Below are 55,157 nucleotides of genomic sequence, written 5' to 3'. Positions count from 1 at the left end.
TTGGCGGCTTGCGAGAAGCTGCCGGAATAGCCTACTGCGACACAGATGTCACCGTTGGCAATGTCGGCCATGTACTTGGACGAGTGGAAGTAGGTGATGTACGGGCGGATCTTCATCAGCAGCGCTTCAGCCTTGTCGTAGTCCGCAGGCTTCTTGCTGTTGGGGTCCAGGCCGAGGTGTTGCAGGGCCAGCGGCAGGATCTCCGACGGCGAGTCGAGCAGGGCGACACCGCACTGCTTGAGCTTGCTGATGTTCTCTTCCTTGAAGATCAGGTCCCAGCTGTCCACGGGTGCGTTGTCGCCGAGCGCGGCCTTGACCTTGTCCGGGTTGAAGCCGATCAGGATGGTCCCGTACATGTACGGCACGGCGAACTTGTTGCCCGGGTCGTTGGCTTCGATCAGCTTCATCAGCTTGGGATCGAGGTGGTTCCAGTTCGGCAGCTTGCTGCGGTCCAGGGGCTGGAACACGCCGGCTTCGATCTGCTTGGCGAGGAACACGTTGGACGGCACCACCACGTCGTAGCCAGAGTTGCCGGTCAGTAGCTTGGCTTCCAGTGCTTCGTTGGTGTCGAAGATGTCGTAGACCAGTTTGGTCTGGGTGTTCTGGGCCTTGAAGTCTTCCAGGGCCTTGGGTGTGATGTAGTCGAACCAGTTGTAGACGCGCAGGGTTCGCTCTTCGGCGTGGGCGGCAACGCTGAGCACCGAGGCACACAGCGTCGGCACGATGAAACGCTTAAGACTTTTCATTCTTCTACTTCCTCAACAAGCGCTTTCGAAACCTTCAAGAACGTTCACGGCATTGATGCCGATTTCTTCGACTGCGTAACCGCCTTCCATCACGAACAGTGTCGGTACGCCGAGGCCGGCGATGCGCTTGCCCATGGCCAGGTAATCCGGGCTGTCGAGCTTGAATTGCGAGATCGGGTCGTCCTTGAAGGTATCGACTCCGAGGGACACGACGATAATGTCGGCACCGTAGCTTTCGATCTCTTTGCAGGCCTGTTCCAGCGCTGCGCTCCAGGTGTCCCAGCCTGAACCGGCGGCCAACGGGTAGTTGAAGTTGAACCCTTCGCCAGCGCCTTCGCCACGTTCGTCTTCATAGCCGAGGAAGAACGGGAACTCGGCTTCCGGGTGGCCGTGGATCGAGGTGAACAGCACGTCGCTGCGTTCGTAGAAAATCGACTGGGTGCCGTTGCCGTGGTGGTAGTCGACGTCGAGGATCGCGATCTTTTCATGGCCCTGATCGAGGAACGCCTGGGCGGCGATGGCGGCGTTGTTGAGGTAGCAATAACCACCCATCAAGTCGCCGGCGGCGTGGTGTCCCGGCGGACGGCACAGGGCGAAAGCAGAACGGGCGCCGAGCTGGATTTCCGCTTGGGCGGTGAGCGCGACTTGCGCTGCGCTGTACGCCGCTTGCCAGGTGCCGGCGGTGATCGGGGCGCCGCCGTCGAAGCTGTAGTAACCGAGTTCGCCATGCAAGCTGGAGGGTTTGATGCGGCGCAGGGTGCGGGCTGGCCAAGTGTAGGGCAGCAAGTCGCCGTCGGTGTTGTACTCGGTCCAGCGTGCCCAGGCGCCCTTGAAGAAGTCGAGGTAGTCTCGGCTGTGAATGCGCTCGATCGGCCCGAGGCCGAAATCCTTTGGCGCTTCGACAGGGCCCAGATTTTGATTTTGCACCCGTGCCAGTACGTGGTCGGCACGGGAAGGCATTTCGAAGCAGGGCTTGAGTTGCCCGTCTATCAATTCGCAACGGCCGTGGTGCAGGTGGTGATCGTCCGAGTAGATCGTCAGCATTTCTTGTTCTCCGCAGGGCTGATTCGGTTGCCCCCAGTGTTGCGGCGCACGGCGAATCGGAGAACGGCAGGAAAGGCCAAAAGGGGATCGATATGGCCAAAACATTTGACCGAAATTCGCCCCTGTTCAGCGTATGGGATACACACCCTGTAGGAGCTGGCTTGTCAGCGAAGGCGGTATTGCGGCGATACAGATGCGTTGGATGCGCTGGCCTCTTCGCGGGCAAGCCCGCTCCTACAGGGTTTATCCGTGTGGCCGAAACTGACTCGGCGCCACACCACTCCAGCGCACAAACGCATGCCGAAAACTCGCGGTCTCGCTGAAACCCAGGGCTTCGGCAATCTGATAGATCGGCAACTGATCCTCGCAAAGCATTTGCTTGGCCTGCTCGAAGCGCAGTTCGTCGAGCAGTTCCTGATAGCTGCAACCCATGTCCTTGAGATGCCGGCGCAAGGTCCGCGCCGAACAGTTCATTTGTTCGGCCAATCCCTCCAGCCCCGGCGCCGCATTCAATTGCGCGCTGAGCAATTGGCGGATCCGTCCCAGCCACGCCTGGCGCCCGGTGAACTCGATGTTCTGTTTGCGGCAGCGTTCGGCCATGGCCTGGTGGGTGATGATGTCGGCTAGCGGCAGTGGCTGGTCGAGCCAGCGCTTGTCGAAGGCAAAGGCATTGTTACGGGCGCCGAAGTGCACCGGGCAATTGAAGTGTTCGGCGTAGGTCGCTTCGTAATCGGGGGCGGCGTGTTCAAAACGGGCGCCGAGCAACGGCAGGGGATGGCCGAGCAGGTCGTCGCAGGTGACTTTCAGCGACACCAGGCAGAATTCGGCGTTGAACACCGCCATGGCCGGGCTCTCGCGGTAATCAGCGGCGGCGAACCAGATGCGCTCGCCATCGTCTTCAAGGCTCAACTCGAAAAGTGTTCCCAGCAGCGCCGGATAACGCATCGCCAGACGCAAAGCGTCACCGAAGGTGGCACTGGTGAGCAGGGCGTAACCGAGCATGCCGTAGCAGGAAACGTGCATCCGCCGGCCCAGTTCCAGGCCGATGTCACGTTTGAGAGCAACGGCGTTGGCACAGACCTGCATTTCCTGATTGGTGGTGATGCGTGTGTCGGCACGGTTCAGATCCGCCGCGCTGATGCCGCTGCCGGCCAGCAGCGCTTCGCTGGACAAGCCTTGTGCCCTGAAGGCATCGAGTACCAGGGAGACCGCGTTGAGCGTGGTGAGGTGGGAGTGGAGCATGAGGACTTCCAGCCTTGGGATAGCTGGAGCGCAGCAAGTTGTATGCCGGGTGATGTCCCCTGTGGGAACGAGCCTGCTCGCGATGACGGTGGATCAGTCACATCAATGTGAATGGTAGACCGCTATCGCGAGCAGGCTCGCTCCTACAAGGGTGGTGTCAGCTCAGTTCACCGCACAGGTCGAGTTCGACAAGCCGACGGATTTCGTCCGTTTCAAGCCCCGCACCCAACAACCCATGCAACTTGCCGAACGCCGCCTCACGGGTCATGCCGCCACCGGACAACACCCCAACGCCACGCAAGCGACTGCCGGCTTCATAGACGTCCAGTACAACCCCGCCTTCGTGGCATTGCGTGACGGCCACTACTACAACGCCCTTGTCCCGCGCACGCCCAAGGCTGGCGAGAAACCCGGGGTTGTCGCTCGGACCGGTGCCGCTACCGTAGCACTCCAGCACCAGGCCCTGAATGCCACTGTCGAGCAAACCATCCAGCACCTCGGCGCTGATGCCGGGGAACAGCGGCAGCACCGCGACGTTCGCCAATTGTTTGGGTTGGTTGTAATTCAGCTGTGTTGGTAAAGAAGGCACCTTCACGCCACCGCCCTGACGCTCCAGGCGCTTGAACGGATGGCGGCCAAAACTGCGTACCTTCGCGCAGCGGGTCGGGTCCAGCCGTTCGCCATGGAAGTACAGATGCACGCCCGGCGCGAGGCCCTGGCCCAGTGCAACCAGCGCGCCGCCGAGGTTTTCCCAGGCATCGCTATCGGTGACGCCGGCCGGCAGCATGGAGCCGGTGAAGCACACGCGGGCATGCAGGCCGAGCAACTGGAAGCTCATGGCGGCGGCACTGTAGGCCAGCGTGTCGGTGCCATGCAGGATCAGCACGCTGTCGCAGCCCTGCACATCCACTGCGTCGACCACCGCTTCACGCAGCTGCTGCCAATACGTCGGGGTCATGTTGGCGCTGTCGATCAGCGGCGACATTTCACGGAAGCGCCATTGCGGCACCACCAGATCAGGCTGGCTGTGCAGATAATCGCGCATCCGCGCTTCGAAACCGGACGCTGGAGCCAGGCCGTTGGCGCTAGCCTGCATGCCGATGGTGCCGCCGGTGTAGAGCACCATGACGTGCTGGGCGGCAGGATAGGTCGAGGAAATCATGGAGGTTCTCCGAGAGCGATGACTCCTGTGGGAGCGAGCCTGCTCGCGATAGCGGCCTGACAGTCAAGATGGCTGTTGAATGTAATGGCCTCATCGCGAGCAGGCTCGCTCCCACACGGGATTGTGCACTTTAACCGATCAGCGTTGCGCTGCGGTCACGCCTTGCGGCTCAGCCTGATTCTGAGCGGCTGCCGGCGGATTGGCCGGCCACGCCTGGCGATCCAGATCCAGGTCCGGGAACTTGGCAGAGTCGAACACCGGCGTCTTGATCCCAGCGGCGCGCTGGTCATCGTAGTCACGCAGGATGCGCATGCCGACCTTGAACAGCAGGAATAGCGCGATCAGGTTGACGAACGCGAGCATGGTCATGGTGATGTCGGCGAAGGCAAATACGGTGCCGAGGTTTTCGATGGCGCCCCAGAAAATCAGCACCAGTACCAGTGCGCGATAGCCCATCAGCGCCTTGCGGTTTTCACCGATCAAAAAGCGCAGGTTGCTCTCGCCCAGGTAGTAGTTATAGAGGATCGAGGTGAACACGAACAACGCCAGGGCCACGGAGATGAACATCCGGCCCCAGTCACCGACCACGGCGGCCAGCGAGTTCTGGGTCAGGGCAATGCCGTCGCCTTCGAAGCCCGGGGTGTAGAAGCCGGAAAGCAGGATCAGCAGCGCGGTGCAGGTGCAGATCACGAAGGTATCGAGGAACACGCTGAACGCCTGCACCACACCTTGTGCCACCGGGTGCTCGACCGCCGCAACCGCCGCCACGTTCGGCGCACTGCCCAGGCCTGCTTCGTTGGCGAACACTCCACGTTTCACGCCCATGACAATGGCGCTGCCAATCAGGCCGCCAAAGGCCTGGTCCAGACCGAAAGCGCTCTTGACGATGGTTATCAGCATGCCCGGCACATGGTCGAACTGCAGCACGATCACGTAGAGGGTCACGCCGATGTACACAAGGGTTTTCACCGGCACCAACAGGTCGGCGACCTTGGCGATGCGCTTGATTCCGCCGATGAACACCAGACCCAGCAACACGGCCAGACCGATGCCGGTGTAAGTGGTGTCGAGGCCGAACGCGTTGTTCAACGAGTGCGTCACGGCGTGGGCTTGCAGGCCGTTGAAGGCGAAGCCGAACGTCACGAGCAGCAAGAACGCCATCAGCATGCCCAGCCAGCGTTTTTGCAGACCGTGCTGGATGTAATAGGACGGACCGCCACGGAACTGGCCTTCGGAATCGCAGCGCTTGTAGAGCTGGCCGAGGGAGCATTCGAAGAAGCTGCTGGACATGCCGACCAGTGCGGTCACCCACATCCAGAACACCGCTCCGGGGCCACCAAGGGTCACGGCAATGCCGACGCCGGCGATGTTGCCCGCACCGACGCGGCCGGCGAGGCTGAGCATCAGGGCCTGGAACGAACTGAGTTGCCCGGCGCTGCTTTTGAGGCTGTCGCGGAACACCGCGAACATGTGGAAGAAATGGCGCAGTTGAACGAAACGCGAGCGGATCGTGAAGTAGCTACCGAGCCCGACAATGAGCACGATCAGTACTTTCCCTGAGAGGAAGTCGTTAATGACTTCGAGCATGGATTATTCCTCGCTGTTTTTTGTGTAGGCAACAATGCTGGCCGGACAGACATATCGAGTTACACCCCTTGGTGCACGGCACAATGGGCGGTTCGAAGTTCGTCCCGGTTTCATATCGCGGGTTTGTTATTAGTTCGGGTTTCGCATGGGTTGTGGCCTCGCTACCGACGACCGCTCATGCGAAGAGGGGCGGCACTATACCGATCAGTGGCGCGCCCGTCTGCACAGTAGTGGTGCAAGCGACGAAACGAGGCGCTGCAGAATCAAAAGATCGCAGCCTTCGGCAGCTCCTACAGGTGTACGTCAAACATGTAGGAGCTGCCGAAGGCTGCGATCTTGGCGGAATCAAATACACAAAACATTTAACGTCCTGCCCGCGAAGAAGTTAAAAAAAAGGGCCTGGAGATTGATCTCCAGGCCCTCAAAAGGTGAGAGGTGTCTAGTCCCTCGACCTGGTGAGCGGTGCTACAAATAACGCGTCGGGTTATGCCTTCAGAGGCACAAGACGCGGAGCAATCATGTTTTCCGGGCGCAGGATGTCGGCGAGCATGGCTTCGTCGAGCAGACCTTCTTCACGCACCAGTTCCAGCACGCCGCGGCCGCTTTCAAGAGCGAGGCCGGCGATGCGGGTGGCATTTTTGTAGCCGATGTACGGGTTCAGCGCGGTGACCAGGCCGATCGAGTGCTCGACCAGTTCACGGCAGCGTGCTTCGTTGGCGGTGATGCCGACGATGCAGTGCTCGCGCAGCATGTCCATGGCGCGTTGCAGCAGGCGGATCGAGTCGAAGATCTTGAAGGCGATCAGCGGCTCCATCACGTTCAGTTGCAGTTGGCCGCCTTCGGCTGCCATGGTCAGCGCCAGATCGTTACCGATGACCTGGAAGGCCACCTGGTTAACGGCTTCCGGGATAACCGGGTTGACCTTGCCTGGCATGATCGAGCTGCCAGGCTGGCGTGCCGGCAGGTTGATCTCGTTGATGCCGGTGCGTGGGCCGCTGGACAGCAGGCGCAGGTCGTTGCAGATCTTCGACAGCTTGACCGCGGTGCGCTTGAGCATGCCGGAGAACAGCACGAAGGCGCCCATGTCGGAAGTGGCTTCGATCAGGTCGGCCGCCGGAACCAGCGGTTGACCACTGATCAGCGCCAGGCGCTGTACAGCCAGGGCCTGATAGCGCGGGTCGGCGTTGATGCCGGTGCCGATCGCGGTGCCGCCCAGGTTCACTTCAGTCAGCAGTTCCGGGGCCAGCGTCTTCAGACGGGCCAAGTCTTCGCCCATGGTGGTGGCGAAAGCGCGGAATTCCTGACCCAAGGTCATCGGCACGGCGTCTTGCAACTGGGTACGACCCATCTTCAGGACGTGGTTGAATTCTTGGCCCTTGGCCGCGAACGCCTGAATCAGGCTGTCGAGGCTGGCCAGCAGGGCGTCGTGACCGAGCAACAGACCCAGGCGGATAGCTGTTGGGTAGGCGTCGTTGGTCGACTGCGCCATGTTGACGTCGTCGTTCGGGTGCAGGTACTGGTATTCGCCTTTCTGGTGACCCATGGCCTCCAGTGCGATGTTGGCGATGACTTCGTTGGCATTCATGTTGGTCGAAGTGCCAGCGCCGCCTTGAATCATGTCCACCACGAACTCTTCGTGGAAGTCGCCGCGGATCAAACGTGCACAGGCTTCGCTGATGGCAGCATGCTTGGCTTCGCTCAGGTGACCCAACTCACGGTTGGCGTCTGCGGCGGCCTGTTTAACCATGGCCAGACCGACAACCAGTTTCGGGTAGTGCGAAATCGGAACGCCCGAAAGGCGGAAGTTATTCACCGCTCGCAGGGTCTGGATACCGTAATACGCTTGAGCCGGTACTTCGAGGGCGCCAAGCAGGTCATTTTCTGTGCGGAATGATGCAGCGGAGGACATGATAGAAATCATCTCAATATGGACCCGGTCTGTGCCGGAACACTGCGAATGCTAGGCCTGTGGAGAATTTTGGGCCAATGCTGTTAAACACTAGGCTATGCATATTCGGCATAATGCCCGTGTGACGTCGGCTTGATGGCGGACGTGTGACCTAAATTGGTGCGTGCCCGGGAGGACGTGATGAATCTGGAAAGCAAATGGCTGGAGGACTTTAGTGCCCTGGCCGCCACCCGCAGTTTCTCCCAGGCCGCCGAGCGGCGTTTCGTGACGCAGCCAGCGTTCAGCCGGCGAATCCGCAGCCTTGAGGCTGCGTTGGGGCTGACCCTGGTCAACCGTTCGCGCACGCCGGTGGAACTGACGGCTGCGGGGCAATTGTTTCTGGTCACCGCGCGCACCGTGGTCGAACAGCTCGGCGAAGTGCTGCGCCATCTGCATCACCTGGAAGGCGGGCAGGGCGAGGTAATGCAGGTGGCTGCCGCACACTCCCTGGCGCTGGGTTTCTTTCCGCGCTGGATCGCGCAGTTGCGCAACGAAGGCTTGAACATCGCCACGCGACTGGTGGCGACCAACGTGGGGGACGCCGTGCATGCGTTGCGCGAAGGTGGCTGCGATCTGATGCTCGCGTTCTACGACCCGGACGCGGCGATGCAGATGGACCCGGAAATCTTCCCGTCGCTGCACTTGGGCCACACCGAAATGCTCCCGGTGTGTGCCGCCGACGCCGATGGAAAACCGCTGTTCGATCTGGAAGGCGAAGGCAGCGTGCCGCTACTGGCATACAGTGCCGGGGCCTTTCTTGGCCGTTCGGTGAACTTGCTGTTGCGCCAACGGGCCTTGCGCTTCACCACCATCTACGAAACCGCCATGGCCGACAGCCTGAAAAGCATGGCCCTGGAAGGCCTGGGCATCGCCTGGGTGCCGCAACTGAGCGTGCGCGCCGAACTGGCGCGCGGTGAACTGGTCGTTTGTGGTGGACCGCAATGGCATGTGCCGCTGGAGATCCGTTTGTATCGCTGCGCGCTGGTGCGCAAAGCGAATGTGCGGTTGTTGTGGCGCAAACTCGAGGGTGGCGCAGCGGGTACTACTGTTTGAGTACCGAGAACTCATGGCCACTTCTGTGGCCACGAGTTGCAGCAGTCGTTCATTCAGCGTAATGCGATACTGAATTGAACTTACGGAAAAGCACTAAGGTATTTGCGAATATTATCCCGATTTTTGTCACTGTATCGATAAGCGTTTCCGCGTACGCTGGAGAACTCGTCCGAAAGCATGATCGTATCGTGCCACCAGCCGTCATAGATTACTTCACCGTCTTCATGTGTTGCGCCAAACATATGGCCTATTTCATGTGCCGGGATTCGGTAGGAAGTAATCGCCGCAATTGCGCAATGACCTTTGATAAGGCCGAATCCACCTATCCCTCCCAGGAGACCCCCTGCCTTTGTGTGAATATTGTTTCGGGTCAACAAGAGGATTTTTGTCAGATTCACCTCATGTTCATCGCGTTTTAATGCTCTTTTATACCAGTCGTTAATCAGGGTTACCCAGCCTTGCAGTGCAGCTGAACCATCTTCGTTTTTGTAGTTATATCCTGAAAAATCCGGAACCTCATGATGATCGTACATAAAAAACCTGACGTCCCGTCCCGAGATGGATTCAAGTTCTGTTTTCAACCAGGAAAAGTAATCTGTGTATAAACCATTTTTTTCATAACTCTGAAGATCTTGGTGGAGGACTATTATTATGGAAATGGGTTTTTTCATTTTTTAACTCCCTGTTCGGTTATAGCTTCTTTGCAATTTTATATTTGACTTTGTCTGGTGGAGTTCGCAATTTTTAAGTTGGTTTAATTGTTTCAGGCGAGAGTTTTTCATGAGCTAATTGTCACGAGATTCGCCTATTGAATTGCTAATTGTATTGAGCTGTTAGTTTGAAAAGTTCACGACATCCAGGCAGCCTGTTGGCTGACTTGATAGTCAGGAAATACGTGTTTTTCGAGCGCATGACAGATGGTCGCCACAGGGGCTGTTTATCCGCTTCTTTGAGGTATACTGCGCGGCCTTCGGCCGGTTACGACCGGCCATAATTCGTACAATCAAGCCACGCATCCTGCGTGGCTTGTTGTTTTTTGACGCGCCTGCGGGCGCCCAGAGAGAAGAGGCACGACGATGAGTGCACTGGTTGGCGTGATCATGGGCTCCAAGTCCGATTGGTCCACCCTTAGCCACACCGCCGATATGCTGGAAAAGCTCGGCATACCCTACGAGGTGAAAGTGGTTTCTGCCCACCGCACCCCGGACCTGCTGTTTCAGTACGCTGAAGAAGCCGAGGCGCGTGGCATCGAGGTGATCATCGCCGGTGCCGGTGGCGCGGCCCACTTGCCAGGCATGTGTGCGGCCAAGACCCACTTGCCGGTGCTGGGCGTACCCGTGCAGTCCGCTATGCTTTCGGGCGTTGATTCGCTGCTCTCCATTGTGCAGATGCCAGCAGGCATTCCGGTTGCCACTCTGGCCATCGGCAAGGCGGGTGCGATCAACGCAGCGCTGTTGTCGGCGAGTATCCTGGGCGCCAAGCACCCGCAGTTCCATACGGTGCTGAAAACCTTCCGTGCTGAGCAGACAGACAGCGTCCTGGACAATCCAGACCCACGCATCGCCTGAGGTTGTTGACGATGAAGATTGGTGTAATCGGTGGCGGCCAACTGGGCCGCATGTTGGCGCTGGCGGGCACTCCGCTGGGCATGAACTTCGCTTTTCTGGACCCTGCGCCGGATGCCTGCGCAGCCGCGTTGGGCGAACACCTTCGAGCCGATTACGGCGATCAGGATCACCTGCGTCAGCTGGCCGATGAAGTCGATCTGGTGACCTTCGAGTTCGAAAGCGTTCCGGCCGAGACCGTGGCTTTTCTCTCGCAATTCGTCCCGGTCTACCCGAGTGCTGAAGCCCTTCGCATCGCCCGCGATCGCTGGTTCGAGAAGAGCATGTTCAAGGATCTGGGGATTCCTACCCCGGCGTTCGCCGACATCCAGTCCCAGGCCGACCTGGACGCTGCCGTGGCTTCCATCGGTCTGCCGGCAGTGCTGAAAACCCGTACTTTGGGTTACGACGGCAAGGGACAGAAAGTCCTGCGCACCCCTGAGGATGTGGTCGGCACCTTCGCCGAACTGGGCAGCGTGGCCTGTCTGCTGGAAGGCTTCGTGCCGTTCACCGGTGAAGTCTCGCTGATCGCCGTGCGCGCCCGCGACGGCGAAACCCGCTTCTATCCGCTGGTACACAACACCCACGAAAGCGGCATCCTCAAGCTGTCCGTGGCCAGCACCGATCACCCGTTGCAAGCCCTGGCCGAAGACTACTCCAGCCGTGTGCTCAAGCAGCTGGATTACGTCGGCGTGATGGCGTTCGAGTTCTTTGAAGTCGACGGTGGCCTCAAGGCCAACGAAATTGCCCCCCGGGTGCACAACTCAGGGCACTGGACCACCGAAGGCGCCGAGTGCAGCCAGTTTGAAAACCACCTGCGGGCCGTTGCCGGTCTGCCGTTGGGTTCGACGGCCAAGGTCGGCGAAAGCGCGATGCTCAACTTCATTGGCAAAGTGCCGGACACCGAGAAGGTCGTGGCCATCGCCGATTGCCATCTGCATCACTACGGCAAGGCCTTCAAGGTCGGCCGCAAGGTCGGTCACGCCAACTTGCGTTGTGCGGATCGCGAAACGCTGACCGCGCAGATCCTCAAGGTCGAAGCGCTGATCGCCGAATAGTTTCATGTGGCAGCGGCGGAACCATTCAGGGACCGCCGTTCTCTCATGGCAGGATGCCAAAGTCTGACTAGGCTTTCGCATAGCCACTTCATTCAGAGGGAAATGCCATGGGAATCATCGGAACCATCTTTATCGGCTTGATTGTCGGCCTGCTGGCACGGTTCCTGAAACCGGGTGATGACAGCATGGGCTGGATCATGACCATCCTGCTCGGTATTGGCGGTTCGCTGGCGGCGACTTACGGCGGTCAAGCCCTGGGCATCTATCAGGCTGGCCAAGGAGCAGGCTTCATCGGTGCGCTGGTGGGCGCCGTTGTGCTGCTGGTGATCTACGGGCTGGTCAAAAAGAACTGATCCAGGCGACAAGCCCTCTCCGCCAAACTGGCCGGGAGGGCTAGAATGCTCGGCGTTTCCTGTTCTTCCCTTTACCGAGCACCTTCATGCGCCGTCTTTTACTGACTCTTGTTTTACTGGGTTCGGGCTTTGCCCATGCTGGCGAATTGCCAGAAACCGACTGGCTCGAATTGATGCCCAAGTCGGATCAGAAGGCCCTCGAGGCCATGCCTGAAATCGACCACAACTCCCCTGAAGCCAATGGCACTTTCACCGACAAGGGTGGGATGAAGCAGGCCAAAGGCTTGCCGGCGGTGATGTACTCGACAAAGACCGTTGCGTCGATGAACGACAAGAACATCCGCATTGGCGGTTACCCCGTGCCGCTGGAGTCCGACGCCAAGGGCCGCAGTACGCTGTTCTTCCTGGTGCCGTATCCGGGCGCGTGCATCCATGTGCCACCGCCGCCACCCAACCAACTGGTGCTGGTGCGCTATCCAAAGGGCCTGAAGCTGAACGATATCTACACGCCGCTGTGGGTCACCGGCACGCTGAAAGTCGAGAAGGTCAGCAATGACCTGGCCGATGCGGCGTATGCGCTGGATGCGCAGAAGGTCAGAGTAGTGAAAGAGTCGGATCTGTAATCAAGTAGACAAAAAGATCGCAGCCTTCGGCAGCTCCTACACCGATCTCTGTAGGAGCTGCCGAAGGCTGCGATCTTTTGATCTTAAAGCGGTTTGCTACCGATGCTGACACCCAAGGTGTGGCTCGCGCCCGCTGCGAGCGTCACCACATCGCCCATTACGTTCGCCGTCTCGATGCACAGCATGCGTTGCCAGCCGTCATCGGCCATGTCACTGAACGCAGCGGCGCGGTCGATCCACGGGTTCCAGATCACCGCCGTACGCGAGCCGGTGCTGGTCAGCATGATGCGCCGTTCCCAGGCTGGATCGACGATGCTCAACTGCGGTGGTGCATCGAGATAGATGCGATCGGTCTCGCCGGTAAAACGCAGATCACCGGACTGTTGCTTGGTTTTCCAGTCTTCCAGGGTTTCGATGTAGCTCAAGCCATCCACACCTTCGACATGCACCTCGCGCACATCGCTGACGGCAAAATAACTGTGCAACGCCTGGCTGATGCTGACGGTTTCGGCGCCCCGGTTGTGGCTGGTCAGCTGGATGTGCAATTGCTCGTCGAGGCGAATGCTCAACGTCAAATCCACCTGGTGCGGCCAGCCGGGAAAGCCGCCTTCGGGGTAGGGCAGGAGGAATTCGACCTTCAGGCCTTCGCCTTCGGCTTCTATGCCGCCCAGCTCCCAATCCATCGCTCGCACGAAGCCATGAGCCGACGGCGCTTCATTGCTGGTGTGCATCGCCTGAACGCTTTGCGGGTTGCGCGCAAAGTTGCCGAACCACGGCCAGCACACCGGCACGCCGGCACGGATGCTCTTGCCGGTCTTGAACACGGCCTCGTCGTTGAGCCAGATCAGCGGCGGCTGGCCAGCCAGTTGATAGCTGAGGATGTGTGCGCCTTGCTGGGCCACCAGTAATTCGGCCTGACCGTGGCGGATGCGCCAGCAGTTCAGTTCATCCAGTTTTACGGCTTCAACATTGGGCGTGCTCATGGGACAGCTCTCGATCAGTAAAGTGGACGACTATCGACCGCAAAACGGTTGCCAGGTTTAGCGAGCCCGAGGCGGAACCGAACGGGTGCGACCGCTGCCGTCGATGGCAACGAACACAAACACCGCTTCGGTTACTTTACGCCACTCGCTGGACAGCGGATCGTCGCTCCAGACCTCGACCATCATCTTGATCGAGCTGCGACCGATTTCCAGGGCCTGGGTATAAAAGGAGAGCTGCGCGCCCACCGCCACCGGAACCAGAAAGGCCATGCGGTCGATCGCGACGGTGGCAACGCGTCCGCCAGCGACCTTGCTGGCCATCGCGGTGCCTGCCAAATCCATCTGCGCCACCAGCCAGCCGCCGAAAATATCGCCAAAGCCGTTGGTTTCGCGAGGGAGCGCGGTGATTTGCAGGGCCAGGTCGCCTTGCGGGATCGGATCTTCTTGTTCGAGCTCTATCATGCCGGGGGTGCCTCTGACCCGTGACTCTTCGTTGGTATTGCTGGTGGTAGCCGTCTTCGGGAAAAACGATTCAGCACCGAACATACTACGTTCGTCACGTTTTCCATAAGGCGCCTAAAGGGAAACTCTGCGAAATCGCCTATGAACCTGACAGGCGTTTTCGCACAGCAACCCCTCAAAAACCGGAGCAAGGTTTGAGTATATCGGTCGGTAGACTCCGCGACGACCGTCCGGTTCTCATTTTGACTGTCAAAAACGCACCTCTATGTGCTTTTTCGAACAATTTGCTATCGTGCCGGACCTGCCCAAACCTCAGCCAGCGTTGTTGAGGTTGCAGATCCGACTATAAGAGAAGCCCTTGCCATGACCACAGCGCCCTCGAGCATCGCGCAGCCAGAGCAACCCGCACGCCCGCTGACCCGCAACGACTACAAGACTCTATCGCTGTCTGCCCTGGGCGGCGCGCTGGAGTTCTACGACTTCATCATCTTCGTGTTCTTCGCCACGGTGGTGGGCAAGCTGTTCTTCCCGGCGGACATGCCCGAGTGGCTACGCCTGATGCAGACATTCGGCATCTTTGCCGCCGGCTACCTGGCACGGCCGCTGGGCGGCATCGTGATGGCGCACTTCGGCGACCTGCTGGGCCGCAAGAAAATGTTCACCTTGAGCATTTTCATGATGGCCGTGCCGACCTTGATCATGGGTTTGTTGCCGACCTATGCGCAGATCGGCATGTGGGCGCCGATCCTGTTGCTGTTGATGCGGGTGATCCAGGGCGCCGCCATTGGCGGTGAAGTGCCGGGGGCGTGGGTCTTCGTTTCCGAACACGTTCCGCAGCGGTATGTCGGCTACGCCTGTGGCACCCTGACCAGCGGCCTGACGGCGGGCATCTTGCTCGGCTCGCTGGTCGCCACGGCGATCAACAGCCTCTATACCCCGGTGGAAGTGTCGGATTACGCCTGGCGGATTCCGTTCCTGCTGGGTGGCGTGTTTGGTCTGTTCTCGGTGTACCTGCGTCGCTGGTTGCACGAAACCCCGGTGTTCGCCGAGCTGCAACAGCGCAAGGCCCTGGCCGAAGAAGTGCCGCTGCGGGCGGTGCTGCGTGACCATCGTGGCGCCATCGCGATTTCGATGCTGCTGACCTGGCTGCTGTCTGCCGCCATCGTGGTGTTGATCCTGATGACCCCGACTGTGTTGCAGACGGTCTATCACTTTTCGCCAACTACGTCCCTGCAGGCGAACAGCGTGGCGATCGTGTTCCTGAGTTTTGGTTGCATCATTGCCGGCGCACTGGCCGATCGCTTCGGTGCGGGACGAGTCTTTGTGATCGGCTGCAGCGCGTTGCTGGCGAGTTCCTGGACCTTCTACCACAGCCTGGCCGATCATCCCGACTGGCTGTTCCCGATGTATGCCGTGACCGGTCTGCTGGTCGGCACCATCGGCGCGGTGCCGTATGTGATGGTCAAGGCGTTCCCGCCGGTGGTGCGTTTCAGTGGTCTGTCGTTCTCCTACAACGTTGCCTACGCGATTTTCGGCGGCTTGACGCCGATGATCGTCAGCCTGTTGCTCAAGGAGAGTGCGATGGGACCTGCTTATTATGTGGCGGTGCTGTGTGGGGTGGGGATTCTGGTAGGTGCATATCTCTGGAAGAAGGGCCGCTGACAGCGAACGATCACAGCACTCCTCGCATCTACAGTTACAACTGAAAGGCCAGCCTTCTTAGCGGAGTGCTGGCCTTTCATCCAATTGTCATATTTCAGCCATAGAGTGTTCACACGGCCTGCTGATACTTGGCCCCGAATAACACACCCTATCTGCTAGGAGTAAGGCATGAAACTGAAGCGTTTGATGGCGGCAATGACTTTTGTCGCTGCTGGCGTTGCGACTGCCAACGCGGTTGCCGCTGTTGACCCTGCTATCCCGAGCTACACCAAGACCACTGGTGTGTCGGGCAACCTGTCCAGCGTTGGTTCCGACACTCTGGCCAACCTCATGACCCTCTGGGCCGAGAACTACAAAAAAGAATACCCGAACGTAAACATCCAGATTCAGGCCGCTGGCTCCGCCACTGCGCCACCTGCGCTGACTGAAGGCACCTCCAACCTGGGCCCGATGAGCCGCAAGATGAAGGACACCGAACTGGCTGCCTTCGAGCAGAAGTACGGCTACAAGCCAACCGCTATCCCGGTTGCCGTGGACGCCCTGGCTGTATTCGTACACAAGGACAACCCGATCCAGCACCTGACCATGGAGCAGGTCGACGCGATCTTCTCGTCCACTCGTCTGTGCGGCGCCAAGACCGAAGTCAAGACCTGGGGTGACCTGGGCGTGACTGGCGACCTGGCCAACAAGCCGGTTCAACTGTTCGGCCGTAACTCGGTATCCGGCACTTATGGCTACTTCAAAGAAGAAGCCCTGTGCAAAGGCGACTACAAGCCAAACGTGAACGAACAACCAGGTTCGGCTTCGGTCGTTCAGTCGATCAGCTCCTCGCTGAACGGCATCGGTTACTCGGGCATCGGCTACAAGACTGCTAGCGTGAAAACCGTTGCACTGTCCAAGAAGGGCAGCACCGAGTTCATCGAAGACACCGAAGAAAACGCCCTGAACGGCAAGTACCCGCTGTCCCGCTTCCTGTACGTTTACGTCAACAAAGCTCCGAACAAGCCTCTGGCCCCGCTGGAAGCCGAGTTCGTGAAACTGGTTCTGTCGAAACAGGGTCAGGAAGTTGTAGTGAAAGACGGTTACATCCCACTGCCGGCCAAAGTAGCTGCCAAAGCTCTGGCTGACCTGGGTCTGGCGGAAGGCGGCGCTGAAGTCGCAAAAAAGTAACAAATTGAGTCTAGAGTGAACCCCTCTGGACTCACATGGGGGTGGCAGGAGCCGCCCCCATACACCTCTAATTCTCTATCCGCTGCTGGTTACCGCCAGCGGCGGATTTGTTGCGTCACTGCACTGTCATCTTTCTGTCATACAGGATCGCTAGGGTGTGCGAATGAATGATCTGGCCAATTCCAACATGACTACTAATCCCCCCAAGCGAATTGATTTCAATACGCCTGAGCTACAACGCAAGCGCCGCATTCGCGCGCTCAAAGATCGCCTGACCCGCTGGTACGTCCTCGTTGGCGGCCTCGCTGTGCTGGGCGCGATCACCTTGATCTTCTTCTTCCTTGCCTACGTCGTCGCGCCCCTGTTCCAGGGTGCCAGCCTGACCGCCAAGGACGCCATCACGCCAGCCTGGATGCAAGACGCCGGCAAGCCGCTGATGATCTCCCTGGAAGAACAGAACCAGGTTGCGATGCGGGTTTCTGACAAGGGCCAGGCATTGTTCTTCGACATCGACAGTGGCGCCGAACTCAAGCGCGTCGATTTGTCGATCCCGGCCGGCACTACCGTGACCTCCATCGGAGAAGACCAGCCAGGTCATCCGCTGGTGGCGGTGGGCCTATCCAACGGCCAGGCACTGGTGTTCCGCCACACCTATAAAGTCAGCTACCCGGAAGGCAAGAAAACCATCACCCCGGCCATCGAGTACCCGTATGGCGAAGCGCCAATCGCGGTGAACGAAGCCGGCGGTGCGCTGGAGCACGTCAGCCTCAACGCCAACGACTCGACCCTGATGCTGGTTGGCGCCACCGGTTCACAACTCAATGTTCTGTCGCTGACCAGCGAAGAGAACATGATGACCGGCGAAGTCACCAACGAGCAGAAGCGCATCGAACTGCCGCAGATGAACGAGCCGGTGAAGAACATCTTCGTCGACCCGCGTCAACAGTGGTTGTACGTGATCAACGGGCGTGCCCAGGCCGACGTGTTCAGCCTGCGCGACAAGAGCCTCAACGGTCGCTACAAACTGGTGGAAAACGGCGAAACCGAAGTCACCGCCAGCACCCAGCTGGTGGGCGGTATCTCGCTGATCATCGGTGACTCCAAAGGTGGCCTGGCCCAGTGGTTCATGGCTCGCGACCCCGATGGCGAACAACGCCTGAAGCAGATCCGCACCTTCCAGATGGGCACCACGCCTATCGTTGAAATCACTGCCGAAGAACGCCGCAAGGGCTTCGTTGCCCTCGACGCTTCCGGCAAGCTCGGCGTGTTCCACAGCACCGCCCACCGCACCTTGCTGGTGGAACCGGTCGCTGAAGGCCAAGGCGTTTTCGGTCTGTCGCCTCGCGCCAACCGCGTGATCGTGGAAGCCAGCGGCAAGTTGCACCCGCTGCTGCTCGACAACCCGCACCCGGAAGTCTCGTGGAGCGCACTGTGGAGCAAGGTCTGGTACGAGAACTACGACGAGCCTAAATACGTCTGGCAATCGACCGCCGCCAACACCGACTTCGAACCCAAGCTGAGCCTGTCGCCGCTGACCTTCGGTACCTTGAAAGCCGCGTTCTACGCCATGCTGCTGGCCGCTCCACTGGCCGTTGCCGCTGCGATCTATACCGCCTACTTCATGGCCCCGGGCATGCGCCGCAAGGTCAAGCCGGTGATCGAGCTGATGGAAGCGATGCCGACGGTGATCCTCGGTTTCTTCGCCGGTCTGTTCCTCGCGCCCTATGTGGAAGGGCATTTGCCCGGCATCTTCAGCCTGCTGATGTTGCTGCCGATCGGCATTCTGGTCGCCGGTTTCACCTTCAGCCGCCTGCCTGAGTCGATCCGCCTGAAAGTCCCGGATGGCTGGGAAAGTGCGCTGCTGATTCCGGTGATCCTGTTTGTGGGCTGGCTGTCGCTGTACATGAGCCCGTTCATGGAGAACTGGTTCTTCGGCGGTGACATGCGCATGTGGATCTCCCACGACCTGGGCATCACCTACGACCAGCGCAACGCCCTGGTAGTCGGTCTGGCCATGGGCTTCGCGGTCATCCCGAACATCTACTCCATCGCCGAAGACGCCGTGTTCAGCGTGCCTCGCGGCCTGACCCTGGGCTCCCTGGCCCTCGGTGCCACGCCGTGGCAGACCATGACGCGCGTGGTGATCCTCACCGCCAGCCCGGGCATCTTCTCGGCGCTGATGATCGGCATGGGCCGTGCCGTCGGTGAAACCATGATCGTGTTGATGGCCACCGGTAACACCCCGGTCATGGAAATGAACCTGTTCGAAGGCCTGCGCACCCTGGCAGCCAACGTCGCGGTGGAAATGCCCGAATCGGAAGTCGGCGGCAGCCACTACCGCGTGCTGTTCCTCTCGGCGCTGGTGCTGCTGTTGTTCACCTTCGTCATGAACACCCTCGCGGAACTGATTCGTCAGCGTCTGCGCAAGAAATACTCGTCGCTTTAAGAAAGGTAGAAGTCTGTGAAACAGAACTCCCTGAAAGGATGGTTCAAGAGCGGCGCTCCCGGCGTCTGGATCAGCGGTGGCGCAGTGTCCATCGCGGTCATCATGACCATTGGCCTGCTGGCCGTGATTGCCGTGCGTGGCCTGGGTCACTTCTGGCCGGCGGATCTGATCCACGCCAGCTACGACGTACCGGGCCAGGGCCAACACCTGGTCATTGGCGAAGTGGTGCAGAAAGAAGAAGTGCCACGCGCCCGCCTGAAGAGCGCCGGCCTGCCGGTGCCTGACGAAGGCCCGGAGTTCATGACCCGCGAGCTGATCAAGGTCGGCAACCGTGACCTGAACGGCAACGACTTCACCTGGATCGTCGGCGAGTGGCTGACCAACCAGACGACGCCGCCGGAGCTGATGGCCATCGAGCGTCGTGAGTGGGGCAACTTCTACGGTTACTTGGTCAACGTCAAACAGGATGGCAAGGTTGTCGCTGAGGGCGAAGCCGCATGGCCTGAGTTGCAGGCCCGTGTCGACCGCGTCAACAAGCTGGCTGCACAGCTCAAGAACCTGGAAAAAACCGACATCGGCGCGATCAACGCCGGTCTCGAGCGCATCCGTTTGCACGGTCGCAAGCTTGAACTGGATGGCAAACTCGACGCCACTGCACAAGCGGACATGGAATCGGAGCGCGCCGAACTCAATGCTCGCTATCAGGATGTTGAAGCGCGCCTGAGCGACCTGCATGCGCAGTTCAACCGCGACAGCCTGACCGCCCGCGATGCGAACGGTAAGGAAATCGAAATCGGCATCGGCAAAGTGGTTCACGCCTATCAGCCGAACGCCATGAGCACGACCACCAAGATCGGTTTCTACTTCAGCAAGGTCTGGGAGTTCCTGAGCGACGACCCGCGTGAAGCGAACACCGAAGGCGGGATCTTCCCGGCCATCTTCGGCACCGTGATGATGACCCTGATCATGGCGATGATCGTGACCCCGTTCGGCGTGCTGGCGGCGGTGTACCTGCGTGAATACGCCAAGCAGAACGCGCTGACCCGGGTGATCCGCATCGCGGTGAACAACCTGGCAGGTGTTCCGGCCATCGTTTACGGCGTGTTCGGCCTGGGCTTCTTCGTCTATGTGCTGGGTGGCTCGCTCGACCGTCTGTTCTTCCCGGAAGCCTTGCCGGCACCAACCTTCGGCACACCGGGTCTGCTCTGGGCCTCGTTGACCCTGGCGCTGCTGGCGGTGCCGGTGGTGATCGTGGCCACCGAAGAAGGCCTGGCGCGGATTCCTCGCACCGTGCGTGAAGGCTCGTTGGCCCTCGGCGCGACCAAGGCGGAAACCTTGTGGAAGATCGTGCTGCCGATGGCCAGCCCGGCGATGATGACCGGCATGATCCTCGCCGTGGCCCGCGCCGCGGGTGAAGTGGCGCCGCTGATGCTGGTAGGTGTGGTGAAACTGGCGCCGTCGCTGCCGGTGGACGGTAACTACCCGTACCTGCACCTGGACCAGAAGATCATGCACTTGGGCTTCCACATCTATGACGTCGGCTTCCAGAGCCCGAACGTCGAAGCCGCGCGGCCACTGGTGTACGCCACGGCGCTGCTGCTGGTGCTGGTGATCGCCACGTTGAACCTGTCGGCGGTGTACATCCGTAACCACCTGCGCGAGAAGTACAAGGCGCTGGACAGCTGATAACCCTGTAGGAGCGAGCTTGCTCGCGAAGAAGGTACATCCGACACATTTTTTGTGTCTGAACGACCATCGCGAGCAAGCTCGCTCCTACAGAAAGAATTGTGTAACCGCAGGCCAAGGCCGGCGGAAAACGAACCGAATTTGTTAGCACAGGGAGCCTCCCATGCAGCACGAAGCACATACCCACGGCATCAACATGTCGGCGCTGGGTCGCGACAAGCAGAGCCTGAACCTCGAGCAGGAAACCGTAGCCATCGAAGTGCCGGGCCTGAGCCTGTTCTACGGCGACAAACAAGCGCTGTACGACGTCAGCATGAACATCCCGAAACAGCGCGTGACCGCCTTCATCGGCCCGTCCGGCTGTGGCAAGTCCACGCTGCTGCGTACCTTCAACCGCATGAACGACCTGGTTGACGGCTGCCGTGTCGATGGCGCGATCAACCTGTACGGCAGCAACATCTACCGCAAGGGCGAAGACGTGGCCGAGCTGCGTCGTCGCGTCGGCATGGTGTTCCAGAAGCCCAACCCGTTCCCGAAAACCATCTACGAAAACGTGGTTTACGGCCTGCGCATCCAGGGCATCAACAAGAAGCGCGTCCTCGACGAAGCCGTTGAGTGGGCGTTGAAAGGCGCGGCACTGTGGGACGAGGTCAAGGACCGTCTGCACGAATCGGCACTGGGCCTGTCCGGTGGTCAGCAGCAACGTCTGGTGATCGCCCGCACCATCGCCGTGGAGCCGGAAGTGCTGCTGCTCGACGAACCATGCTCGGCACTCGACCCGATCTCCACGCTGAAAGTCGAAGAGCTGATCTACGAACTGAAATCCAAGTTCACCATCGTGATCGTGACCCACAACATGCAACAGGCGGCGCGGGTGTCCGACTACACAGCGTTCATGTACATGGGCAAGCTGGTCGAGTTTGGCGACACCGATACGCTGTTCACCAATCCGGCGAAGAAGCAGACCGAAGACTACATCACCGGTCGCTACGGCTAGCAGTAGCCACAAGCCGCACGCTTCAAGCGGCAAGTAAGAGCGGTTCGGGTACGACACACATCAGCTTGCAGCTTGTAGCTTGCAGCTCACAGCTTTTGCGGAGCAGACAACATGATTTCTAAGGAAGGCCTTACACACCACATCTCCCAGCAGTTCAACGCCGAACTGGAGGAAGTGCGCAGCCACCTCCTGGCCATGGGCGGGCTGGTCGAGAAACAGGTCAACGACGCGGTGACCGCGCTGATCGAGGCCGACTCCGGCCTGGCCCAGCAGGTGCGCGAGATCGACGACCAGATCAACCAGATGGAGCGAAACATCGACGAGGAATGCCTGCGCATTCTGGCTCGTCGTCAGCCGGCGGCTTCCGACCTGCGCCTGATCATCAGCATTTCCAAGTCGGTGATCGATCTGGAGCGCATCGGTGACGAAGCGACCAAGATCGCCCGTCGCGCCATCCAGCTGTGCGAAGAAGGCGAAGCTCCGCGTGGTTATGTGGAAGTGCGCCACATCGGTGACCAGGTACGCAACATGGTCCGCGATGCACTGGACGCCTTTGCCCGTTTCGACGCCGAGCTGGCCTTGTCGGTGGCGCAGTACGACAAGATCATCGACCGCGAATACAAGACTGCCCTGCGTGAGCTGGCCACCTACATGATGGAAGATCCGCGTTCCATTTCGCGGGTTCTGAGCATTATCTGGGTGCTGCGTTCGCTGGAGCGTATCGGCGACCACGCGCGCAATATCTCGGAGCTGGTGATCTACCTGGTACGCGGCACCGACGTGCGGCACCTGGGGCTCAAGCGCATGAAGGAAGAAGTTGAAGGAACCAGTGGCGAAAGCGCTAATGTTCCGGGCAAAACTGACGATAAGTAAGGTTGCCCAAGTAAAGCGCCCGGCCTTTTGGCCGGGCGTTTTTGTTTGCGCTTCACGAATTCGAAAAGCAGCACCCGCGAACGAAAAGTCCGGCGTGACTGAAGGTTTTTGGCGATGTGCCATCAGCAGGGCGGTATGCTGGCCGGGATTTTTTAAAGGGGTGGTGGATGAGTAAGGTCAGTGTGTTGGTCGTGGACGACGCGTCGTTCATTCGTGACTTGGTGAAAAAGTGCCTGCGCAATTATTTCCCGGGCATGCGGATCGAAGACGCGATCAACGGCAGAAAGGCCCAGGCCATGCTGGCCAAGGAAGCCTTCGACCTGGTCCTGTGCGACTGGGAAATGCCGGAAATGTCTGGCCTTGAGCTGCTGACCTGGTGCCGCGAGCAAGACAACCTCAAAGCCATGCCCTTCGTGATGGTGACCAGCCGTGGCGACAAGGAGAACGTCGTCCAGGCGATCCAGGCCGGAGTTTCCGGTTACGTCAGCAAGCCGTTTACCAACGAGCAATTGATCACCAAGGTCAAGCAGGCGCTGCACAAGGTCGGCAAACTCGATGCCTTGATCAACGTAGCCGCGACCAAAACGAGTCCGGCATTCGGTAACGACTCCCTCGCCGCCTTGACCGGTGGCAAGGCGCCCGTCGCCATGGCAACGGCCGCACCCGCACCGTCCAAAGGCTTGCTCAACAGCCCGCCGGTCAAGGCGCCTGCGGCCTCTTCGGCACCCACCAGCGGCCGTAGTCAGGGCCAGTTGCGCTTGCCGAACGGCATCGCGCAATGCGTGATCAAGGCCTTGAGCCTCAAGGAAGCCCTGTTGGTGGTCAAGCGTACCGAGACCCTGCCGCAGATCCTCGACAGCGCCGTGCTGGACCTGGAGCAGGGCGACAATGCCGAAATCGCCCGCCTCAACGGCTATCTGCACGCCGTCGTGGCCCACGAACCGAAGCCCGACAGCGACTGGTTGCAACTGACCTTCCGCTTTGTCGACCAGGATGCGCAGAAGCTCGATTACATCTCGCGCCTGATTGCGCGGGGTACGGCGCAGAAGCACTTCATTCCTGGCGCGTGATCTTCGTCGCTTGTGAAAGATCGCAGCCTTCGGCAGCTCCTACAGGTTTATGTGTACACCTGTAGGAGCTGCCGAAGGCTGCGATCTTTTGATCTTGTCTCTTTGAAACAACTGTCGACTACTCGGGTCCATTGCAGCTGCTAGGCTCAATCCCAGGCCTCACTCGACAGAATCCTTGCTCATGTTCACGCGCCTGCTGTTTTTATGTGGCCTGTTCATGGTCGCCACCTCGGCCATGGCCATGACCATCTACAAGTCCAAAGACGCTTATGGCGTGGTTTCCTACAGCGACCGCCCCAGCAAAGGCGCCCACGTGTTCGTTTTTCGCGATGGCATGGTCGAGCACCTTGAGCGTCAGGTGCGCCTCGTCGTCATGAAGAAAAATGGTGTGCACAGCGTTTACGTGCGCAATGACCTGTATGCGCCAGTAGAGGTCGAATTGAGTTTCGCCGGGGTGAAGAACGCCAGCGGTGTGCCGGGCGGGACGATTCGTCGCGTGATACCGCTACGCAGCAGCGTTCGCCTGGCGCGGCTTACGGCGACTAAAGGTGGGAGGCCCCTCGCGTACGTCCCGAAGTTCAAATACTCCCTGGGCGACCCCTCAGGGCCCACGGTGGGCTATCGGTACCCGTTGCCCTGGCGTGGCGGACCGTTCCGGATCAGTCAGGGCGCCAATGGCCCCTATAGCCACTTCGGCCCCAAGAGTCGTTACGCCATAGACATCGCGATGCCGGAGGGTACGCCGATCATCGCCGCGCGGGGCGGCGTGGTGGTGAAAACCGAAAATCGCCAGAGCGGGCGCGGCACCGATGCATCCGGCAATTTCGTGCGGGTGTTGCACGATGACGGGACCATGGGCGTTTACCTGCACCTGAAGAAAGGCTCGGTCTGCGTTCGGGAAGGTCAGCGGGTACAGGTGGGCAGCGCCTTGGCGCTGTCGGGCAACACCGGCAACAGCACCGGGCCGCATTTGCACTTCGTGGTGCAGCGCAATACCGGGCTGGGGCTGGTATCGATTCCATACCAGTTCAACCAGCCGGTGGGTGCGTTGCCCAACTTTGCGTTGGGCAAGCAGTGAAGCCTTGAAACAAAAGATCGCAGCCTTCGGCAGCTCCTACAGTGTCATGTGTACACCCTGTAGGAGCTGCCGAAGGCTGCGATCTTTTGGGATCAATGCGGTTTAACGAATCGCATCAATCCAGCATCAACACCTTGGCCAGAACGATCTTCGGCCCTTTCATCTTCTTGATGATGATCCGCAGGCCTTCGACTTCCAGCACTTCTTCCTCTTCCGGAACGCGCTTGAGGCTCTCATAGACCAGTCCGGCAAGGGTTTCGGCTTCGACGTGGTCGAGGTCGATGCCCAGCAGTCGTTCAACCTTGAACAGCGGCGTATCGCCCCGCACCAGCAGTTTGCCCGGCTGATACGCGAGGATCCCGCGTTCGGCCTTGCGGTGTTCGTCCTGGATGTCGCCCACCAGCACTTCCAGCACGTCTTCCATGGTCAGGTAGCCGATGATGTTGCCGTCGGCCTCTTCGACCACAGCGAAGTGCGAGCCGCCCTTGCGGAACTGCTCCAGCAGCTGCGACAGCGGCATGTGCCGCGATACACGCTCCAGCGGGCGGGTCAGTTCGGCCAGGTTGAACGACTCGGGAATGTGGTCCAGCGCCGCCAGTTCCAGCAGCAGATCCTTGATGTGCAGCAGGCCGACGAACTCCTGGCGCTCGCTGTCGTACACCGGGTAGCGGCTGAATTTGTGGCGACGGAACAACGCCAGGATTTCCTTGAGCGGTGCATTGAACTCCAGGGTGACCAGGTCTTCCCGGGAGTTGGCCCAGTCGACCACTTCCAGTTCGCCCATCTCCACCGCCGAGGCCAATACACGCATGCCTTGGTCGCTCGGGTCCTGGCCACGGCTGGAGTGCAGGATCAGTTTCAGTTCTTCACGGCTGTAGTGATGCTCGTGATGCGGGCCGGGTTCACCTTGCCCTGCAATGCGCAGGATGGTGTTGGCGCTGGCGTTGAGCAGGTAGATGGCCGGGTACATGGTCCAGTAGAACAGGTACAGCGGCACGGCGGTCCACAGCGACAGCAATTCGGGCTTGCGGATCGCCCAGGATTTCGGGGCCAGTTCGCCGACCACGATGTGCAGGTAGGAAATGATGAAGAACGCGGTGAAGAACGATACCGCCTTGACGATTTCGGCCGAATCGACTCCGACCGCGCTCAACACCGGCTCAAGAATGTGGGCAAACGCAGGTTCACCGACCCAACCCAGGCCCAGGGAGGCGAGGGTGATACCCAATTGGCAGGCAGACAGGTAAGCATCGAGTTGACTGTGCACGGTGCGCAGGATGTGCCCGCGCCAGCCGTTTTTGTCAGCGATGGCCTCGACTCGGGTCGAGCGTAGCTTGACCATGGCAAATTCCGCCGCAACGAAAAAACCGTTGAGCAAAACCAGGATCAGAGCAAAAAGAATCATGCCGAAGTCGGCGAAAATTGTAGCGAGGGTCAAGCCAGGGGAAGGGTCCATGATGGAGTTTTGCGGGTTCCGTATATTCAAGAGAGAAGAAAAAACCGCGTCTGAAAGGCAGGCGCAAGTCAGCCAATGTAGCGGCTGACTTGGCGGTTGCCTAGTGGCGCGTGCTGGCCGGTATCAATCGGCGGTGCTGATAACCCGTGATTTGGTGACCTGAGCCGGGGCAAAGTGGCAGGTAAAGGTGCTGCCGTGGCCCGGTACACTGCCGATTTCCATCCGTGCCCGATGACGTAACAAAACGTGTTTGACGATTGCCAGCCCCAGGCCCGTGCCGCCGGTGTTGGAGTTGCGGCTGGAGTCGACGCGATAGAAGCGTTCGGTCAGGCGCGGCAGGTGTTTGGCATCGATGCCGATCCCGGAGTCCTGCACACTCAGGTGCGCTCCCTGGTCATCGCCCCACCAGCGAATTCGGATATTGCCTTCGGCCGGGGTGTATTTCACCGCGTTGAACACCAGGTTGGAAAACGCACTGCGCAACTCAGCCTCGCTGCCCTTGAGCAGAATCGTCGGGTCGGCTTCCAGGATGATTTTCTGGTTTTTCTGGCCGGACAACTGCTGCGCATCGCTCTTGATCGATTGCAGCAAGCCGTCGATCGGCACCGGCTGGTTGTCCGACGGATAATCGGTGGCTTCCAGCTTGGCCAGCAACAACAGGTCGTTGAGCAAGGTCTGCATGCGTCCGCCTTGTTGCTGCATCTGCTGCAAGGCACGGCTCCAGCGCGGGTTCACTTCGTCGACGTTATCGAGCAAGGTTTCCAGGTAGCCGCAGATCACCGTCAACGGTGTGCGCAGTTCATGGGAAACGTTGGCGATGAAGTCTTTGCGCATTTGCTCCAGCTGATGGATACGCGTCACATCGCGCACCAGCATCAAGTGCTCATTGTTACCGTAACGGGTGATGTACAGCTGAATGCGCACGCGGTCGTTGGTCGGCGAAGGAATTTCCAGCGGCTCGGCGTAGCTGTCTTGCTCGAAGTATTCCTTGAAGCGCGGATGGCGCACCAGGTTGGTCACCGGCTGGCCGCTATCCTGCGGGGTCTTGAGGCCCAGCAGGGTTTCGGCGGCGCGGTTCCACCATTCCAGGTTGCCGTCGGTGTCGAGCATGATCACTGCATCTTTCAGCGCGGCGGTGGATTCCTGAACCCGGTCGATCACCGCTTGCAGGCGTCCGCGTACCCGTTGGTCGCGGCGTTGCAGGTGGTAGATGCTGTCGAACACCTCGCCCCACAGGCCGTAGCCGTCAGGTGGCGCTTCATCGGGTTTGTGCAGGCGCAGCCACTCGTGCAGACGCAGCAATTGCTTGAGGGTCCAGGCCAGGTAAAGACCCAGGCCTGCGGCGAGGCTCCAGCCGTAATAGCCGGTGACCAGGCCGATCACCAGGCAGGCGGTGACCAGCAGCAGCATGTGGCGAATCAGGGTGCCATGCCAGTTTTGGTTCACGAAAAAAATACGTCCTTGAAAGTGGAACCGCTGCGATCATCAGGCCTTGGTCGAGAACCGGTAGCCAGTGCCGCGCACGGTTTGTACCAGATTTTCGTAAGCATCGCCGAGGGCTTTGCGCAGGCGTCGAATGTGCACGTCAACCGTACGCTCTTCGACGTAGACGTTGCCACCCCAGACCTGATCCAGCAACTGGCCACGCGTGTAGGCGCGCTCCTGGTGGGTCATGAAGAATTGCAGCAGGCGGTATTCGGTCGGGCCCATCTCGGCGGGACGGCCATCGATGGTCACGCGGTGGCTGATCGGGTCCAGCAGCAGGCCGCCGACTTCGATCGGTGCCTCGCCATCGGTCGGACCGGCACGGCGCAGCACGGCCTTCAGGCGCGCCACCAGCTCACGTGGGGAAAACGGCTTGGTGATGTAGTCGTCGGCGCCGACTTCCAGGCCCTGAATCTTGTTGTCCTCTTCACCCTTGGCGGTGAGCATGATGATCGGGATGTCCCCGGTCAGTTCATCGCGCTTGAGGCGACGGGCCAGTTCGATACCGGACGTGCCGGGCAGCATCCAGTCGAGCAGGATCAGGTCCGGTTTGCGGTCGACGATAATGGCGTGGGCCTGCTGGGAGTTTTCAGCCTCCAGGCAGTCATAGCCGGCCATTTCCAATGCCACGGCGATCATTTCGCGAATAGGCGCTTCGTCGTCGACGATCAGAATGCTCCTGCCAACCATGCCCTTAATCCTCTTGTCATTTAACTGTCTTGCGCCGCATTAGATAACGGAATTATTGCAGTCGTGTGACAGTATTTTAGTCGGCCGGCGATTGGCTGGATCCTGGGCTAAGCTCTAAGTCCGAACCCTGACAACCACAAAAGGAAGGTTTCCATGAACTACATTGCTCAATCCTGGAAGGCTTTGCTGGTCACTGCTGCGTTAACGCTGCCGACACTGGCCTTTGCCGCCGACCCGGCGATGATGAAAGACGGCATGATGGTCGACCATAAGGGCATGACGGTCTACACGTATGACAAGGACGCGGGCGGCAAGTCGATGTGCAACGACCAGTGCGCCAAATACTGGCCGCCAATGATGGCGCCGGCGGGTGCCAAGGCCGAAGGTAAATGGACAGTCATCAAGCGTGACGATGGCAAGATGCAATGGGCCTATGGCGGCAAGCCGCTGTACTACTACGAGGACGACAAAAAACCCGGAGACATGACGGGTGACAAGAAAAAAGACGTCTGGCACGTCGTTCACGAGCATATGTAACGGTTGTAGCCTGTCGCACCAGATCGCTGCCTTCGTTGCTCTGCAGGAGCTGCTGAAGGCGGCGATCTTTTTGATGCTTCAACGCAGCGCGTAATCCAGCACAATCCCGACGAAAATCGCCAAACCCGCCCAGTGATTGTGCAAAAACGCCTTGAAGCAGCGCATCCGGTCTTTGCTTCGGGTGTACCAGAACTCCCACGCAAAACAGCCCGCCGCCGTCAGCAAGCCGAGATGGAACCAGCCACCGAGCTCGAACTTCGACCCGGCCAGCAACAGGCAGCCCAGCGCCAAGCCTTGCAAGCTCAGGATGATCACCCGGTCTGCATCGCCGAATAGAATCGCCGTGGATTTCACGCCGATCTTCAGGTCGTCATCGCGGTCAGTCATCGCGTAATACGTGTCGTAACCCACCGTCCACATCAGGTTGGCGATCCACAGCAGCCACGCAACAGCCGGCAGTTCACCGGTTTCTGCAGTGAACGCCATCGGCATGCCCCAGGAAAACGCCGCGCCCAGCACCACTTGCGGGTAATAGGTGTAGCGCTTCATGAACGGGTAACTGAACGCCAGCGCCAGGCCGCCCAACGACAGCCAGATCGTTGCGGCATTGGTGCACAACACCAGCAGGAAACTCACGCCCATCAGCAATGCGAAGAACACCAGCGCCTCTTTGGAGCTGATTTTGCCGCTCACCAGCGGCCGCTGTTCGGTACGCTTCACATGGCCATCGACCTTGCGGTCCGCCCAGTCGTTGATCACGCAGCCGCCGGCGCGGGTCAGCACCACGCCGAGGACGAAAATAACGATATTGGCCAGGGACGGCGAACCCTTGCCGGCAATCCACAGCGCCCACAGCGTCGGCCACAGCAGCAGGTAAATGCCGATCGGCTTGTCCATGCGGGTCAGCTGAATGAAGTCCCAGGCCCGAGGGTTCAAGCGGTTCAAGGACTTGAGCAGGCTTTGGTACATCAGCGGTTCTCCGATTGGGCGCAGGCGGCGTCCCACAGGGAAGGCAGGAATATTTCGGCCACCAAAACGCTCAAGGCACCGCGGTCGAAGCGCGAGCGGCGGCCCCACAGCTCAGGCGATTGCACCTCGGCGGGCAGCCACGCTTGCGGATAATGGCAAACCTCGATGGCCCGGCGCTGGAAGGCCTGATCGCAAAACAGCAATTCGCCCAGCGAGCGGCTGCCCAGTTCGTCCATGTGCAGGCCGTCGCCTTGCAATGCACTGCGTGACGCCACGCTGCGCGCAAACACCCACGCCTGGCCGTGACCGCGCAAATACACCTCGCGCACCCAGCCCTCACTGCCATCGGCCAGGTCCAGTGCTGCGCATTCGTCGGCACGCAGGGGTTGCCAGCCTTCGAACATCGGCGAGACGCTGAAGGCATCATTCGACAGATGAATCAGACGTCTGGTCAGCGAGCCTTCGTCGAACAGCCAGTCGAGGGTGGAGGCATCGGGGAGGGGCGCCAGTTCGCTGCGCGAGAGCCAGAGAGGAGCTGGAGAGGGGGATTCTGTGTGATGCACAATGAGTCATTATTGGCAGCAAATGAGGCGGCGAGCTTAACATGTCAGCCGCCGATATCGATTGAAATGGCCTGCCGTTGCGCCGAACAGGCTTGCATCCAGCGGCCCCGATCAGTACAAAACGCGCTGAGTTGGACGGCAGTGCTACAACCATCGACCGTCCGGCCGGCAAAACGCCTGAACCCTGAGGAAGTATCTGAATGAAAAAGTGGCAATGTATCGTCTGCGGCCTGATCTACAACGAAGCCGACGGTTGGCCGGATGACGGCATTGCGCCGGGCACTCGTTGGGAAGACGTGCCGGCAGACTGGCTGTGCCCGGACTGCGGTGTGGGCAAAATGGATTTTGAAATGATCGAAATCGCTGCCTGAATAATTGAGGAGTAAGGAATGAACGCACCTGTCGTCATCATTGGCACCGGCCTGGCTGGCTACAACGTGGCCCGCGAGTTTCGCAAACTCGATAGCGAAACCCCGCTGCTGCTGATTACCGCCGATGACGGACGCTCCTACTCAAAGCCGATGCTCTCCACCGGCTTCGGCAAAAACAAGGATGCCGATGGCCTGAGCATGGCCGAACCCGGCGCCATGGCCGAGCAGCTCAAGGCCGAAATACGCACCCACACGCGCATCAGCGGCATCGACCCGGGCCACAAGCGCCTGTGGATCGGTGAAGAAGCGGTGATCTACCGTGACCTGATCCTGGCCTGGGGCGCCGAAACCGTGCGCGTGCCCATTGAAGGCGACGCGGCGGATTGCGTATTCCCGATCAACGACCTGGAAGACTACGCACGCTTCCGTGCGGCGGCGGCCGGCAAGCGCCGCGTGCTGCTGCTCGGCGCGGGCCTGATCGGCTGTGAGTTCGCCAACGACCTGACCCTGGGCGGCTACGAAGTGCAACTGGTTGCTCCGTGCGAGCAAGTCATGCCGACCCTGTTGCACCCGGCGGCCGCGGCTGCCGTGCAGGCTGGCCTCGAAAGCCTCGGCGCGCGCTTCCACCTCGGGCCGGTGCTCAACCGCCTGCAGCGCGTGGCGGAAGGCCTGGAAGCGCACCTGTCCGATGGCCAGGTGATCCCGTGCGACGTGGTGGTCTCGGCCATTGGCCTGCGCCCACGGGTCGACCTCGCGGCAGCGGCCGGTTTACAGGTCAACCGCGGCGTCATGGTCGACCGGCACCTGAAAACCTCCCACGCCAACATCTACGCCCTGGGCGACTGCGCCGAGGTCGACGGGCTGAACCTGCTATACGTGATGCCCCTGATGAGCTGTGCGCGAGCGTTGGCGCAAACCCTCGCCGGCAATCCGACCGTCGTCACCTATGGCCCGATGCCGATCACCGTCAAAACCCCGGTCTGCCCGTTGGTGGTATCCCCGCCGCCACGGGGCGCAGAGGGCATCTGGACAGTCGAAGGGCAGGGCGCCGACATCAAGGTGTTATGCCGCGATGCCGCGGGCAAGCTGCTCGGTTACGCCCTCACCGGTGCCGCCGTGATGGAAAAACTGGCCCTGAACAAAGAGCTTCCGGCTCTGTTGGCGTAAATACCGGTCGTTCTGTCGGAATCACCCCCCTTTTGCCCTAACAATGGCCGCGCCGATACTGGCGCGGGGCCTCACTGCGTGCCATCCTCACTCCCGTCTGCCGCAGAGTAGAGCACCTGCGGCGCTTTTGGCGCTGCTCCGCAGAGAGCAGCACGGACATAACAACAACAAACCGTCAAAGGGGCTTCACTCACATGCGTAAACCAGACCTCGCTGCAGCCATTGCTGAAAAAGCAGACCTCACCAAAGAACAAGCCAACCGCGTTCTCAACGCCGTTCTTGAAGAAATCACCGGTGCCCTGCACCGCAAAGACAGCGTGACGCTGGTGGGCTTCGGTACCTTCCTGCAACGCCATCGCGGTGCCCGTACCGGCAAAAACCCGCAAACCGGCGAACCCGTCAAAATCAAGGCCAGCAACACCGTTGCGTTCAAGCCAGGCAAATCGTTGAAAGACAGCGTTAATCCGTAAGCCGTTTTCACCTCCCGCGCAGCGGGAGAGTGGAATAAAAAATGGGCACGCCAACCAGGGTTGGGTGCCCATTTTTTGTGGGTGGCGAATCAGCCGAGCCCGCTTTGTTGCTTGGCGAGAATCGCCGCCATTTGCGGCTCATCCAGATGATCCAGCACCCGCTCTACCAGCAAATGCGTCCCTTCAGCCATGCGACTGATCGCCAAGGCTACTGAGCGGCGCGAGCCGTCTACATCATCGGCCAGGTCAGCGGCGATGGCGCTGATGGACAGCAGATCTTCCGAGGCGTTGGCCAGGAGTGCTTCGGTGTTGATGTCCGGGCAGACACTGAAGAGTTGGCCGTTGCGTTTCGTTGGTGTTTGTTTTGGTGGGGCGAGATAGTGATCCTGGGCGCGTTCGGCGGCTTCGTGGAGTTTTTTGGAGTCGAGGGATTCGTAGGGGGATGTGGCTTTGTTTTCGGATGCGTCGGGTATCGGAGTCATTGGTGTAAATCCTTGGTTAAGAAGTTTGCTCCCGATTTCGGACTTGCACATCCGGTCGCCGTTTTTGGTGGTGACGATCAGAGGTTATCGATGAATTCAAAATTCGCCTGGTTCATGTATAGCGCAGCATTTTGAAGGAGGTTTCCGATAGGTTTGTAGGGTGGGGGGATCAAAAGATCGCAGCCTTCGGCAGCTCCTACAGAATGTGTTTCTTCAGGTACAGAAGTGGCGTGTGGAGTGGCCGGAGTGATGTGTTGATAATTGTGACTTGGTAGTCATCGTGCAGGTAATGGTAATGATCTTCTCCTAATGCAGCTGGATACTGGTGTTATCAGCTGAAGCCGTTAAACTGCTCCGGCCGTTCATTTTTCTCTTGAGGCTGTGCACATGAAATTTCGTTTTCTGCTGTGGATGCTGGGTTTGTTGATGGGTAAGGCCAGCCGGACCAGTCCGGCGTTTCAGCAGCAGTTGGGTGACAAGGACCTGGTGTTTCAGCTGCAGACCCTGGACGGGAAAGTGGCGCGGCATTTCCGCGTGAAGGACCAGCGCATCACCAGCCAATCGGGTGTGCATGCCGAGTCTGCGTTTGCGATTGCCTTTAAGGATGCTGCTTATGGCTTTGCCACGATGCAGGCGAAGAACAAGCAACTGGCGTTCATGACGGGGATTCAGGACAAGTCGATTCAGATCAAGGGCAACCCGGCGCTGGTGATCTGGTTCCAGGGGCTGACCAAGTATTTGAAGCCGAAGAAGGCCAAGCCCAAGGCTTGAGGTCTTTCAGGTAGACCGAGTGATATTCATCGCGAGCAGGCTCGCTCCCACAGGGCTCACCTGAATCCTGTGGGAGCGAGCCTGCTCGCGATGCTTTTCAGCCTTGGGTGAACTGCGAAGCCAGTTCGCGCAGCAGCATTTCGGCCTCGAGGACTTTGCTGACCACGTCGTTGGCTTTTTCGCGGCTCAGGCCAAGGCGTTCGAGCAGGGCGTCGGGGATGTCTTCGTCGGGGCCGGAGCCGATGCCACGGCTGCGCAGCAGGCGCACTGACAGGCAGACCAGGTTCGGGTACTCAGCGAAGTCGCCGTCGTAGTGTGGATCGTGCTGGAAGCGCAGGGCGGTAGCCAGTTCTTCAGGCATGTCCCAGTAGCGCATCAACCACGAGCCGATCTGTTCACGGCTGATGCCCAGCAGGTGTTGTTCCACAAAGCTGTGGCACAGGTGCGGGTTAACCTCCAGGTGGCGGCAGATCAGCGAGAAGTGCGGCGGGAACACGTGGGCCAGCAGCAGGTAGCCGAAGTTGTGCAGCAGGCCGGCCAGGTAGGTCAGGCCGGCTTCCGGGCGCTGGGCGCGCGGCATGGCGCGGGTCAGGCCTTCGATGACGGCGGCGGTGTAGATCGATTGCTGCCAGTACGGCGTGGAGTGTTGCGGGTGGTCCTTGGGCAGGCTCAGGGTTTTACCCAGGGCCAGGCCCAGCGCCAGATTGATCACCAGGTCGAAGCCCAGCACGCGCACGATGGCGTCTTCCACTGAACGGATCTTGCCCGGTGAGGCGTAATACGGCGATGCCGCCCAGCTCACGACTTGAGCGGCCAGCGCCGGGTCGGTTTCGACCACGCCGGTGATGTCGTCGATGGTGGCATTGGGGTCGACGCGCAGCTTGATGATTTTTTGCGCGGTTTCGGCCAGTGGCGGAATTTCGATGGTCGCTTCCAGACGCTGCTGGATGCGCCGCGCGGTGAACGCCTGGACGGCCTGGGTGATTTCCTCGCGGTCGTCATCGGGGCGGTCGAGGTTGGGACGGATGCTGGTCAGGTTTTCGCCGAAGTTGGCGGCGCTGGCTTTGGTCAGCATGGTCTTGAAGTCTTCGCTGGAGATTTCCAGCAGCACGCCCGGCTCACCGGAATTGACCAGCAGCTTCGGTTCACGCAGCAGGCTTTCTTCGTACAGGCACGGCGAACTGGTGAGCGCCGGCAGGCCGGGCAACAGGCTCAGGTTGTGTTTGCCGAGCATTTTTTCCAGGCGTTCGACGGGTACGGCAGTGAGGCGGCGACCGGTGAGTTCGGTCAGGCGATTGAGGTCGAGCAACTGGCTCTGCGGGAACAACACCATCAACGCACCGACGCTGTCATCCAGCAGAACGGCCTGCACTTTGCGCGCGGCATTGAGGCCGTGATGGTCCAGCACTTCTTCGTAGGCAATGGCCAACTTGCCCAGCATCAGCCGAATAACCGACGGAGCGTGCGGGGTGGCGGGTGCGAGGGCAACTTCGGTCATGGACTGTATCCGTTTCAAAACAATTGCAGGAGTATAACCAGCTTGCTCAAACCCATGGCCCGGAAACTGCGACGGTGCTTACACTTGGCCGTATTGCTGCCCGTGACGCAGCCAGCGGTCGAGTAGCGGGCTTACGTGGGTCGGCCAGCGTTCGAGCAATGCCTGGGCTGCATCCCGTACGGCGGGCAACAAATCGGCATCGCGCATCAGGTCTGCGACCTTGAATTGGAGCAGGCCGGTTTGCCGGGTGCCGAGCATTTCGCCGGGGCCGCGCAGTTCCAGATCCTTTTCGGCGATGACGAAACCATCGTTGGTTTCGCGCATGATGCCCAGGCGCTGACGGCCGATTTGCGACAGCGGCGGATGGTAGAGCAGCACGCAATGGCTGACGGCGCTGCCCCGGCCGACGCGGCCGCGCAACTGGTGCAGTTGCGCCAGACCCAGGCGCTCGGGGTTCTCGATGATCATCAGGCTGGCGTTGGGTACGTCCACGCCCACTTCGATCACCGTGGTCGCGACCAGCAGTTGCAGGTTGCCGGCCTTGAACTCGGCCATCACCGCGGCTTTTTCTGCAGGCTTCATGCGGCCGTGGATCAGCCCGACCTTCAATTCGCCGAGGGCTGCGGTGAGGTCCTCATAGGTGGTTTCGGCGGCCTGGCAGGTCAACTCTTCCGACTCTTCGATCAGTGTGCAAACCCAATAGGCCTGACGCCCCTCGGCGCAGGCGCTACGCACCCTCTCGATGACTTCGACCCGCCGGGTGTCGGTGATCAGCACGGTGTTGACCGGGGTTCGGCCCGGTGGCAGTTCGTCGAGGATCGAGGTGTCGAGATCTGCGTAGGCGCTCATCGCCAACGTGCGCGGAATCGGCGTGGCGGTCATGATCAATTGATGCGGGCACATGCGCCCGCCGACGCCTTTCTGCCGCAAGGCCAGACGCTGCTGCACGCCGAAGCGGTGCTGCTCGTCGATGATCACCAACGCGAGGTTCTTGAATTGCACTTCGTCCTGGAACAGCGCGTGAGTACCAACCACCATCGGTGTGCCGCTGGCGATTTGCTCCAGCGCAGCCACGCGGTTCTTGCCTTTGAGCTTGCCGGCCAGCCACGCGACTTCGATGCCCAGTGGTTCGAGCCAGCGCTTGAACGTGATGAAGTGCTGCTCGGCGAGAATCTCGGTGGGCGCCATCAGGGCGACCTGATAACCGGCCTCCAACGCTTGCAGTGCAGCGAGGGCAGCAACCACGGTTTTGCCGGCACCAACGTCGCCCTGGATCAGCCGCAGCATCGGTTCGTGCTGGCTGAGGTCATAAGCGATTTCGTTGCCGACCCGTTGCTGGGCGCCGGTCGGGTTGAAGCCGAGGTTGGCCAGGTATTTGGCCGGCAGTTGGGTGGCTTTGGGCATCGCTGGTGCACGCAGGGAGCGCATGCTTTCGCGCAGACGCTGTTGCGACAATTGATGGGTCAGCAGTTCTTCGAAGGCCAGACGGTGCTGCGCCCAGTGGTGACCGAGGGCCAGCTCATCGACATCGGCATCGGCGGGCGGGTTGTGCAGGTAGCGGATCGCATCGGCCAACGGCGCCAATTGGTAGTCGCGGGCCAGTTCGTTCGGCAGCCAGTCGGGCAGGCTGCTGGGGCCGAGCAGGGTAAGGGTCTGCATGCACAACTGGCGCAAGCGCTGTTGGGTCAGACCTTCGGTGAGCGGGTAGACCGGGGTCAGGGTTTCATCCACCGGCGGCGGTTCGTCACCAGTGATGGCGCGGTATTCCGGGTGGTAGATCTCCAGCCCCGAAGCACCGGGCCGCGCTTCGCCGTAACAGCGAATCCGCGTGCCGCGTTTGAGGCCTTCTTTTTGCGCGTTGCTGAAATGGTAGAAACGCAGGCTTAAGCCCCCGGTGCCGTCCTGCAGTCGAACCACCAGGCTGCGCCGACGGCCCATGACCACGTCGGCGCCGCTGACGGTGCCTTCGATGACCGCGTCCTGTCCGGGTCGCAATGCGCCAATCGGGACGACACGGGTGCGGTCCTGATAGCGCAGGGGCAGGTGGAACAGCACGTCCTGGAGGTTTTCCAGGCCGACCTTGGCCAGTTTCTCGGCCATGGCTTCGCCGACACCCTTGAGTGCCGTCACCGACACTTGCGACAACTCGCTCATGACCGGTGCTTAGCCCGCAGCGACTTGTGCCGCTGGCTTGGCCACCGAGCATAGGCGAATGGAGTCGGCGAGGATTTCAATCGCCTTCGGACGCGGGAAGCTGGCGCGCCAGGCAATGGCCACGGTGCGGAAGGGTACGGGTGCCGACAACGGGCGCACTTCGATCACGCCGGGGGCGTAGTGATGGCTGTCGACCGCCGACAACGGCAAGATCGAAATACCCAAGCCGGATGCGACCATGTGGCGAATGGTTTCCAGGGAGCTGGATTCCACCGTGGTGTGCTTGGCGCCGTCGTTGCCTTTGGTCAGGGTCGGGCAGGCTTCCAGTACCTGATCGCGAAAGCAGTGACCTTCGCCGAGCAGCAGCAAGCTCTTGTCGTTGAGCAGGCTGGCGTCGATGGAATCTTTTTGCGTCCACGGGTGCTGCGCTGGCATGAGCACGTAGAACGGCTCGTCGTAGAGTTGCAGGGTCAGCACGTCGGCTTCATTGAACGGCAGGGCGATGATGATCGCGTCGAGTTCGCCGTTGCGCAGTTTGTCGCGCAGCACGTGGGTGAAATTTTCTTCGATGTACAACGGCATCTGCGGGGCGACCCGGTGCAGTTGCGGAATCAGATGCGGAAACAGGTAAGGCCCGACGGTGTAGATCGCGCCGACTTTCAGAGGGGCGGTCAGTTGATTCTTGCCGGCCTGGGCCAGTTCGCGGATGCCCTGGGCTTGTTCCAGCACTTTCTGCGCCTGGGCGACGATGCCTTCGCCGACCGGGGTCAGGCGCACGGCGCTTTTGCTGCGCTCGAAAATCAGCACACCGAGTTCGTCTTCAAGCTTTTTCACGCCCACCGAAAGGGTCGGCTGGCTGACGTGGCAACGCTCGGCCGCGTGGCCGAAGTGCTGCTCTTGGGCGAGGGTAACGATGTAGCGTAATTCTGTAAGAGTCATAGCAAGCGTCCATGAAGTTGCGGGCCAAGCATACCGGCTGCAATCGATAGACGCACGTTATCAGACTGTACGTGTCGAGTGACACCGGGCAATGCGAAAGGCAAAAAAGATCGCAGCCTTCGGCAGCTCCTACAGGGATTACATCAACCTGTGTAGGAGCTGCCGAAGGCTGCGATCTTTTGATTGTTAACGCCGGCGTTTTTCCAGCGAGTAAACAAAGGGTGCAACGATTTCGATGGAGCCATTGGTCAGCATGTCGGACGGTGGTTTGGGCAGCGGTTGAGCGCGGCGGATCATTTCCAGGGTGGCCCGGTCCAGATCGGCAGTGCCCGAGGCGCCGACCAGCTCAAACGACAACACATTGCCTTCGGCATCCACGACGAAACGCAGACGGTTCATGCCTTCCTTGCCCCGCGCCTGGGCACTTGCAGGGTACTTCTTGTACTTCTGCAGGTGCGCCAGCAAGGTGCCTTGCCAGCTGGCCTTGGCCGTCAGTTGAGCTGACGAAGGGCCGGGCGCAGGCTGGGCGGATTTCTCCGTTGGCGTTTGAGTCTGTTGCGTTTCGGCCGGTTTCTCTTCGGCCGGCTTTTCTTTCGGCGGTTCGGGTTTCTTCTCTACCGGCTTGGGCGGCTGAGGCTTCGGCTTGGGTTTGACCGGCTTGGGCACGGCAATTTCAGCTTTCGGCGCTTCGGCGAGCTTGGGTATCGGCAGTTCTTCAACCGGAGCCGGTGGCTGCGGCGGGGGGACGACCTTCGGCGGAGCAGGCGGTGGCGGGGCAGGAACCGGTGCCAGTTCGACCATCATTGCCTGAGGGGGCAATTCGATGGGCGGACGGCCGGACCAGTTCAGCGCGAGCGCGATGGCCAGCGCGTGAACACCCAGCACTACTGCCAGGCTACCGCTGTAACGCGTCAGCTTATGGCGCGTCGTGATCATTTCTTGGCTGCCGTCTCGAGACCGACCAGACCCACCTTCAGGTAACCGGCGGAGCGCAGGTTGTCCATCACGCTCATCAGGTCGCCGTAATCCACGCCTTTGTCGGCCTGGAAGAAGATCGTCGTGTCTTTCTTGCCCTGGGTCCTGGCGTCGAGCGTGGCGCCGAGTGCTTCGGCTTTCACCTCGTCTTCGCCGAGGAACAGGCGCTGGTCAGCCTTGACGCTGAGGAACACCGGTTTCTCTGGCCGCGGCGCCGGCTTGGCGGTCGAGGCGGGCAGGTCGACCTTGATGTCCACGGTGGCCAGCGGGGCCGCCACCATGAAGATGATCAACAGCACCAGCATCACGTCGATGAACGGCGTGACGTTGATTTCGTGGTTTTCGGACAGATCGTCGTCTGGCCCTTCTTTCAAATGCAGGCCCATGGCCGATTACCCCACTTTCACCATGTGCGGTTGCGAGCTGCGCTCAGGCTGGTGGTCGAGGTCGCGGCTGACCAGCAGCAGGACCTGTGCCGACGCGTCGGACACCTGAGCCTTGTAACCGGCAATGGAGCGGGCAAAGACGTTGTAGATCACGACCGCAGGGATCGCTGCAACCAGGCCCAGCGCGGTAGCCAACAGGGCTTCGGCGATGCCGGGAGCGACGACGGCGAGGTTGGTGGTCTGGGTCTTGGCAATGCCGATGAAGCTGTTCATGATGCCCCAAACGGTGCCGAACAGGCCGACAAACGGGGCAGTGGAACCGATGGTGGCGAGTACGCCGGTGCCGCTGCTCATATTACGACCGCAGGCCGCGACCAGGCGCTCAAGACGGAAGCTCACGCGTTCCTTGATGCCTTCCTTCTCGCGGCTGTTGACCGACAGGCGCATCTCTTCGAGGGCGTCGTGCACCAGCAGGTTGGCCAGGGTGCCTTCCTTCGCCGCAGTGGCGCTGGCTTCCTTGAGGGAGGCGGATTTTTTCAGTTGGGCGATTTCACCGCGCAGACGACGCTTGGCGCCCATCAGCTCAAGACCCTTGGCGATCCAGATGGTCCAGGTGATGATCGAGGCGATGGCCAGGCCGATCATCACGATTTTTACGATGATGTCGGCGTTCTTGTACATGCCCCACGGCGACAGGTCATGGGCCATGCCCAGAGTGTTGTCGGCTTCGAGGACTTCAGGGGCGTCTTCACCCAGCGTTTCTGCCGGTGCGGCCTGGGCCGGATCGGTCGCGCCCGGAGCAGCGACCGGTGTGGCGTGATCGGCCGGAGCAGGTGCGGTGGCGGCTGGTGTGGCTGGCGCCTGGGCATCGGCGAAAGCGGCGACTGGCGCGAGCATCAGGCTGAGGAGCAGGGCGGCCACCGCGCTCCAGGCGCGAGGTCGTTTGGTTGGCGAAGCGGAGAATTGATTACGTGTCATGCTGGCCGGACCTGAGAGAAAAAACGGGTGATGTTCTTCCAGGCCTCGAAAGGCCGAGAACAAAAGTGGGGTGCATTATTGCAATTAATTCTTGTTAACAGAAGTAATAGCGTCTCTTTTTTTCCTGCATTGCTAGCCGCCTGTCTATTGCCGGCGCTAGTCTGTGGCTTTCCGATGGGAGTTTTCTGATGTCTGCGCCTACTGTTTTGATCGCCGGCTGCGGTGATGTCGGCAGCCGCCTGGCCACACAATTGCTGGCGACGGGGTGGGAGGTCCATGGTCTGCGACGCGACGTTTCACGCCTGCCCAACGGCGTTATCGGTGTTGCTGGTGACCTGTTCAACAAAGATTGCCCGGCCACTTGGCCAATTGGCGCCGTGGATTACCTGGTGTATTGCGCGGCGGCCACCGATCACGATGAAGCCGGTTACCGTGCTGCCTATGTCCAGGGCCTGGAGCATGTGCTGGAGTGGCTGAACGACTACGGGCAGGTGCCCAATCGCCTGTTGTTTGTTTCCAGTAGCAGTGTTTACGGGCAACAGGAGGGCGAGTGGGTCGACGAAACTTCGCCAGCCGTGGCGGCAGGTTATTCCGGACGTGTGATGCTCGAAGCCGAGCGACTTGCCCTTAAAAGCGGCATTCCGGCCAGTATCGTGCGCTTGACCGGCATTTACGGCCCTGGCCGTGAATGGCTGCTGACGCAGGTGCGCCGGGGTTATCGCGTAGCGGTCGAACCACCGTTGTATGCCAACCGGATTCATGCGGACGATGCCGCGGGGTTGATCGCGTGCCTGCTTGAGGCGGATCGACGTGGTGTGGCGCTGGATGATATCTACATCGGCGTCGATGACGCACCGGCAGCGCTGGCCGATGTGGTGGGCTGGTTGCGTGAGTATCTGGGTGTGACTGAATGGGCCGATGACGACAGCGTGCGTCGCACTGGCAGCAAACGCTGCAGTAATGCGCGGGCTAAAGCCTTGGGCTGGACGCCGAAGTACCCGAGTTTTCGCGAGGGGTATGCGGCGATCATTGAAGGGTGCTGTTAGCTGCTAATAGCAAAAGATCGCAGCCTTCGGCAGCTCCTACAAGGTTACATCTACACCTGTAGGAGCTGCCGAAGGCTGCGATCTTTTCAGAGATTTATTGCTTTTCCAGCAACCACTTGCGCTCGCCCGGCGTAAACGAGGGCATCTCGTCAGCCTGCGCCGTGTTCACGGTCTGGAAAATCTCCAGCTCTTTGCCCTTTCGCGCAAAGATCCAGGCGTTGCCCTGGCCATTTTGTTGCAGCCACATGTTGTCGTTGCCGCCGCTCATGGATGCGCAATCGCCGGCCAGGCACAGCGCATAGCGGTCGCTGCCTGGCAGGCCGGTCACCTGGCCATCGGCCTGGAATTGAACCGTGTTGCCTTCGCCTGGGCCGTTGACGATTGTCCAGCCGCCGCCCATGTAGGCTGAATACAGCGCACGTTCGAAGCTGGCGCCCATCGGTGCGCCATCCGGTACCTGGATCTGTACGCGGTCGAAGACTTGCTCAGGCTCATTGTCGCTGGCGGACTGGCTCAGTTGCTTGCCGTCACGCTTCAACTCACTGGCCGAGCTGCCATAAAAGTCGACTTTCCAGGCGCCGGACTCTTCACCCAGCAGCTTGCCGTCGACATTTTCAAAACCGTTGGTGTAGCGGGCCTGACCAGCCTTGGTGTTGATGTCCCATTCCAGGTTCGGGCCATTGGCCTGGAGCGCTTCGCGCAGGGGGACACCTTTGGATGCAGCGTCAATCGCCATCTGGTTGATCCAGGTGCCGCTGATGTCACGGTCGGCAGGGTTGCTGGCACATCCGCCCAGGATCAGGGCGAGCAGCGAGAGAGCAAGCGCGTTGCGCATGGTGGAATCCTTTCAAACTTTCTTTACAGCAGAGCAGTCGACGCAGCCTTGGGCTGCGCCGCACGCATTACTCGATGACCAGGATGGCATCCATTTCAACCTGCGAACCCTTTGGCAGGGCTGCTACACCGATGGCGGCGCGGGCAGGGTAAGGCTGGTCGAAGTACTTGCCCATGATCTCGTTGACCTTGGCGAAGTGGCTCAGGTCGGTGAGGAAGATGTTCAGCTTGACGATGTCCTTGAACGAACCGCCAGCGGCTTCAGCCACGGCCTTGAGGTTCTCGAACACCTGGACGGTCTGGGCTTCGAAGCCTTCAACCAGTTCCATGGTTTTTGGGTCCAGGGGAATCTGACCCGACATGTAAACGGTGTTGCCAGCCTTGATCGCCTGGGAGTAAGTACCGATGGCGGCCGGGGCCTTGTCGCTGGTGATAACAGTCTTGGTCATGTATGACTCCTTGTAATGAGTTGGCGAGCTATGCACGCATGCGGGTGATGCGAATCACCCCGGACAAGGCGCGCAGTTTCTTGATCACGCGGGCCAGGTGCACGCGGTCGTGCACGCTGACCACCAACTGGACCACGCTGATGCGACCATCGCGTTCGTCCATGCTGATTTTCTCGATATTGCCGTCGGCCGCGTTGACGCTGCTGGCCAGCAGGGCGATCAGGCCGCGCTGGTGCTCCAGCTCGACGCGCAGCTCGACGTTGAATTCGCCGGTGACATCCTTGGCCCACGAGAGCTGGATGCATTTTTCCGGGTTGTGCCGGATTTCGCTGATGTTGCGGCAATTATCCAGGTGCACGACCATGCCTTTGCCGGCAGACAGGTGACCGACAATCGGGTCGCCCGGGATCGGCGTGCAGCACTTGGCGTAGCTGAGCACCAGGCCCTCGGTGCCGCGAATCGCCAGCGGGCCTTCCGGACTTGGCAAATGTTCGCCTTCGCCCAGCAGTCGGCGGGCCACCACATAGGCCATGCGATTGCCCAGACCGATGTCTTCGAGCAAATCTTCGATCAGTTCGAGACGGTACTCGATAAGCATGGCCTTGACGCGTTCGGCCGGGATTTTCTCCAGCGCGCTGTCGAAACCGTTGAGGACCTTGTTCAGCAGGCGTTCGCCGAGGCTGATGGATTCGGAGCGGCGTTGCAGCTTCAGTGCGTGGCGGATGTGCGTGCGCGCCTTGCCGGTGACCACGAAGTTGAGCCAGGCCGGGTTCGGCCGCGCGCCGGGAGCGCTGACGATCTCGACCGTGGAGCCGCTTTGCAGCGGTTCGGACAGCGGCGCGAGTCGACGATTGATCCGGCAGGCGATGCAGCTGTTGCCGACGTCGGTGTGTACCGCGTAAGCGAAGTCGACCGCCGTAGAGCCCTTGGGCAGCTCCATGATCCGGCCTTTGGGCGTGAACACGTAGACCTCGTCCGGGAACAGGTCGATCTTCACACTTTCGATGAATTCCAGTGAGTTGCCGGCGCGTTGCTGCATTTCCAGCACGCCTTTGACCCACTGGCGGGCGCGGGCGTGAGTGCCTTTCGGCTGCTCGTCACCGCTGGACTTGTACAGCCAATGGGCGGCGATGCCGTTGTTGGCCATCTCTTCCATTTCACGGGTGCGGATCTGGATCTCGATCGGAACACCGTGCATGCCGAACAGCGTGGTGTGCAGCGACTGATAGCCGTTGGCCTTGGGGATCGCGATGTAATCCTTGAAGCGTCCCGGCAGTGGCTTGTACAAATTATGTACAGCGCCCAGCACGCGGTAGCAGGTATCGACCTTGTCGACGATGATCCGGAACGCGTAGACGTCCATGATCTCGTTGAAGGCCCGACGCTTGCCGCGCATTTTCTTGTAGATGCCGTAGAGGTGTTTCTGCCGGCCGCTGACCTCGCCCTGGATGCCATCGATGGCCAGGCAGTGGCTCAAGGACTCTTCAATCTTGTTGACGATTTCCTTGCGGTTGCCCCGGGCGCGTTTGACCGCCTGGTAGATCCGCGCGGAACGCATCGGGTGCATGGCCTTGAAGCCGAGGTCTTCGAATTCTATGCGGATGGCGTGCATGCCCAGCCGGTTGGCGATGGGCGCATAAATTTCCAGGGTTTCCTTGGCGATGCGTCGGCGTTTTTCGCCGGACAACACTTCCAGGGTGCGCATGTTGTGCAGGCGGTCGGCCAGCTTGACCAGGATCACGCGAATGTCGCGGGCCATGGCCATGGCCATTTTCTGGAAGTTTTCGGCTTGTGCCTCGGCCTTGGTCTCGAAGTTCATCTGGGTCAGTTTGCTGACCCCGTCGACCAGTTCGGCCACGGTTTCGCCGAACTGCGCTTGCAGCGCTTCCTTGGCGATACCGGTGTCTTCGATCACGTCATGCAGCATTGCAGCCATCAGGCTCTGATGGTCCATGTGCATGTCGGCAAGAATATTCGCAACCGCGAGTGGGTGCGTGACATACGCCTCGCCGCTACGGCGGCGTTGGCCGTCGTGGGCTTGTTCGGCGTAGAAATACGCTCGGCGGACCAGGTTGACCTGGTCGTTGCCGAGGTAGGTCGATAAGCGATCGGCGAGGGCGTCTATGCTCGGCATGATATCTCCTGCCGTAAGCTTTTATCCCGCGCCGTGCTACGTCGACCAGGCATAGGCTTAGACGGCCTCGTTGGACTCGTCCTCGAATGCAGCAAAAAGCGGTTCATCTTCAACGATTTCGGCTTCGGCGATAGCTGCGTAGTCGATCAGGCCTTCAGCGATTTCGCGCAGGGCGACGACGGTAGGCTTGTCGTTTTCCCATGCTACTTTCGGCTCTTTGCCCCCGGTGGCCAGTTGACGGGCACGCTTGGCAGAGAGCATGACCAGCTCAAAGCGGTTATCCACGTGTTCTAGGCAGTCTTCAACGGTTACGCGGGCCATGGTCTTCCTCGTAGCAAATGCAATATGCGCGCTGCCCGGATGGGCGAGCGGACTCAACAGTTTAAAAAATCACCAGCGATTAGGGAAGCGCTGATTTTTTGACCAAGCCCCACAACGCGCTGCAAGTGCCAATGTAAAGCCCTTGCAGCGGTTTTGGGAAGAGTTGATTAACCGAGCAATTCAGCCAGCAATTTGCCGTGACGCTGCTGCTGACGCTTTTGAATCAGCTGATTGGCGCGGAAAATCGCCTTCAGATCGTGCAGCGCGTGGGCGAAATCGTCGTTGATGATCAGGTAGTCGTAGTCGACGTAGTGGCTCATTTCGCTGACGGCTTCGCGCATCCGGCCGTCAATGACTTCGTCACTGTCCTGGCCGCGATTGGTCAGGCGCTGGTGCAGGGCCTGCAATGACGGCGGCAGAATGAAGATCGAGCGGGCCTGAGGCATCAGCTTGCGCACTTGCTCGGCACCTTGCCAGTCGATTTCCAGAATCAGGTCGTGGCCTTCGTCCAGTGTCTGCTGCAGGTGGCTTTGCGACGTGCCGTAGAGATTGCCGAACACTTCGGCGCGCTCAAGAAAATCCCCGTGTTCGATCATCTTCACGAACTCGCTGCGGTCGACGAAGTGATAGTTCACGCCATTCACTTCACCGGGGCGCATGGCGCGGGTGGTGTGGGAGACCGAGACGCGGATCTCCGGATTGGCGTCGGTCAGGGCCTTGACCAGACTGCTCTTGCCCGCGCCCGAAGGGGCGGAAATGATGTACAGGGTGCCGGTGCTGTGTGTCATGTCGGGGTAGCCTTACTCAATATTCTGCACTTGTTCGCGCATCTGCTCGATCAACACCTTGAGGTTGACCGCAGCCTGGGTGCTGCGCGGGTCGAAGGCTTTGGAGCCCAGTGTATTGGCTTCGCGGTTGAGTTCTTGCATCAGGAAGTCCAGGCGCCGACCGGCGGCGCCGCCGGATTTGAGCACCCGGCGAACTTCGATGATGTGAGTACTCAGGCGATCCAGTTCTTCGGCGACGTCGCTTTTTTGCGCGAGCATGACCATTTCCTGCTCCAGGCGCTGCGGATCCATCTCGGCCTTCATGTCGGCGAAGCGGTCGAGGACTTTCTGGCGCTGGGTGGCGAGCATTTGCGGGACCAGTTCGCGCAAGGTCACCACGTCTTCTTCGATGGAGCTCAGGCGCTCGTTGATCAGCCGCGCCAGCTCCGCGCCTTCGCGCTCGCGGCCGGCCTTCAGTTCCTTGAGACCCTGATTGAACAGTGCCAGCGCTTCGGCGTTCAAGGCTTGCGGGTCGGTGGCGTCGCCTACCAGTACGCCGGGCCAGGCCAGGACTTCCAGCGGGTTCAGCGCTGCCGGATTTTTGATCAGGCTGGCGATGGTCTCGGCGGCGGCGACCAGTTGCGCGGCACGCTCCTGATCGATTTGCAGCGCTTTGCCGGTGTTTTCTTCGGTGAAGCGCAGGGTGCATTCGAGCTTGCCCCGCGATATACCCTGGCGCAGGGCTTCACGAACAGCGCCCTCGAGGTCGCGAAAGGACTCCGGCAGGCGCAGGTGGGGTTCCAGGTAGCGGCTGTTGACCGACCGCAGCTCCCAGCTCAGGGTGCCCTGGACGCCGGCGTTTTCGACGCGGGCGAAGGCGGTCATGCTGTGCACCATGGCGGTACCTCGCAAGGCAGATCGGCACCGAACCGAGGTTCCGGGAATCCGATATCAATGAATTAAAGCCGACTGGCAGCAAAGGCGCAGGATTGTAGCGCAGTGGCGCGGATGCGCCCAAACACACGGTGTGACAAAGAACGGCAGGCCTGCACCGACGCGCGGTACAGAGCCCTCGGTCGTCGGCGGAATTTTTTAGAAGTGCCCAGTGGCGGCCGTCGGCTCTATAATGCTCCGCAGTTTTCCGTCCCCAGTACAGGTACTCCCTATGATACGTCCAAGTGGTCGCGCTGCCGATCAGCTCCGCTCGATCCGCATCACCCGCAACTACACCAAACACGCCGAGGGTTCTGTGCTGGTCGAGTTCGGTGATACCAAGGTCATCTGCACCGTCAGCGTTGAGCCGGGCGTACCGCGTTTCCTGAAAGGCCAGGGCCAGGGTTGGCTGACCGCCGAGTACGGCATGCTGCCGCGCGCTACCGGCGAGCGTAACCAGCGTGAAGCCAGCCGTGGCAAGCAAGGCGGTCGCACCCTGGAAATCCAGCGTCTGATCGGTCGCTCCCTGCGCGCTGCGCTGGACATGTCCAAGCTGGGCGACGTCACCCTGTACGTCGACTGCGATGTGATCCAGGCCGATGGCGGCACCCGCACGGCTTCGATCACCGGCTCCATGGTTGCGCTGATCGATGCCTTGAAAGTCATCAAGAAGCGTGGCGGTCTGAAGGGGGGTGACCCGGTCAAGCAGATGATCGCTGCGGTTTCCGTGGGCATGTACAAGGGTGAGCCTGTGCTTGACCTCGACTACCTGGAAGACTCGGCCGCCGAGACGGACCTGAACGTGGTGATGACCAGCGCTGGTGGTTTCATTGAAGTCCAGGGCACTGCCGAAGGCGCGCCGTTCCAGCCTGAAGAGTTGAACGCCATGCTCGAGCTGGCGAAGAAAGGCATGAACGAGATCTTCGAACTGCAAAAGGCCGCATTGGCCGACTGACCGGACTGCTCCAGGCAAGGAGGACACCATGAGTGACGAGCAACTGCCACTGCCCACGCCGAACCAAGAGGTGCGTCAGTGGGCCATGTTTTGCCACTTGTCCGCCTTGCTGGGGATCTGGATTCCGTTTGGCACGATCATCGGCCCGCTGATTCTCTGGCAGATGAAACGCGAGATGGACCCGTTCATCGATGCCCAGGGCAAGGAAGCGCTGAACTTTCAGATCTCCGTCGCCATTGCCTCGGCCATTTGCTTCTTGCTGATGGTGGTGATTATCGGGTTCTTCCTGTTTGGCCTGATCGCGATCGGTGCGCTGGTGCTGACGATCATTGCCGGGGTGAAGGCCAATGAAGGGCAGCCTTATCGGTATCCGTTCACCTGGCGGTTGATCAAGTAAGCCAGGACGCTGGTGCTGTTTTAAGCGCAGTTCAATACAAATGCCCCGACATGTCGGGGCATTTGTATTTTTGCAATCAGATTAATCTCTTATGTTGCGTACTTGGTCGCTCGCTATTCAAATGAAGTTCATTCGTGCAAATAAAACTCCTTACACGTTTAGTCACAAACTGCAAGGCTCAGTACGGCTTGTATGCTTGGCAATGAGACTTGGCGATTGATAAAGTTGCCGCAAGTAATATTTATAAAGAAATATTTCGATATATTCGGACCATTGACGGTCTCTGAATCCAATACTAGTCAGTGTTGAGATGGATCAACCTGTTCAAGAGGCGTGTCCAGGTAAAAAGTTCGCCCCTGAATGTAAAAGCAAGAATATCCCAAATGCTTCAGCTCGATTTTTATGGAACGCTTGTCGCCGCCTCTTTAGTACTTTTGCTGGGACGCGCTCTTGTCTCACGTGTCGGCTTTTTACGTACTTATAATATCCCGGAACCTGTAGCAGGCGGCCTGGTGGTTGCCTTGGGTCTTCTGGCTTTGAGAACCCTCGATTTCGAAATCCGATTTGATACCTCGCTGCAAACTCCCTTGATGTTGGCGTTTTTTGCCACCGTCGGCTTGAGTGCAGACTTCGCCAGCCTGAAGAAGGGCGGGCGCGTCGTGGGGATCTTTTTGCTGGCGGTTGTCGGACTTCTGGTAATCCAGAATGCGATGGGTATCGGGCTTGCAACGGTGCTGGGGCTCGACCCCTTGATGGGCTTGCTGACAGGCTCGATTACCTTGGCAGGCGGCCACGGTACAGGTGCTGCGTGGGGGGCGACGTTCAGCGAGAAGTTCGGTCTGGCGTCTGCCTCTGAACTGGCCATGGCCTCTGCGACGTTTGGCCTGGTGCTGGGCGGTTTGATCGGTGGGCCTGTTGCCCGCCTGCTCATCAGTCGTGTCCAGACACCCGGCTGCGAGCAGGAAAAGCCACGGTTGCCCAAGGGCTTTGAACAACCGAACAAAGAGCGCTCGATCACGTCGTTTTCGCTAGTCGAGACATTGGCTTTGATCGCTGTCAGCCTGCTGGCGGGCTCACTCCTGAATGGGTGGCTTCAGGGGACCGCATTTGAGTTGCCAACGTTTGTTTGCGTGTTGTTCGTGGGCGTGCTTTTACGGAACGGGCTTTCGGCGCTTGGCGTGTATCAGGTGTTTGAGCGTGAAGTCTCAGTGCTGGGGAATGTCAGCTTGTCGCTGTTTCTGGCGATCGCTCTGATGTCACTCAAACTGTGGGATCTGGCTGCACTGGCTTTGCCGATCTTCATCATCCTGGCTGCGCAAACGCTGGTCATGGCACTGTTCGCGATTTTTGTGACGTTCAGGATGATGGGCAGTAACTACGATGCGGCTGTACTGGCGGCAGGGCACTGCGGTTTTGGACTGGGTGCCACGCCAACGGCCATCGCTAACATGCAAGCGGTAACGCAGCGCTACGGGCCTTCGCAGATAGCGTTCCTGGTGGTGCCTATGGTGGGCGCTTTCTTCATCGACATCATTAATGTCATCGTGATCAAGTTGTACCTTGCACTGCCGTTTTTCGCCGCGGTTTGAAGTTCAGGCCGTTGGGCCCCCCTGAATAGAACGCATAAAAAATGCCCGTATCTTGCGATACGGGCATTTTTTCGACCGTCTATCAGACTGTTCAGTGAAAAATCACTTAGATCGTCAGCGTCCAGTCGTAGTCCACGATCAGCGGCGCGTGTTGCGAGAACCGCGGCTGGCGTGGCAGGCGTGCACTGCGTACGAAGCGGCGCAGGCCCGGGGTCAGCAGTTGATAGTCGAAGCGCCAACCGAGGTTGAGCATCTCCGCCTGTTCGTTGTCCGGCCACCAGCTGTACTGGTCGCCTTCACGGCTGACTTCCCGCAGGGCGTCGACATAACCCATGTTGCCGACAATCTCGTCCATCCAGGCACGTTCAGGTGCCAGGAAGCCCGGAGATTGCTGGCTGTCGCGCCAGTTCTTGATATCCAGCTTCTGTTGCGCCACGTACAGCGAGCCACAATAAATGTACTCGCGACGTTTGCGTCGCTGTTTATCCAGATAACGGGCGAAGTCGTCCATTAGCTTGAACTTCTGGTTCAAGTCTTCATCGCCGTTCTGCCCCGAAGGGAGCAGCAAGGTCGCGATGCTGACCTTGTCGAAATCGGCTTGCAGGTAGCGCCCGTAGCGGTCGGCCGTCTCGAAACCGAGACCGCTGATGACAGCCTTCGGTTGCAACCGCGAATACAAAGCCACGCCGCCTTGGGCAGGGACTTCGGCATCGCAGGCATAAAGGAAGTAGCCATCCAGTTGGAAGGCTGGGTCATCCAGTTCAAAGGCGGAGGCACGGGTGTCCTGCAGGCAGATGACGTCGGCATTCTGTGCTTGCAGCCAACTGAGCAAACCTCGCTCCACTGCAGCCTGAATACCATTGACGTTCACACTGATGATCCGCATAAATGGCCCCAAAAATCGCGTGCGTGTATGATACACGGCGTCAAGCTAATTAGCTAAATCCGTGGTATTTGGGGTTTTTTTCATGCAAGCGTATCAGCGCGATTTCATTCGTTTTGCCATCGATCGCGGCGTTTTGCGCTTCGGTGAGTTCACCCTGAAGTCCGGGCGTACCAGTCCTTACTTCTTCAACGCCGGCTTGTTCAACTCGGGCTCGGCTCTGGCGCAACTGGGGCGTTTCTACGCCGCCGCCATTGCTGAAAGCGGCATTGCGTTCGACGTGCTGTTCGGCCCGGCCTACAAGGGCATCCCGTTGGCGGCGACCACCGCCGTGGCGCTGGCTGAACATCACAACCGTGACCTGCCATGGTGCTTCAACCGCAAGGAAGCCAAGGCCCACGGCGAAGGCGGCAGCCTGGTCGGCGCACCGTTGACCGGCGATGTGCTGATCATCGACGACGTAATCACCGCTGGCACCGCGATCCGTGAAGTGATGCAAATCATCGCTTCCCAGGACGGCGCCAAGGCCGCTGGCGTGCTGATCGCCCTGAACCGTCAGGAGCGTGGCAACGGCGAATTGTCGGCGATCCAGGAGGTCGAGCGTGACTTCGGCATCCCGGTGATCAGCATCGTTTCGCTGAATCAGGTGCTGGAGTTCCTGGCTGATGACCCGCAGCTCAAGCAGCATCTGCCGGCCGTGGAAGCCTACCGCGCTCAGTTCGGCGTCTGACGCTAGCCCCTGTAGGAGCGAGCTTGCTCGCGAAAAACTTCAACGATAACGCGGAATGACTGAGGAATCGCGGTGTTCTGACGTCCATCGCGAGCAAGCTCGCTCCTACAGGGATCGTGGGCAAAAAAAGACCCCGCTCAGCCAGGCCGAGCGGGGTCTTCTTGTTTGCGCTATCGCTTAAGGACGCTTGCGATTGCTGATCAGGGTGCCCACGCCGGTATCGGTGAAGATTTCCAGCAGGATCGCGTTCGGCACGCGCCCGTCGATGATCAGCGAGCTGCCCACACCGCCCTGGACCGCTTCCAGTGCGCAACGGATCTTCGGCAGCATGCCGCCGTAGATGGTGCCGTCGGCGATCAGGTCGTCGACTTGCTGGGTTGTCAGGCCGGTCAGGACCGTGCCCGACTTGTCCATCAGGCCGGCAATGTTGGTCAGCAGCATCAGCTTCTCGGCTTTCAACGCTTCGGCGACTTTACCGGCCACCAGGTCAGCGTTGATGTTGTACGACTCGCCGTTGGCACCGACACCGATGGGTGCGATCACCGGAATGAAATCGCCCTTGACCAGCAGGTTCAGCAGGTCGGTGTTGATCCCGACCACTTCGCCCACATGGCCAATGTCGATGATTTCCGGGGTGGTCATTTCCGGGGTCTGGCGGGTAACGGTCAGCTTCTTCGCGCGAATCAGCTCGGCGTCTTTACCGGTCAGGCCGATGGCGCTGCCGCCATGACGGTTGATCAGGTTGACGATGTCCTTGTTGACCTGGCCGCCGAGGACCATTTCCACCACGTCCATGGTCGCGGCGTCGGTGACGCGCATGCCGTCGACGAAATGGCTCTCGATCGACAGGCGCTTGAGCAGGTCACCGATTTGCGGGCCGCCACCGTGAACCACCACCGGGTTGATGCCCACGGCCTTCATCAGCACGATGTCGCGGGCGAAGCCGGTTTTCAGCTCCTCGCTTTCCATCGCGTTGCCGCCGTATTTGATCACCAGGGTCTTGCCGACATAACGGCGGATGTAAGGTAGCGCTTCGGACAGGACCTTGGCGGTGTTGGCGGCGGCTTCGCGTTCGAGGGTCATTCAGGGCTCCGGGTGAATCAGAACGGTAGTTGGAGATCAGGTGCAACGCGCTTGAGCTGGATGTGGAACACATCCTTGATGCGTTGCAGTTCAGCCTCGTCATCGGCCTCGAAACGCAGCACCAGCACCGGTGTGGTGTTGGATGCGCGTACCAGGCCCCAGCCTTTGGCATAGTCGACTCGCACGCCGTCAATGGTGGTCAGGTCAGCGCCTTCGCCCCACTGCGCATCGTGCAATGCATCAATGATGCTGAATTTGCTCTCTTCGGTCACATGGATATTGATTTCCGGCGTAGAAATATCGTTCGGGAAGGTCGCGAACAGCTCTTCGGCCGAGGATTTTTCCTTGCTGAGGATCTCCAGCAAGCGCGCGGCGCTGTAAATGCCGTCGTCGAAACCGAACCAGCGCTCCTTGAAGAAGATGTGCCCGCTCATTTCGCCGGCCAACAGGGCGCCGGATTGTTTCATTTTCTTTTTGATCAACGAGTGACCGGTCTTCCACATTAACGACCGGCCACCGTATTCCTTGATCAGCGGTATCAGGCGGCGGGTGCATTTGACGTCGAAGATGATCTCGGCGCCCGGGTTGCGCGCCACGACGTCGCGGGCGAACAGCATCAGCAGGCGGTCCGGGTAAACGATGCTGCCGGTGTTGGTCACCACGCCGACGCGGTCGCCATCGCCGTCGAAGGCCAGGCCGATATCGGCCTTGGTTTCCTTGACCTTGTTGATCAGGTCCACGAGGTTTTCAGGCTTGCCCGGGTCCGGGTGGTGGTTGGGGAAATTCCCGTCGACTTCGCAAAACAGCGGGATGACTTCGCAGTTCAGCGCTTCGATCAGCTGCGGGGCGATCACGCCGGCCGCGCCGTTGCCGCAGTCGACGACCACTTTCAGGCGACGGGCCAGCTTGATGTCCTGGACGATTTCGGTGGTGTAGCGGTCAAGGATCTCGACCTGGGTGATGCTGCCCTGGCCGCTGCTCAGGTTGTTGGTCTTGAGGCGGTCATGCAGGGCCTGGATCTGTTCGTTGGCCAAGGTGTCGCCGGCAATGACGATCTTGAAGCCGTTGTAGTTCGACGGGTTGTGGCTGCCGGTAAGCATCACGCCGGATTTGCCGGCGAGCACGTTGGCGGCGTAGTAGAGCGCCGGAGTCGGGACCAGGCCGACATCACTGACGTGGCAGCCGCTGTCGGCGATGCCTTTGATCAGTTGTGCGACCAGTTCCGGGCCGGACAAGCGGCCATCGCGACCGACGGAAACGTTTGGCTCGCCCTGGGCCAGGCTTTGGGAGCCGACGGCGCGGCCGATCCAGTAAGCGGTTTCAGCGTTCAGGAATTCCGGAACGGTGCCGCGAATGTCATAGGCGCGGAAGATGCTGTCAGGGAACTTGGGTGCGACTTTGGCCGGGGTGTTCATCTGTGGAAATGCTCCATCTCGAAAGTGGCTGGACAGGCCGCCGATTCATTCGGCGGCAGGTTCAAACTGAAGGGTATGACGGCGTTTTCCACAGAGAGTTCGTGGTATGAAAGGGCCATGACACCCCTGACGGCAAGGGTTTGACCGGGCAATGCCTTGATTTTCGGAGCTAAACCTTGCAGATGACAATTTGAATTTTGTGGCGAGGGAGTCCGTTCCCCACCACAAGAAGAGCGTGACCGGATCAGCGGGTACCGGTATGGCCGAAACCGCCAGTGCCGCGCTCGGTTTCAACAAACTCTTCAACCATTTCGAAGTGAGCTTGCACCACCGGCACCAGCACCAGTTGCGCCAGGCGCTCGCCGACTGGCATGGTGAATTCGGTCTGGCCACGGTTCCAGCAGGAGACCATCAATGGGCCTTGGTAGTCGGAGTCGATCAGCCCCACCAGGTTGCCCAGTACGATGCCGTGCTTATGGCCCATCCCCGAGCGCGGCAGAATCAGCGCCGCCAGGTTCGGGTCGCCGATATAGACCGACAGGCCAGTGGGGATCAGCACGGTTTCACCCGGCTTGATCACGGTGTCCTGCTCCAGCATGGCGCGCAGGTCGAGGCCGGCAGAGCCCGGTGTGGCGTATTGCGGCAGCGGGAATTCGGTACCGATGCGGGGGTCGAGGATCTTGGCTTGCAAAGCGTGCATGTAAATTAAACCTGGTTCAGACGTTCGGCGATAAAAGTGATCAGCTGGCGAGCAATCTTGCTCTTGCTGGTCTGGGCGAAGAGTGTGGCGTGTAGCTCACGGTCGATCACGCTGCAGGCGTTTTCTTCGCTGTTGAAGCCAATGCTCGGGTTGGCGACGTCGTTGGCGACGATCAAATCGAGG

At 60.0% G+C, this 55,157-nt stretch carries 54 protein-coding genes and 1 pseudogene (2 of these 55 only partly in view); 23 read left to right on the top strand and 32 right to left on the bottom strand.

The window, feature by feature from the left end; translation table 11 throughout:
- The 6 genes from AC1DKH_RS06095 to aspA form a co-directional block, all read right to left on the bottom strand.
- Window positions 1-746, bottom strand: the 5' portion of a protein-coding gene (locus AC1DKH_RS06095) for a polyamine ABC transporter substrate-binding protein (protein ID WP_477797720.1). It extends 355 nt beyond the left edge of the window; 746 of the gene's 1,101 nt are visible here — the first part of the coding sequence; the start codon lies at window positions 744-746; its stop codon lies beyond the left edge, outside the window.
- Between the two features lie 12 nt (window positions 747-758).
- Window positions 759-1,790, bottom strand: coding sequence for a histone deacetylase family protein (locus AC1DKH_RS06090; protein WP_477797719.1), 1,032 nt, complete (start codon window positions 1,788-1,790; stop codon window positions 759-761).
- 243 nt (window positions 1,791-2,033) lie between these two features.
- Complete coding sequence (locus AC1DKH_RS06085; protein ID WP_477763062.1) at window positions 2,034-3,032, bottom strand: AraC family transcriptional regulator; 999 nt, start codon at window positions 3,030-3,032, stop codon at window positions 2,034-2,036.
- 157 nt (window positions 3,033-3,189) lie between these two features.
- Window positions 3,190-4,194, bottom strand: coding sequence for an asparaginase (locus tag AC1DKH_RS06080; RefSeq protein ID WP_477752242.1), 1,005 nt, complete (start codon window positions 4,192-4,194; stop codon window positions 3,190-3,192).
- A 138-nt stretch (window positions 4,195-4,332) separates the two neighbouring features.
- Window positions 4,333-5,781 (bottom strand): alanine/glycine:cation symporter family protein, encoded by a 1,449-nt coding sequence (locus AC1DKH_RS06075; protein WP_477752243.1) that lies wholly within the window; start codon window positions 5,779-5,781, stop codon window positions 4,333-4,335.
- Window positions 5,782-6,265: 484 nt separating this feature from the next.
- Window positions 6,266-7,690, bottom strand: coding sequence for an aspartate ammonia-lyase (gene aspA, locus AC1DKH_RS06070; RefSeq protein ID WP_008045549.1), 1,425 nt, complete (start codon window positions 7,688-7,690; stop codon window positions 6,266-6,268).
- A 180-nt stretch (window positions 7,691-7,870) separates the two neighbouring features.
- On the opposite strand from aspA, the gene AC1DKH_RS06065 reads away from it, so the two are divergent.
- Window positions 7,871-8,782, top strand: a complete 912-nt coding sequence (locus AC1DKH_RS06065) for a LysR substrate-binding domain-containing protein (RefSeq protein ID WP_150716587.1) — start codon at window positions 7,871-7,873, stop codon at window positions 8,780-8,782.
- A gap of 80 nt (window positions 8,783-8,862) precedes the next feature.
- Here the strand turns inward: AC1DKH_RS06065 and AC1DKH_RS06060 are convergent, their stop codons facing one another.
- Window positions 8,863-9,453 carry a hypothetical protein gene (locus tag AC1DKH_RS06060; RefSeq protein ID WP_477797718.1) on the bottom strand — a complete coding sequence of 197 codons (591 nt, stop codon included), beginning with the start codon at window positions 9,451-9,453 and terminating at the stop codon, window positions 8,863-8,865.
- A gap of 405 nt (window positions 9,454-9,858) precedes the next feature.
- Between AC1DKH_RS06060 and purE the strand changes: the two genes are divergently transcribed.
- From purE to AC1DKH_RS06040, 4 genes are all read left to right on the top strand, one after another.
- Window positions 9,859-10,350 (top strand): 5-(carboxyamino)imidazole ribonucleotide mutase, encoded by a 492-nt coding sequence (purE, locus tag AC1DKH_RS06055; protein ID WP_223455273.1) that lies wholly within the window; start codon window positions 9,859-9,861, stop codon window positions 10,348-10,350.
- 11 nt (window positions 10,351-10,361) lie between these two features.
- A complete protein-coding gene (locus tag AC1DKH_RS06050; protein ID WP_414929669.1) occupies window positions 10,362-11,444 on the top strand; it encodes a 5-(carboxyamino)imidazole ribonucleotide synthase in 1,083 nt (360 codons plus the stop codon).
- Window positions 11,445-11,551: 107 nt separating this feature from the next.
- On the top strand, window positions 11,552-11,797 hold the full coding sequence (locus AC1DKH_RS06045) for a GlsB/YeaQ/YmgE family stress response membrane protein (RefSeq protein ID WP_007928514.1): 246 nt from the start codon (window positions 11,552-11,554) through the stop codon (window positions 11,795-11,797).
- 86 nt (window positions 11,798-11,883) lie between these two features.
- Window positions 11,884-12,420, top strand: a complete 537-nt coding sequence (locus AC1DKH_RS06040; RefSeq protein ID WP_477752244.1) for a DUF3299 domain-containing protein — start codon at window positions 11,884-11,886, stop codon at window positions 12,418-12,420.
- An 83-nt stretch (window positions 12,421-12,503) separates the two neighbouring features.
- Here the strand turns inward: AC1DKH_RS06040 and AC1DKH_RS06035 are convergent, their stop codons facing one another.
- Entirely contained in the window at window positions 12,504-13,403 is a 900-nt protein-coding gene (locus AC1DKH_RS06035) for a D-hexose-6-phosphate mutarotase (RefSeq protein ID WP_477797717.1), read from the bottom strand.
- 57 nt (window positions 13,404-13,460) lie between these two features.
- On the bottom strand, window positions 13,461-13,865 hold the full coding sequence (locus tag AC1DKH_RS06030; RefSeq protein WP_007942704.1) for an acyl-CoA thioesterase: 405 nt from the start codon (window positions 13,863-13,865) through the stop codon (window positions 13,461-13,463).
- 363 nt (window positions 13,866-14,228) lie between these two features.
- Between AC1DKH_RS06030 and AC1DKH_RS06025 the strand changes: the two genes are divergently transcribed.
- The 8 genes from AC1DKH_RS06025 to AC1DKH_RS05990 all read left to right on the top strand — a co-directional run bounded on the left by AC1DKH_RS06025 (window position 14,229) and on the right by AC1DKH_RS05990 (window position 24,847).
- Window positions 14,229-15,527, top strand: coding sequence for an MFS transporter (locus tag AC1DKH_RS06025; protein ID WP_477797716.1), 1,299 nt, complete (start codon window positions 14,229-14,231; stop codon window positions 15,525-15,527).
- A gap of 168 nt (window positions 15,528-15,695) precedes the next feature.
- Complete coding sequence (locus AC1DKH_RS06020) at window positions 15,696-16,697, top strand: phosphate ABC transporter substrate-binding protein PstS (RefSeq protein ID WP_007992839.1); 1,002 nt, start codon at window positions 15,696-15,698, stop codon at window positions 16,695-16,697.
- 163 nt (window positions 16,698-16,860) lie between these two features.
- Window positions 16,861-19,143: an ABC transporter permease subunit gene (locus AC1DKH_RS06015; RefSeq protein ID WP_477797715.1), complete on the top strand. Its 2,283-nt coding sequence runs from the start codon at window positions 16,861-16,863 to the stop codon at window positions 19,141-19,143.
- 15 nt (window positions 19,144-19,158) lie between these two features.
- Complete coding sequence (gene pstA, locus AC1DKH_RS06010) at window positions 19,159-20,829, top strand: phosphate ABC transporter permease PstA (protein WP_477797714.1); 1,671 nt, start codon at window positions 19,159-19,161, stop codon at window positions 20,827-20,829.
- A gap of 163 nt (window positions 20,830-20,992) precedes the next feature.
- Window positions 20,993-21,826: a phosphate ABC transporter ATP-binding protein PstB gene (pstB, locus tag AC1DKH_RS06005; protein WP_477752248.1), complete on the top strand. Its 834-nt coding sequence runs from the start codon at window positions 20,993-20,995 to the stop codon at window positions 21,824-21,826.
- 111 nt (window positions 21,827-21,937) lie between these two features.
- The gene (gene phoU / locus AC1DKH_RS06000; protein WP_046038908.1) at window positions 21,938-22,699 is read left to right on the top strand and encodes a phosphate signaling complex protein PhoU; all 762 of its coding nucleotides are present in this window, start codon (window positions 21,938-21,940) and stop codon (window positions 22,697-22,699) included.
- Between the two features lie 167 nt (window positions 22,700-22,866).
- The gene (locus AC1DKH_RS05995; protein ID WP_477797713.1) at window positions 22,867-23,769 is read left to right on the top strand and encodes a response regulator; all 903 of its coding nucleotides are present in this window, start codon (window positions 22,867-22,869) and stop codon (window positions 23,767-23,769) included.
- A gap of 181 nt (window positions 23,770-23,950) precedes the next feature.
- On the top strand, window positions 23,951-24,847 hold the full coding sequence (locus AC1DKH_RS05990) for a peptidoglycan DD-metalloendopeptidase family protein (protein ID WP_477797712.1): 897 nt from the start codon (window positions 23,951-23,953) through the stop codon (window positions 24,845-24,847).
- A gap of 115 nt (window positions 24,848-24,962) precedes the next feature.
- Here the strand turns inward: AC1DKH_RS05990 and AC1DKH_RS05985 are convergent, their stop codons facing one another.
- The 3 genes from AC1DKH_RS05985 to phoB form a co-directional block, all read right to left on the bottom strand.
- The gene (locus AC1DKH_RS05985) at window positions 24,963-26,303 is read right to left on the bottom strand and encodes a hemolysin family protein (protein ID WP_477797711.1); all 1,341 of its coding nucleotides are present in this window, start codon (window positions 26,301-26,303) and stop codon (window positions 24,963-24,965) included.
- Between the two features lie 123 nt (window positions 26,304-26,426).
- On the bottom strand, window positions 26,427-27,713 hold the full coding sequence (gene phoR, locus AC1DKH_RS05980) for a phosphate regulon sensor histidine kinase PhoR (RefSeq protein WP_477797792.1): 1,287 nt from the start codon (window positions 27,711-27,713) through the stop codon (window positions 26,427-26,429).
- 75 nt (window positions 27,714-27,788) lie between these two features.
- A complete protein-coding gene (phoB, locus tag AC1DKH_RS05975; RefSeq protein WP_003229608.1) occupies window positions 27,789-28,478 on the bottom strand; it encodes a phosphate regulon transcriptional regulator PhoB in 690 nt (229 codons plus the stop codon).
- Between the two features lie 153 nt (window positions 28,479-28,631).
- Between phoB and AC1DKH_RS05970 the strand changes: the two genes are divergently transcribed.
- The gene (locus AC1DKH_RS05970) at window positions 28,632-29,015 is read left to right on the top strand and encodes a COG4315 family predicted lipoprotein (RefSeq protein WP_477797710.1); all 384 of its coding nucleotides are present in this window, start codon (window positions 28,632-28,634) and stop codon (window positions 29,013-29,015) included.
- Between the two features lie 78 nt (window positions 29,016-29,093).
- Here AC1DKH_RS05970 and ubiA read toward each other — a convergent pair whose 3' ends face one another.
- Both ubiA and AC1DKH_RS05960 read right to left on the bottom strand, forming a co-directional pair.
- Window positions 29,094-29,984 (bottom strand): 4-hydroxybenzoate octaprenyltransferase, encoded by an 891-nt coding sequence (ubiA, locus tag AC1DKH_RS05965; RefSeq protein WP_477797709.1) that lies wholly within the window; start codon window positions 29,982-29,984, stop codon window positions 29,094-29,096.
- Window positions 29,984-30,547, bottom strand: a complete 564-nt coding sequence (locus AC1DKH_RS05960; RefSeq protein ID WP_046038922.1) for a chorismate--pyruvate lyase family protein — start codon at window positions 30,545-30,547, stop codon at window positions 29,984-29,986. The genes ubiA and AC1DKH_RS05960 overlap by 1 nt, the downstream gene beginning before the upstream one ends.
- Before the next feature lie 200 nt (window positions 30,548-30,747).
- Here AC1DKH_RS05960 and AC1DKH_RS05955 point away from each other — a divergent pair, with 200 nt between their 5' ends.
- From AC1DKH_RS05955 to AC1DKH_RS05945, 3 genes are all read left to right on the top strand, one after another.
- On the top strand, window positions 30,748-30,918 hold the full coding sequence (locus tag AC1DKH_RS05955) for a rubredoxin (protein WP_007995385.1): 171 nt from the start codon (window positions 30,748-30,750) through the stop codon (window positions 30,916-30,918).
- A gap of 18 nt (window positions 30,919-30,936) precedes the next feature.
- Window positions 30,937-32,085, top strand: a complete 1,149-nt coding sequence (locus AC1DKH_RS05950; RefSeq protein ID WP_477797708.1) for an NAD(P)/FAD-dependent oxidoreductase — start codon at window positions 30,937-30,939, stop codon at window positions 32,083-32,085.
- Between the two features lie 194 nt (window positions 32,086-32,279).
- Window positions 32,280-32,555, top strand: a complete 276-nt coding sequence (locus AC1DKH_RS05945; RefSeq protein ID WP_003195589.1) for an HU family DNA-binding protein — start codon at window positions 32,280-32,282, stop codon at window positions 32,553-32,555.
- An 89-nt stretch (window positions 32,556-32,644) separates the two neighbouring features.
- Here the strand turns inward: AC1DKH_RS05945 and AC1DKH_RS05940 are convergent, their stop codons facing one another.
- A complete protein-coding gene (locus tag AC1DKH_RS05940; protein WP_477797707.1) occupies window positions 32,645-33,037 on the bottom strand; it encodes a DUF6124 family protein in 393 nt (130 codons plus the stop codon).
- Window positions 33,038-33,424: 387 nt separating this feature from the next.
- Between AC1DKH_RS05940 and AC1DKH_RS05935 the strand changes: the two genes are divergently transcribed.
- The gene (locus tag AC1DKH_RS05935) at window positions 33,425-33,808 is read left to right on the top strand and encodes a helicase (protein ID WP_477797706.1); all 384 of its coding nucleotides are present in this window, start codon (window positions 33,425-33,427) and stop codon (window positions 33,806-33,808) included.
- 97 nt (window positions 33,809-33,905) lie between these two features.
- On the opposite strand, the gene AC1DKH_RS05930 is transcribed toward AC1DKH_RS05935, so the two are convergent.
- The 6 genes from AC1DKH_RS05930 to exbB form a co-directional block, all read right to left on the bottom strand.
- Window positions 33,906-35,306, bottom strand: coding sequence for an aminoacyl-tRNA deacylase and HDOD domain-containing protein (locus AC1DKH_RS05930; protein ID WP_477752258.1), 1,401 nt, complete (start codon window positions 35,304-35,306; stop codon window positions 33,906-33,908).
- Between the two features lie 78 nt (window positions 35,307-35,384).
- The gene (gene recG / locus AC1DKH_RS05925; protein WP_223460471.1) at window positions 35,385-37,460 is read right to left on the bottom strand and encodes an ATP-dependent DNA helicase RecG; all 2,076 of its coding nucleotides are present in this window, start codon (window positions 37,458-37,460) and stop codon (window positions 35,385-35,387) included.
- A gap of 9 nt (window positions 37,461-37,469) precedes the next feature.
- Window positions 37,470-38,399 (bottom strand): LysR substrate-binding domain-containing protein, encoded by a 930-nt coding sequence (locus tag AC1DKH_RS05920; RefSeq protein ID WP_477763048.1) that lies wholly within the window; start codon window positions 38,397-38,399, stop codon window positions 37,470-37,472.
- A 186-nt stretch (window positions 38,400-38,585) separates the two neighbouring features.
- The gene (locus AC1DKH_RS05915; protein WP_477797705.1) at window positions 38,586-39,335 is read right to left on the bottom strand and encodes an energy transducer TonB family protein; all 750 of its coding nucleotides are present in this window, start codon (window positions 39,333-39,335) and stop codon (window positions 38,586-38,588) included.
- Window positions 39,332-39,760, bottom strand: coding sequence for a TonB system transport protein ExbD (gene exbD / locus AC1DKH_RS05910; protein ID WP_477797704.1), 429 nt, complete (start codon window positions 39,758-39,760; stop codon window positions 39,332-39,334). The genes AC1DKH_RS05915 and exbD overlap by 4 nt, the downstream gene beginning before the upstream one ends.
- 6 nt (window positions 39,761-39,766) lie before the next feature.
- Window positions 39,767-40,738, bottom strand: coding sequence for a tonB-system energizer ExbB (gene exbB, locus AC1DKH_RS05905; RefSeq protein WP_477763046.1), 972 nt, complete (start codon window positions 40,736-40,738; stop codon window positions 39,767-39,769).
- Window positions 40,739-40,926: 188 nt separating this feature from the next.
- On the opposite strand from exbB, the gene AC1DKH_RS05900 reads away from it, so the two are divergent.
- The gene (locus AC1DKH_RS05900; protein ID WP_477797703.1) at window positions 40,927-41,784 is read left to right on the top strand and encodes an SDR family oxidoreductase; all 858 of its coding nucleotides are present in this window, start codon (window positions 40,927-40,929) and stop codon (window positions 41,782-41,784) included.
- A 94-nt stretch (window positions 41,785-41,878) separates the two neighbouring features.
- Here the strand turns inward: AC1DKH_RS05900 and AC1DKH_RS05895 are convergent, their stop codons facing one another.
- The 6 genes from AC1DKH_RS05895 to AC1DKH_RS05870 all read right to left on the bottom strand — a co-directional run bounded on the left by AC1DKH_RS05895 (window position 41,879) and on the right by AC1DKH_RS05870 (window position 47,186).
- Window positions 41,879-42,619, bottom strand: a complete 741-nt coding sequence (locus AC1DKH_RS05895) for a hypothetical protein (protein WP_477797702.1) — start codon at window positions 42,617-42,619, stop codon at window positions 41,879-41,881.
- 67 nt (window positions 42,620-42,686) lie between these two features.
- Window positions 42,687-43,067 (bottom strand): RidA family protein, encoded by a 381-nt coding sequence (locus AC1DKH_RS05890; protein ID WP_003229509.1) that lies wholly within the window; start codon window positions 43,065-43,067, stop codon window positions 42,687-42,689.
- Window positions 43,068-43,095: 28 nt separating this feature from the next.
- Window positions 43,096-45,201: a bifunctional GTP diphosphokinase/guanosine-3',5'-bis pyrophosphate 3'-pyrophosphohydrolase gene (gene spoT, locus AC1DKH_RS05885; RefSeq protein ID WP_477752264.1), complete on the bottom strand. Its 2,106-nt coding sequence runs from the start codon at window positions 45,199-45,201 to the stop codon at window positions 43,096-43,098.
- Window positions 45,202-45,258: 57 nt separating this feature from the next.
- Window positions 45,259-45,522, bottom strand: a complete 264-nt coding sequence (gene rpoZ, locus AC1DKH_RS05880; protein WP_477797701.1) for a DNA-directed RNA polymerase subunit omega — start codon at window positions 45,520-45,522, stop codon at window positions 45,259-45,261.
- A gap of 167 nt (window positions 45,523-45,689) precedes the next feature.
- A complete protein-coding gene (gene gmk / locus AC1DKH_RS05875) occupies window positions 45,690-46,310 on the bottom strand; it encodes a guanylate kinase (RefSeq protein ID WP_046038947.1) in 621 nt (206 codons plus the stop codon).
- Window positions 46,311-46,322: 12 nt separating this feature from the next.
- Window positions 46,323-47,186, bottom strand: coding sequence for a YicC/YloC family endoribonuclease (locus tag AC1DKH_RS05870; protein WP_477797700.1), 864 nt, complete (start codon window positions 47,184-47,186; stop codon window positions 46,323-46,325).
- A 268-nt stretch (window positions 47,187-47,454) separates the two neighbouring features.
- On the opposite strand from AC1DKH_RS05870, the gene rph reads away from it, so the two are divergent.
- From rph to gltS, 3 genes are all read left to right on the top strand, one after another.
- Window positions 47,455-48,177, top strand: coding sequence for a ribonuclease PH (gene rph, locus AC1DKH_RS05865; RefSeq protein WP_007989575.1), 723 nt, complete (start codon window positions 47,455-47,457; stop codon window positions 48,175-48,177).
- Between the two features lie 28 nt (window positions 48,178-48,205).
- Window positions 48,206-48,574, top strand: a complete 369-nt coding sequence (locus AC1DKH_RS05860; RefSeq protein ID WP_477763041.1) for a DUF4870 domain-containing protein — start codon at window positions 48,206-48,208, stop codon at window positions 48,572-48,574.
- A gap of 383 nt (window positions 48,575-48,957) precedes the next feature.
- The gene (gene gltS, locus AC1DKH_RS05855) at window positions 48,958-50,163 is read left to right on the top strand and encodes a sodium/glutamate symporter (RefSeq protein WP_477797699.1); all 1,206 of its coding nucleotides are present in this window, start codon (window positions 48,958-48,960) and stop codon (window positions 50,161-50,163) included.
- 106 nt (window positions 50,164-50,269) lie between these two features.
- On the opposite strand, the gene AC1DKH_RS05850 is transcribed toward gltS, so the two are convergent.
- A complete protein-coding gene (locus AC1DKH_RS05850; RefSeq protein WP_003176915.1) occupies window positions 50,270-51,049 on the bottom strand; it encodes an exodeoxyribonuclease III in 780 nt (259 codons plus the stop codon).
- Window positions 51,050-51,131: 82 nt separating this feature from the next.
- On the opposite strand from AC1DKH_RS05850, the gene pyrE reads away from it, so the two are divergent.
- Window positions 51,132-51,776: an orotate phosphoribosyltransferase gene (pyrE, locus tag AC1DKH_RS05845; protein WP_008047079.1), complete on the top strand. Its 645-nt coding sequence runs from the start codon at window positions 51,132-51,134 to the stop codon at window positions 51,774-51,776.
- Window positions 51,777-51,953: 177 nt separating this feature from the next.
- Here the strand turns inward: pyrE and argB are convergent, their stop codons facing one another.
- From argB to coaBC, 4 genes and pseudogenes are all read right to left on the bottom strand, one after another.
- Window positions 51,954-52,859 (bottom strand): acetylglutamate kinase, encoded by a 906-nt coding sequence (gene argB / locus AC1DKH_RS05840; RefSeq protein WP_008047078.1) that lies wholly within the window; start codon window positions 52,857-52,859, stop codon window positions 51,954-51,956.
- A gap of 17 nt (window positions 52,860-52,876) precedes the next feature.
- Window positions 52,877-54,253, bottom strand: a pseudogene (locus tag AC1DKH_RS05835) (phosphomannomutase/phosphoglucomutase); the annotation flags it as partial.
- 265 nt (window positions 54,254-54,518) lie between these two features.
- Window positions 54,519-54,974, bottom strand: coding sequence for a dUTP diphosphatase (gene dut / locus AC1DKH_RS05830; protein WP_007975171.1), 456 nt, complete (start codon window positions 54,972-54,974; stop codon window positions 54,519-54,521).
- 5 nt (window positions 54,975-54,979) lie between these two features.
- Window positions 54,980-55,157: the end of a bifunctional phosphopantothenoylcysteine decarboxylase/phosphopantothenate--cysteine ligase CoaBC gene (gene coaBC, locus AC1DKH_RS05825; RefSeq protein ID WP_102700099.1), read on the bottom strand. It continues 1,031 nt past the right edge of the window; the window shows 178 of its 1,209 coding nt (coding positions 1,032-1,209); its start codon lies beyond the right edge, outside the window; the stop codon is at window positions 54,980-54,982.

It is taken from the genome of Pseudomonas sp. 05L36, from assembly GCF_056398125.1.
This window is presented reverse-complemented; position numbering and strand designations above follow the sequence as displayed.

Excerpts from the sequence above, each read along its gene's own strand:
- AC1DKH_RS06090 (WP_477797719.1), bottom strand. The coding sequence starts at position 1,790 with ATGCTGACGATCTACTCGGACGATCACCACCTGCACCACGGCCGTTGC.
- AC1DKH_RS06085 (WP_477763062.1), bottom strand. The coding sequence starts at position 3,032 with ATGCTCCACTCCCACCTCACCACGCTCAACGCGGTCTCCCTGGTACTC.
- AC1DKH_RS06080 (WP_477752242.1), bottom strand. The coding sequence starts at position 4,194 with ATGATTTCCTCGACCTATCCTGCCGCCCAGCACGTCATGGTGCTCTAC.
- AC1DKH_RS06075 (WP_477752243.1), bottom strand. The coding sequence starts at position 5,781 with ATGCTCGAAGTCATTAACGACTTCCTCTCAGGGAAAGTACTGATCGTG.
- aspA (WP_008045549.1), bottom strand. The coding sequence starts at position 7,690 with ATGTCCTCCGCTGCATCATTCCGCACAGAAAATGACCTGCTTGGCGCC.
- AC1DKH_RS06065 (WP_150716587.1), top strand. The coding sequence starts at position 7,871 with ATGAATCTGGAAAGCAAATGGCTGGAGGACTTTAGTGCCCTGGCCGCC.
- AC1DKH_RS06060 (WP_477797718.1), bottom strand. The coding sequence starts at position 9,453 with ATGAAAAAACCCATTTCCATAATAATAGTCCTCCACCAAGATCTTCAG.
- purE (WP_223455273.1), top strand. The coding sequence starts at position 9,859 with ATGAGTGCACTGGTTGGCGTGATCATGGGCTCCAAGTCCGATTGGTCC.
- AC1DKH_RS06050 (WP_414929669.1), top strand. The coding sequence starts at position 10,362 with ATGAAGATTGGTGTAATCGGTGGCGGCCAACTGGGCCGCATGTTGGCG.
- AC1DKH_RS06045 (WP_007928514.1), top strand. The coding sequence starts at position 11,552 with ATGGGAATCATCGGAACCATCTTTATCGGCTTGATTGTCGGCCTGCTG.
- AC1DKH_RS06040 (WP_477752244.1), top strand. The coding sequence starts at position 11,884 with ATGCGCCGTCTTTTACTGACTCTTGTTTTACTGGGTTCGGGCTTTGCC.
- AC1DKH_RS06035 (WP_477797717.1), bottom strand. The coding sequence starts at position 13,403 with ATGAGCACGCCCAATGTTGAAGCCGTAAAACTGGATGAACTGAACTGC.
- AC1DKH_RS06030 (WP_007942704.1), bottom strand. The coding sequence starts at position 13,865 with ATGATAGAGCTCGAACAAGAAGATCCGATCCCGCAAGGCGACCTGGCC.
- AC1DKH_RS06025 (WP_477797716.1), top strand. The coding sequence starts at position 14,229 with ATGACCACAGCGCCCTCGAGCATCGCGCAGCCAGAGCAACCCGCACGC.
- AC1DKH_RS06020 (WP_007992839.1), top strand. The coding sequence starts at position 15,696 with ATGAAACTGAAGCGTTTGATGGCGGCAATGACTTTTGTCGCTGCTGGC.
- AC1DKH_RS06015 (WP_477797715.1), top strand. The coding sequence starts at position 16,861 with ATGAATGATCTGGCCAATTCCAACATGACTACTAATCCCCCCAAGCGA.
- pstB (WP_477752248.1), top strand. The coding sequence starts at position 20,993 with ATGCAGCACGAAGCACATACCCACGGCATCAACATGTCGGCGCTGGGT.
- phoU (WP_046038908.1), top strand. The coding sequence starts at position 21,938 with ATGATTTCTAAGGAAGGCCTTACACACCACATCTCCCAGCAGTTCAAC.
- AC1DKH_RS05995 (WP_477797713.1), top strand. The coding sequence starts at position 22,867 with ATGAGTAAGGTCAGTGTGTTGGTCGTGGACGACGCGTCGTTCATTCGT.
- AC1DKH_RS05990 (WP_477797712.1), top strand. The coding sequence starts at position 23,951 with ATGTTCACGCGCCTGCTGTTTTTATGTGGCCTGTTCATGGTCGCCACC.
- AC1DKH_RS05985 (WP_477797711.1), bottom strand. The coding sequence starts at position 26,303 with ATGGACCCTTCCCCTGGCTTGACCCTCGCTACAATTTTCGCCGACTTC.
- phoR (WP_477797792.1), bottom strand. The coding sequence starts at position 27,713 with ATGCTGCTGCTGGTCACCGCCTGCCTGGTGATCGGCCTGGTCACCGGC.
- phoB (WP_003229608.1), bottom strand. The coding sequence starts at position 28,478 with ATGGTTGGCAGGAGCATTCTGATCGTCGACGACGAAGCGCCTATTCGC.
- AC1DKH_RS05970 (WP_477797710.1), top strand. The coding sequence starts at position 28,632 with ATGAACTACATTGCTCAATCCTGGAAGGCTTTGCTGGTCACTGCTGCG.
- ubiA (WP_477797709.1), bottom strand. The coding sequence starts at position 29,984 with ATGTACCAAAGCCTGCTCAAGTCCTTGAACCGCTTGAACCCTCGGGCC.
- AC1DKH_RS05955 (WP_007995385.1), top strand. The coding sequence starts at position 30,748 with ATGAAAAAGTGGCAATGTATCGTCTGCGGCCTGATCTACAACGAAGCC.
- AC1DKH_RS05950 (WP_477797708.1), top strand. The coding sequence starts at position 30,937 with ATGAACGCACCTGTCGTCATCATTGGCACCGGCCTGGCTGGCTACAAC.
- AC1DKH_RS05945 (WP_003195589.1), top strand. The coding sequence starts at position 32,280 with ATGCGTAAACCAGACCTCGCTGCAGCCATTGCTGAAAAAGCAGACCTC.
- AC1DKH_RS05940 (WP_477797707.1), bottom strand. The coding sequence starts at position 33,037 with ATGACTCCGATACCCGACGCATCCGAAAACAAAGCCACATCCCCCTAC.
- AC1DKH_RS05935 (WP_477797706.1), top strand. The coding sequence starts at position 33,425 with ATGAAATTTCGTTTTCTGCTGTGGATGCTGGGTTTGTTGATGGGTAAG.
- AC1DKH_RS05930 (WP_477752258.1), bottom strand. The coding sequence starts at position 35,306 with ATGACCGAAGTTGCCCTCGCACCCGCCACCCCGCACGCTCCGTCGGTT.
- recG (WP_223460471.1), bottom strand. The coding sequence starts at position 37,460 with ATGAGCGAGTTGTCGCAAGTGTCGGTGACGGCACTCAAGGGTGTCGGC.
- AC1DKH_RS05920 (WP_477763048.1), bottom strand. The coding sequence starts at position 38,399 with ATGACTCTTACAGAATTACGCTACATCGTTACCCTCGCCCAAGAGCAG.
- AC1DKH_RS05915 (WP_477797705.1), bottom strand. The coding sequence starts at position 39,335 with ATGATCACGACGCGCCATAAGCTGACGCGTTACAGCGGTAGCCTGGCA.
- exbD (WP_477797704.1), bottom strand. The coding sequence starts at position 39,760 with ATGGGCCTGCATTTGAAAGAAGGGCCAGACGACGATCTGTCCGAAAAC.
- exbB (WP_477763046.1), bottom strand. The coding sequence starts at position 40,738 with ATGACACGTAATCAATTCTCCGCTTCGCCAACCAAACGACCTCGCGCC.
- AC1DKH_RS05900 (WP_477797703.1), top strand. The coding sequence starts at position 40,927 with ATGTCTGCGCCTACTGTTTTGATCGCCGGCTGCGGTGATGTCGGCAGC.
- AC1DKH_RS05895 (WP_477797702.1), bottom strand. The coding sequence starts at position 42,619 with ATGCGCAACGCGCTTGCTCTCTCGCTGCTCGCCCTGATCCTGGGCGGA.
- AC1DKH_RS05890 (WP_003229509.1), bottom strand. The coding sequence starts at position 43,067 with ATGACCAAGACTGTTATCACCAGCGACAAGGCCCCGGCCGCCATCGGT.
- spoT (WP_477752264.1), bottom strand. The coding sequence starts at position 45,201 with ATGCCGAGCATAGACGCCCTCGCCGATCGCTTATCGACCTACCTCGGC.
- rpoZ (WP_477797701.1), bottom strand. The coding sequence starts at position 45,522 with ATGGCCCGCGTAACCGTTGAAGACTGCCTAGAACACGTGGATAACCGC.
- gmk (WP_046038947.1), bottom strand. The coding sequence starts at position 46,310 with ATGACACACAGCACCGGCACCCTGTACATCATTTCCGCCCCTTCGGGC.
- AC1DKH_RS05870 (WP_477797700.1), bottom strand. The coding sequence starts at position 47,186 with ATGGTGCACAGCATGACCGCCTTCGCCCGCGTCGAAAACGCCGGCGTC.
- rph (WP_007989575.1), top strand. The coding sequence starts at position 47,455 with ATGATACGTCCAAGTGGTCGCGCTGCCGATCAGCTCCGCTCGATCCGC.
- AC1DKH_RS05860 (WP_477763041.1), top strand. The coding sequence starts at position 48,206 with ATGAGTGACGAGCAACTGCCACTGCCCACGCCGAACCAAGAGGTGCGT.
- gltS (WP_477797699.1), top strand. The coding sequence starts at position 48,958 with ATGCTTCAGCTCGATTTTTATGGAACGCTTGTCGCCGCCTCTTTAGTA.
- AC1DKH_RS05850 (WP_003176915.1), bottom strand. The coding sequence starts at position 51,049 with ATGCGGATCATCAGTGTGAACGTCAATGGTATTCAGGCTGCAGTGGAG.
- pyrE (WP_008047079.1), top strand. The coding sequence starts at position 51,132 with ATGCAAGCGTATCAGCGCGATTTCATTCGTTTTGCCATCGATCGCGGC.
- argB (WP_008047078.1), bottom strand. The coding sequence starts at position 52,859 with ATGACCCTCGAACGCGAAGCCGCCGCCAACACCGCCAAGGTCCTGTCC.
- dut (WP_007975171.1), bottom strand. The coding sequence starts at position 54,974 with ATGCACGCTTTGCAAGCCAAGATCCTCGACCCCCGCATCGGTACCGAA.